We start from the raw sequence: 56626 nt of genomic DNA, 5'->3' as shown, positions 1-56626 counted from the left end.
TTCAACCTGGGACGCCACGGTATCCGCAACATCTGCATCGGAAAGCGCGGCTACCAGTTGAACGCCAAGCCCGACCCCGACCAGCCACTGCCGCCGGGCAAGAGTTGGGTCACGTACAAGTGGCCATGCCAGCTCGTGCTGAAGTCCGGCCACCATGTCAGCCTCAGCGACCCGGCCACGCTGAGAGCAGTGTTGGCCACCACCGCGCGCAAGCGGCCCGCCGGGGTCTACGACGGTGTACGCACCACCCTCTACGAGGGCACCATCACCTTCGCGCAACTCCACAAGGTGAACCCGGGCATGCGCATCGGCTTCCGCAGCAAGCCCACCGGCACATACGCCTCCTGGAAGGTGTCCTGGCGGTTGTGGATCGGCCAGGACCAGCTCGTCCGCAGGGCATGGAGCGCGTGGCGCGAACCGAACGACACCCCCGACAAGTCCGCCAGCGAGAAGCCGTACTACGCCTTCGAGGAGGATCTTCAGTTGTCGGACTGGGGAATGAAGGCGGACATCCAGCCCCCGCCCGCAGATAAGACGGTCTCGTCGGAGGAGTTGGACGACTGACCCGAACGCCCGCCACTTGGTCGCTTCCGCGTAACGCGCGTACCTCGGCCGCCTGCTTACCCGTCTGCCGTCGACCCGCGCGAAGGGGAGCGGGCCGGGGTCGATGACAGGCGGGATGACCGGCTTCCGCCTCAGCCGCCTACGGCTCCGCTCTCAGCCCAGTGATCAGGCGGCAGCCGGAGTGCCCACCTGAGGCTTCTCGTCGCCCATCGGTCGCCTGGCCCCCTCCGGCCCGGCCGCACGCCCTCGCCGCGACGAGGCCAGCCCTCATCTCTCCCGGCTCCTGTAGGTGGCCCGCAGGTCGATCAGCTTCTCCCTGGCCACCTCATCCAAGGCTCGGCGCTGATCCGGGTCCTCCTCCCAGGTGGCCTCCGCGCACAAGACCCTGGCCGCCTCGTGCGGCTCGGCGTCGCGCACGACGTACCAGACGGTGTCGTCACAGCCGCGCCTGTCGTGATCGCGGCGCAGGACCGTGACGATGCCGGAGACGAGGATCTGCCTGGTCCACGGGTTCCTGGCCAGAATCCGCCGATCCACTGTCAGCCCGTCGTCCATGAGCTCGCCACCGAGCATGTCGTCCTCCCACCGCCACACGCGGCGGCTGACACCCGCTGGTACATACAGGGCACCACGACCTTCGACGGGCACGGAGAACGTCCGCGTGCCGGCCCGGCACAGCTCCTTGGCGATGCGGTCGCCGTCGGCGTACTCGCGCAGCCGTTCCTCGCCCAAGTTCTGCCCGGACAACGAGCCCCGCCGCGTCTGCTCGGCGGAGTAGCGGTCGATCAGCGGATCCTTGAACCGCCCCGCACGCGCCCGCGGCGGGGTGCAGGAGGCCGGGGTGAGGTCCACGCCGTCCTCGATGTCGATCCCGGCCTCGCGCAGCAACTCGTGAGCGGTGGCGCCCCTGCCCTGGGCCTTGTGCAGCCTACGAAGCCAGCCGTCGAAGGTGTCCAGGTCCGGGTCCGCGCGCAGCGACGCCCAGTCCGTCACCGCCGAGACCGGCACCGGCACCTCCCGCCGCGCCGGAGGCTGCACGAACTGTTCGGGCTCCAGGTCGATCGAGTAGTACAGAACCCCCCGCGCAATGTAGGAGAACGGCGCCGCGTGCGTGATCGGGTCGAAGACATCCCGGATCGGCCAGAACCTCAGCAGCCATGTCTCCTCGCACTCACCTGTTGCATGCCCGTCGCCTGGCTCGGGTTCACGCAGGTACATGTCCACGCCGTACTCGAAACGCGGCGGGCCGATCAGGAAGTCATGCCCTCTGCCGTCCATCATTGTGACGATCGCGACCACACCGCTCTCCGCGACGAACGTGGTCGAACTGACCGGCGTCCAGGAGCCGTCCGCAGGTTCCGGCTCGGCGTCCCAGGATTCCAGCCGCACCCCCGCGACGAAGTGGTAGGTCTCGTCGGTGGGGGAGCCCCACTCCGGCAGGTCGGTGCCGTCCAGCCCGAACGCGTTGTACTGGACGTAGATCTCGTCGTCGAGCCTCCGCAGCAACTGTGCCATGTCAACGCCTTCGCCTTGTTGGTGATCATCTTGGCTTGGCGGAGTATGGCCCACCGCACTGACAATCCAAGCTGCGCCGCACATATTGATCTTGAACGCTTCAAGACCCAGCGGCTCCGAAGGCACCGCAGGACGGCTCGGGAACGTCAGCACATATTCAGCACGCGCAGTCGTAGAACGCCGTAGCCGCCCGGCCGCCACCGGACGCAAAGCGAGAGGCCCGTCACCGCGTTTCCGCTGGTGACGGGCCTCTTCTAGCTGGTGTGGCAGGTGCAAGGTTCGAACTTGCGTAGGCTGAGCCGACGGTTTTACAGACCGCTCCCTTTGGCCACTCGGGCAACCTGCCGTGTCTTCCGCTCTCGCGGCGACAGACAGAAGGATAGCGGACTTCTGCGGTGTACGTGACACCGGTTTGTCCCGCGCCGGATCCCACGCAGCTGCTCCCCCGAAACGCCCACCCGCCCAAGCCTCCGCATGTCCGGACAGGGGTGCGGCAATCAAGGGCCGCCGCCCCAGAGATTCTCGGCAACCGCCTATCGGGGTCGCGGTCGGCGGGCGCGGGCCCGTACAGAAGGCCGCTGAGGGAGCATCGGCCCGCTGCCAACTTGGCGGTGGTGGGCGAGCCCCAGGAGGCGGAGCCTGCAAGGCGGGCCGATGCTGGCTAGGCTCATCGGCTGAGTCCGCGTTCGCGGGGTGCGATGCGGACACCGACGAACGCTTACGCAGCTGAGAGGATGTGCGCTTTGGCCGATTCGTCTTTCGACATCGTCAGCAAGATCGACCGCCAGGAGGTCGATAACGCTCTCAACCAGACGGTCAAGGAGATCGGGCACCGTTTCGACTTCAAGGGCACCGGGGCGGCCATCAGCTGGTCCGGGCAGGAGAACATCGAGATCAAGGCCAACAGCGAGGAGCGTGCGAACGCCGCGCTCGATGTGTTCAAGGAGAAGGTGGTCAAGCGCGGCCTCTCCCTGAAGATTCTCGACGCCGGTGAGCCGAAGCTGTCCGGTAAGGAATACCGCATGCTGGTCAGCCTCAAGGAGGGCATCGACCAGGAGAACGCCAAGAAGATCTCCAAGCTCATCCGCGACGAGGGCCCCAAGGGCATCAAGGCGCAGATTCAGGGCGAGGAGCTTCGGGTCAGCTCCAAGAAGAAGGATGACCTGCAGGATGTCATCTCACTCCTTAAGGGCAAAGATCTGGACATCGCCCTGCAGTTCGTGAACTACAGGTAATGGAGCGGCGCGCGAGACCGTGACCTGCGCGGTCATCGCGCTCCGACCTTGGTGCACACCACCTGGTACGACAGCCGCCATGTGGATGTGCCGCTCCGCCGTCGCCCGCCTGGACGCCGCCGCCCCGCCCGCTGCCTTGAGGGTGGGCCCACCGGTCGAGACCGGTCAGGATGAGAAGAAGGGCACCGCCACGGCGGGCGTCAGAGCCAGCACCTGGGCTGCGCCGGCGACGTCGACAACACCGCATCCGCGCCGGTACAGGGCACACCCTGATCGCCTCCAAACAGCCGAGTAGATCAGCGACGCGATCATCACAGGACCGCCCCTTTACCTCGCTTCCGCCGGCGAGGGCGAACTGAGATGAATCGCCTGGTCAACCCCACCGTCGCCGGCACACTGGTCAATCTGGCGTCGCCGCCACCAGGCTCGTACGCGATGGTTCCATCGCCGCGCCCGACTGACCGCCGAATACACGGAGTTTTAACTAACGAATGGCGACTGCGGTACCGAGCGGTATAGCGCGGGTATGTTCGCGCGCCGTATTCCCCATGATTGTTTGCGTTCCGCATCACGGACCCGTGACCCTTGTGAATCATCTCCCTCAACAAGGAGCACCCCGTGAGAACGACGGCGATCATCTCTGGTGCGCTGGTGGCGGCCACGACAGCGTTAACCCTGATCAGCACACCTGCGGCGGCGGCAGCGGATGCCAACCTGAACGTGGCTCTCTCGCTCACCAAGAACACCGCGAGCAGCCAGACCTACTGGGCCAATATGCGTCGCAACAAGAACGAGCCCTATGTCAAGAGGTGGAGCTTCAATTGGAACACCGACGGCTGCTCGGTGCCTGGGAAGATCGGTAACTCAGATTACTGGAAGGGAGTCTTCAAGACGCCCTGCGCTCGCCACGACTTCGGCTACCGCAATGTCAAGCGACTCGCGAGCTCCAGCAAGTGGAAGAACACCTACAAGAAGGCCGTCGATGACGCGTTCCTCTTCGATATGGGCAACGTGTGCGTGAAATTCTCCAAGACGAAGAAGGCCTCGTGCCGAGTTGCGGCGGCAGCGTTCTACGCGGCGGTCAGGACTCGCGCGAGCTAGGACCGATCGCGGCCCCGGGTGCCGGGAGAACCCGCCTATCTCTCAAGGCCCGGTTCAGGCGGGCGTTGCGCCCGCCGGTAGAGGACGGCCATCACGGGCGAAGCATGGCACGCGCAGTCTTCGGCATACCGCCGCGTCCAAGAACAGTGATCACGATCTATGAGAGGGACACCATGAAGTTTCTGCGTAACGTGGCTGTCGTCGCCGCCATGGGCCTGGCCACATCGATCACGCCGACGCCCGCCATGGCGTCCGCTGACCAGTACCTCATCGCACGCTGCACGGACGGCAACCACGGCATCGAGATCAGGGCCCGCTATCTGACGACCGGGACAAGGCACGTGTTCAACCAGCTGTCCTGGCGGATCGCCGGCAATGTCGGCAGCAACAACGACGTCCGCTTCTATTTCATGCAGGACGCTCAGCCGGACTTCGTGTTCAAAGCCTTCGGCTACAAGGGCGGCAAGACGGGCTCGCGGAAGATCTCGGTGACCAGGCCGAAGGCGCACAAGGTGTTCGTGAGGTTCCGCGTCCGATTCGACACGAGCGCCTCCTCCGATCCGAAGTGCACGTACCAGACCCGCGGCATCTGATCCCGAAAGTGTGACCGGCCCGGCATCAAATCAGGCTCCCGTGCCACCGCCACGCTAGACGTCTCCCTTGGCAGGGCGCGAGTTGAGGTACGCAGGCGGACATACCGATCACGATCGCCACCATGGGGTCAGGTCGAGTACGGGCCCAGGCAGGCTGTCGGAGGGGATCCGTAAGCTTGTCGATCGTGACGATGATCCCCCTGCGCCGCTTCACGGCGCGTGCTCTGCCCGTCGACGATGAGGGCCGCGTCCTCCTGCTCCACGGTTTCGATCCGGTACGCCCCAGCGAGCCGTTCTGGTTCACCATCGGCGGCGCTCTGGAGGGCGAGGAGACGCTTCAGGAGGCCGCCGCGCGCGAGCTGTTCGAAGAGGTGGGGATTCGGGCGACGGCGGAGGAGTTCACGGGACCGTACGGGACGAGCACGATCGAGTTCAGTTTCGCGCAGTACGCCATCACGCAGGATCAGGCGTACTTCGCGGTTCAGGTGGGCCAGGTGGACGTCTCGTTCGAGCACATGGAGCAGATCGAGAAGGAGACCACGCTCGGATATCGGTGGTGGAGCGCCGAGGAGATCGAGGCCACCGAGGAGATCATCTTTCCGGAGGACCTGGCGGCGATCCTCCGGAAGATCACGACGGGCGAAGCACTCGGGTAGCGCCGGTGATGAGGGCGGTGGCCAGGATCCAGCCTGAGATGATCAGTCCGTACGCGAGCCCCTGCGTCCAGCCCGCCGGGTCGAACAGGTCCCGTTGCCCGAAGGTCGACCACGGGAGCAGCAGGTCGAAGCTGTAGGCGAACGAGTCGAAGACGGGGCTCTCGTCGGGTTTCAGCGGCCGGGGCGGGTTCAGGCCGAAGGACACCGTGCCGATCAGGAGCAGCGCCGCGAACCAGACCGCCGCCAGCCAAGGGCGATAGCCGTACCCCACGGTGAACTCCAGCAGGCGGCCCCAAAGCCGGCCGCCGACCCCTTCGGTGTGGCGCCTGCCACGAAGTTTGGCGAGCTGTGTCCGGCGTGCCAGCGCGTCGTTGCCGTCGCGGCGGTACCAAGCGGCCAGTTGCTCGTAGGGCTGCGGCCTGAAGCCCTCCGGGTCCCGGCCGACCCATTCGATCCTGCGGGAGACTCCGCTGCCACGCAGGCGTTCGTACGTCAGGCCGTTCAGGCGGAGTTTGTCCGGCCAGGTGGCGGGGTTGTCCTCCAGGGTGTTCACAGTGGAGTGCGCGAGCGTCACCACGCCGTCGATCGGCTCGGCCGGCTTGAGGTAGAACTCGCGGACCTCCATGTGACTGGCATGCAGCGCGTACGGCGTGTCGGGGCTGCGGATGACACCCCGGATCGCGAGCAGGCCGTTGATACGCGACCCGCGCAGCCGTACGCACCCTTCGGCCAGGAAGTCGCCGGTGCAGCGCATCGCGTCCTCGACGACCATGCCGTCGGCGATGAGCGCCTGTTTGCCGGGATTGCGGAGCTTGGCATCCTCCAACGAGAACCCGCCGTTGAGGCGAGCACCATACATTCGCACGCCGCCGGTGAAGTCGCCATTGCGCATGTACATGCCGGAGTCGACCACCATGGCGTCGGCGTAGAACGCGTGGTCGTCGTCCTCGCCAGCGATGATCTTGGTGCCGCCGAGCCACAGGCCGCTCTCGAACTGGGCGCGTGGCACCCGCACCGCTCCTGTGATGTACGAGCCCGACAGACTGAGATGACCCGCCACCCGCATGCCGCCACCGGTCAACCCGGGTAGGCGGCAGTCGGTCAGCCGCAGGGTCCGGGCGGTGGTGCCGGTGAGCCGGATGGGCTCGTCCAGGTGGCAGCCGCTGAGCGCGAGCTCGTGCTCGACGGTGCCGCCGAGAATTTGGAGCGGCCCAGTGATCCTGGCGCCGGTGAGCCGTACGGCCGGAGCCGAGCCGGCGACGGCGTCACGGGCGCCGAGTAACAGTGAGGTGATCAACTGGGCTTGGACGGTGCGCTCGGGGCCCCAGGTGTGCCCGTCCGATGGGGCGTTGCTGCCTGCGGGACCGGTCTTATCCGGGGTGAAAGGGGCCAACTCCACCGTCTGGCCTGTGGGGAAGGCATCCCACACCTTCCGCTCGGCCGGGCTCAGTCGCGGAGATTTTCCCATTCTCTGATTGTTTCGCATAAGTTCAGCGCCGGTAGCCGGCCATGCGCTCCAGCCTGGCCACGCGCTCGGCGGTGGGCGGGTGCGTGGAGAACAGGCGGCCGAGTCCGGCACCGCTGAACGGGTTCGCGATCATCAGGTGGGAGGCCGAGGCCAGGCGGCTGTTCTCGGGAAGCGGCAGCCTGCGGGCACCCATCTCGATCTTGCGCAGGGCCGAGGCGAGCGCGAGCGGGTCACCCGTCAGCCGGGCCCCGGACTCGTCAGCCTGGAACTCCCGGCTGCGCGAGACGGCCATCTGGATCATGCCGGCGGCGACCGGGCCGAGCAGCATCATGAGGACCGCTCCGACGAATCCGGGGCCTTCGTCGTCGTCGGACCCGCCGAAGAAGACCGCGACGTAGCTCACCCAGGTGATCATCGTGGCCAGCGCACCGGCGACGGACGAGATCAGGATGTCGCGGTTGTACACATGGGACAGCTCGTGCCCGATCACGCCCCGCAGCTCGGACTCGTCGAGCAGCTGCGTCAGGCCGTAGGTGACGCAGACGGCGGCCTTGCGCGGGCTGCGGCCGGTGGCGAAGGCGTTCGGTTGCACGGTGGGCGAGATGTAGAGCCGTGGCATCGGCTGCCGGGCCTCGGTGGAGAGCTCGCGGACGATCCGGTAGAGGGTGGGCTGCTCCACCTCGCTGACCTGCCTCGCACGCATGGCCGACAGCGCGATCCGGTCGGAGAAGAAGTAGGCGACGCCGTTGGTCACCAGGGCGAGCACGAACGCGATCTGCATGCCCATGCCGCCGCCCAGCCACGCCCCGGCCGCGATGATCAGCGCAGACAGGCTCCCGAGCAGGACCGCAGTACGCAGGCCGTTGTGGTGCAAGATTCCTCCCCTCATGGTCCGGCTTCACCTGGTACAACGACGATGCCCTGCTCCAACGTTCCCGGGAGTGCTCACCCGAAGGCTGAGCGCGATCGAACTCGCTGACCACATCTGCCCCGGTGGTATCTCAGCGGGTGCGACGGCACCCGGCCCTCACCTCAGTACGGGGGTGGATATGTCAGTACGTAGCGGATAAGAACGTCATGTCGAGCACCGGTTGTGGCGCGACCGAGAACAGGACCGCTACCGCCACCGCGACGCCGATGGCCACCCAGACCGCGGGGAACGGACGTCGCGCGGGCGGAGCCGCTGCCCGCTCGGGGGTGAAGAGCCGGGCCGTCCAGACGACGTAGTAGTAGAGCCCGATCACGGTGTTGACCGCCATGACCACCGCCAGCCATCCGGCGCCGCCATCGACGATCTCCCGGAAGACCACGATCTTGGCGAACAACCCGGCCAGCCCCGGCGGGAGCCCGGCCAGGCAGATCAGGCAGAACGCCAGCGCCAGCGCGGCCGCCGGACTCCGGGACACCAGCCCCCGGTAGTCGTCCAGCTCGTTGCGCGGCACGGTCCGGGATACGAGCATGACCACGGCGAAGGCGCCCAGGTTCATGGCGGCGTAGATCACCAGATAGGCCACGGAGGCGCCGACCGCCGTGTTCGCGGAGCTCCCGCCGGGCCGGAACGCCACCGCGAGCGGGGCGAGGATGTAGCCCGACTGGGCGACGGACGACCACGCGAGCAGGCGGACGGCGGATCGCTGGCGCATCGCCAGCAGGTTGCCCGCCGTCATGGTGAGGGCCGAGATGATCGCGATGATCGGGATCCAGGTGGCCGACTGGCCGGGCAGCGCGAGGACCAGGACAAGGATCAGGCCCGCGAACCCGGCCGCCTTGGAGATCACCGAAAGCAGGGCGGCGACCGGGATGGGGGCGCCCTGATAGACGTCCGCCGCCCAGGAGTGGAAGGGAACGGCCGCGATCTTGAAGGCGAACCCCGCCACGAGGAGCACGATCCCGACCGTGACCAGGCCGGGCAGGCCGTGACCGGCTTCGAGGATGGACGAGGACCCCTCCGCCCACCCCGGCGCCGGAAGCTCCCCGCTGAAGACGGCCGCCAGCCGTGGCAGGAAGACCGTCCCGGCGACGCCGTACAGCAGCGACACCCCGAAGAGCATGACGGCGGTCGACACGACCGACACCAGGAACAGCTTGACCGCGGCCTCCGAGGAGCGGCCGTCGTAGCGTTTCAGGGCGGTGAGCGCGAAGACCGGCAGGGAGACGAGCTCGAGCGCCACCACCAGCATGATCAGGTCTCGCGAGGCGGGCAGCGTCACGGCGCCGGTCAGCATGCAGAGCAGGAGGAAGTGCCACTCCCCGACCGGGATGTCGCCCTCCGCCAGCTCGGTCATCGACATCAGCACCACGACGACGGCCGCCACCAGCACCAGCCCGGCGAAGACCAGCGTGAGCCGGTCGACCACGAACGAGCACGACTCGCCGGGCGGGCCGTCGCCGGCCAGGTGGCCGGGAACGCAGAAGGTGGACAGCGTCCCGGAGCCGGCCAGGGCGGCCTGCGCCACGACGAACCCCAGCGCGACCAGCACGCCCCCGAGCGTCACGAATCCCAGTGCGGACTTGACCCCGCGCCGGGCCGGCAGGAAGGCGTCGAGCACGAGGACGAGTCCCGCGACCAGGGCGAGGGTCAAGGGGGCCGCGATCGCGAAGTAGTCGATCTGCTGGATCATGACAGTGCTCCCAGCAGAGTCTGCACGGCCGGCGTGGTGAGCGAGAGCAGGAGTTTGGGCCAGAGCCCGAAGAGCAGGATCAGCACGATCAACGGCACCCAGGCGACCAGTTCGTACCGCTGAATGTCGAGCGCCTCCGGACGGGCCGTCCCCATGGGGTCGACCGGCCGCTCATCGGGCGTCTCCCAGGCGGCGAGGTCGGCCGGTGGGCGTACGATCGCGTCCGCGCGCTCACCGGGCGCTGCGGCGGCGGCAGCGCCATTGCCCGGTCCCGCCGCGACACGATGATCGTCCGGGCCGGTGGTGGCGGGGACGGGCAGCGGGACGGACGGCACACCGTGGGTGACTCGGGAGAGCATGACCAGGAAGTACGCCGCTGTCAGGACCGCGCCGAGACCGCCGATGACCATGAAGGTGCGGAACAGGGCGCTGGGCAGCACCTCGGCCGGTTGGAAGGCGCCGAGCAACGCCAGCATCTCCCCCCAGAACCCGGCCAGCCCCGGCAGGCCGAGCGAGGCGATCGAGGCGAACGTCAGGACCGCGCCGAGGTGGGGAAGCCTGGCCAGCATGCCGCCGCCGAGCGACGGGATGTCGGCGGTGTGATGGCGGTCCTTGATCGCGCCGGCGAGGAAGAACAGCAGGCCGGTGATCAGGCCGTGGGCGACGTTGGCGAACAGGGCGCCGTTGATGCCGACCGTCGTCAGCGTGGCGAAGCCCAGCAGTACGAAGCCCATGTGGCCGACGGATGAGTACGCGATCATCCGTTTGAGGTCGCGCTGCGCCAGACAGGCCAGCGAGCCGTAGATGATGCCGACCACGGCGAAGGCGCCCAGCCACGGCGCCACCACCGCGGCACCCTCCGGCAGGATCGGGATCGCGATCCTGGCGAAGCCGTACGTGCCCATCTTCAGCAGCACACCGGCCAGCAGGACAGAGCCGACCGTGGGGGCCTGCGTGTGGGCGTCCGGCAGCCAGGTGTGCAGCGGCCACATGGGGGTCTTGACCGCCAGCCCGAGCCCCACCGCCACGAACGCGAGCACCTGCACCCCCCTCGACATGCCGGCACCGTGTGCCTGGCCGAGGGCGACGATGTCGAGGGTGCCGGTCTGCGCCCAGATGAGCAGCAGGCCGAGCAGCATCACCACCGAGCCGAGCAGCGTGTAGAGGATGAACTTGACCGCCGCGCCCCTGCGCCCCTCACCGCCCCAGATGGCGATCAGGAAGTACATGGGCACGAGCACGATCTCGAAGAACACGAAGAACAGCAGCAGGTCGAGCGCGAGGAACGTGCCGATCATGCCCACTTCGAGCACCAGCAGCGTGAACACCAGCGCCCTCGGCCTGGCCCCGCCCGGTCTGGGGTGCAGCAGCTGGCCGGGGCGCCGGGCGTCGCCCCAGCTCAGATAGGCGAAACAGAGGAACGTCAGCAGCGCCGTCAACGCGACCAGCGGCAGCGAGATCCCGTCGACGCCGAGGTGGAAGCGCAGGTCAAGGCCGGGAACCCAGGGCAGGTCGACGGTGGACTGAGGCCGCCCTGCCTGGCCGTAGTCGAACGTGGCCACCAGCGCCACGGCCAACGCCAGCGTCACGCCGGAGACGGCCATCCCGTAAGCCGGCAGGACCGGACGCAGGATCGACGGCGCCACCAGGAGCAGGAAGGCCCCCAGCAACGGCACGGCGAGGAGCGCGACGGGAAGCCAGCTCATCATGTGAACATCACCGCCCCCACCGCGATCAGAAGGACTCCGGCCAGCAGGCCGCTCACATAGAGCTGTACGTTGCCGTTCTGCGCGAATCGCAGCAGCCCGGACAGCCCGCGTGCCGAACGGCCGGAGCCGCGCACCGCGCCGTCCACCACCGTGTCGTCCGTCCGAACGACGAGCCCGGCCAGCGCCACGGCCGGGCGGACGATGACGGCGGCGTACAGGTTGTCGACGTAGAACGCCTGCTCACACGGCGCCCGCAGCGGGCCGAGCAGCCGGGCCGGATCAACCGTGGGGTCGCCGCGCCACGAGGCGTACACCACGGCCGCGCCGAGCAGCGCGAGGGCGACGCTGACGGCCGCCACCGGCACGTCGAGGTGCAGGCCCCCGGCGAAGCCGAGCAGCAGGGCCGGGACGGCGAGGAGGGTGACCGGCACCAGCATCGTGGACGGCGCCTCGCGGATGTCGACGACGTGGGCCGTGCCGGGCTCGGGCTCGGGGAGCGCGACGGCCCGCGTCCGGCCGAAGAAGGTGCGCAGCCAGGCCCTTGCGGCGTACGCGCCGGTGACGGCCACCGTCGCGAGCGCGCAACCGTACAGGAGCAGGGCGGCGGCGTCCGTGAGGCCGCCGGCGAGCGCGCCCTCCATGGCCACCAGCACGGCGTCCTTGCTGAAGAAGCCGCTGAACGGGGGCAGGCCCATGAGGGCGGCGAAGCCGACCGTCGTCGCCGCGAACGTGACCGGCAACTCCCTGCGCAGCCCGCCCATCTGGCTCATCAGGTTGGAGCCGACGTGGTGGATCACGACGCCCGCGCACAGGAACAGCAGCGCCTTGAACGCGCCGTGGGTGATCAGGTGGAAGATCGCCGCGGTGTCGGACCCGGCGGCGAGACCTCCGGCCATGTAGGCGAGCTGGCTGACCGTTGAGTAGGCCAGCACGCGTTTCAGGTCGTCCTGCGCCAGCGCGGCCAGCGCGGCGCCGAGCATGCCGAGCGCGGCCAGGACCGCGAGCACGTCTAGCGTCGGCCGGGCCGCCGCGAAGGCGGGGAAGAGCCGGGCCACGAGGAAGATGCCCGCGGCGACCATGGTCGCGGCGTGGATGAGCGCGCTGATCGGCGTCGGGCCCGCCATCGCGTCGGGGAGCCAAGTGTGCAGCGGCACCTGCGCGCTCTTGCCCGCGACCCCGGCGAGCAGGAGCATCGTGGCGGCGACCAGCGTGCCGGAGGACATCTCAGGCACCTTCGCCAGCACGTCAGCGATGCGGAAGCTGCCCGCGGCGCCTCCCAGCACGAAGATGCCGAACAGAAAGCCGACGTCGCCCAGCCGGGTCACCAGGAACGCCTTGACCGCGGCGCGCGAATTGCCGCGATCCTCCCACCAGTGGCCGATGAGGAGGTAGGAGCACAGGCCCATGACCTCCCAGCCCACGTAGAGGACGAGGAGGTCGCCCGCGTAGACCACGAGGAGCATGGCGCTGGTGAACAGGCTGATGAAGGCGCTGTAGGAGGGGTAGCGGGCGTCGTCTTTCAGGTAGCCGATCGAATAGACCTGCACAGCCAGGGCCACGAGCGTCACCAGCACTCCGAGCAGGCCGGAGAGGTCGTCGGCCTGGAGCGTGAGCGAGATCGGGACGCCGCCGGTGTCGATCGCGCCGTAGGTGTCGCCCACAGGGGCCGAACGGGGGCCGCCGTCGAGGAAGGCGAATCCTTGGCCCCAGGCCAGCCAGAGGGCCAGCCCCGCCGCGGCGGCTGTCGGCACGACCGCGATCCAGGCGGCCCTGCGGTTGGCCGCGTCGGGCGCGTTGGCCGAGGTGGTGGCCGGTCCGTTGCGCTGAGGGGCGTCCGCCTCACGGGCGCGCCTCCGTGGCCGGCGTGACAGCAGGAGGCCGGCGAAGGCCGCCAGGAAGGGCAGGAGTACGGCCAGCAACGGGAAGGTCGTCACGGCTTGCCCCCTCGCTCGGCCGGGCGACCGTCTGCGTGGTCACGCTCTTCCGGCGGGTCGTCGGTCTCGGGCTGCGGGGGCGCCTGGGTCGGCTCCATGGAAGAGGTGTCCGTGGGCTCCGTCAGGTCGCGCAGGTAGTCGATGTCGACCGTCCTGCGGTTGCGGTAGAGGGCCAGCACGATGGCCAGGCCGACGCCTACCTCGGCCGCCGCGATGACGATGACGAACAGGGTCAGCACCTGGCCGCTGTGCAGGCGGTCGCCGAGCCATACGTCGAACGTGACCAGGTTGAGGTTGACGGCATTGAGCATCAGCTCGACCGACATCAGCACAAGAATCGTGTTGCGCCTGGCGAGCACGCCGTAGACGCCGATGGAGAACAGGAGCGCGGAAACGACCGCCGGGTAGACGATGTGCACTACTGGCTCCCGGTCTGATCGGGTGGCGAGCCTCCGCCGGGTGTGTCCGTACGAGGCGGACCGCTGGGCTCATCAGTCGCTGCGCGGGGAGAACCACCGCGCGGATCCGTACCGTTTGCGCCGGTTATGTCGGTGCGGGAGAGCACGATGGCGCCGATCAGGGCGGCCAGCAGGAGCACCGAGAGCGCCTCGAACGGCAGCACCCAGGTGCTGAAGATGCTGCCCCCGAGCACCCCCGCTCCGCCCTGGCCGGGCGTCAGGGGTGTGTAGGCCATGCGGAAGCCGTCGATCACCACCGTGACCAGGATGGCCGCCGTCGCCAACGCCACCACGGCCGCGGCCGTCCGGTTGCCGCTGTCGAGGTCGGTGGAGCGGCCGATGGGCGCGCGGGTGAGCATGATGCCGAACAGCAGCAGGACGATCACGGCGCCCACATAGATGAGGACCTGCACCCATGCCACGAACTCGGCTGTCAGGACCAGGTAGCAGCCGGCCAGCGCGCCGAAGGTGACGACGAGCCAGAGGGCGGCGTGGACCAGTTGCCGGGTCGTGACGACGAGCAGCGCGGATCCGACTGCCACCGCTCCCAGGAGCAGGAAGACGATCTCTTGCCCGGTGGGTGACAGATAGGAGGGCACCGCTTCGGTCACGACTCCTCCTTTGGCTCCCTTGGCTGATCAGGGCCGAGCCGCCCGGGCGGGCGAATGGATCGAGGATCGGCCATCCTCCGCCTTGGCGGTCTCGCGCCAGAAGTCTGCCCCTCCGGCCCAGGCTCTGCTCGCGGTTCCTCCGCGCCTGTGGACAACTCTTCTCCGGACGGCGCGCCTGTGGATGACGCCGCGTCGCCGGGGCGGGGCATGGGTGGCTCATCCGCCTTGGGGTCGGGCTCCGCCGTTGCGGGTCGAGGGGGCGTACTTGTGTCAGAGGGAGTCACTTCACCGGGTGGGGGCGCCTGCTCTGGTCTGACGGATGCGGCGTCCGTATCCGTGGTGGGCGCTTCGCTGGGCGCGGCATTCGTACCAGGGGCGGCTGCTTTGCCCGGTGCGCGCGGAGTGCGGGCGGAGGGCGCGTCGGTGGCGCGGGCGGGGCGCCGGGGGGCGGCAGACAGCTCCTTGGGCGGCTCGGCGCCGGCGTCGTGGAGCTGAGGCGGTGGGACTGTTTCGACCCAGGTGCCCAGCTTGTCCTTCTCGTGGAGAAGGTTGCGGATGTCGCCTTCGGCGTACTCGAACTCGGGTGACCAGAACAGGGCGTCGAACGGGCACACCTCAATGCAGATCCCGCAATACATGCACAAGGCGAAGTCGATGGCGAACCGGTCGAGGACGTTGCGCTGGCGTGGTCGGCCGCCTTCAGGCGCTGGGAGGGTCTCCTTGTGCGAGTCGATGTAGATGCACCAGTCGGGGCACTCTCGGGCACAGAGCATGCAAGAGGTGCAGTTCTCCTCGACCAGGGCGATCACCCCGCGACTGCGCGGCGGGAGAGCGGGTTTCACCTCGGGATACTGCTGGGTGTCGGATTTGCGCAGCATGTGGCGAAGAGTGATGCTAAGCCCCTTCGCGAGCCCTACGCCGGGTATCCGTCCCATACTTCAACATCATGGCGCACTTGAGCGCGCAGGTGAATGAGCTAGCGCGTTGTCCCCAGGTTTTCCACAGTCATCCACAGGTTGGCGGGAAGTTATCCACAAGAACGGGCGACGCCCGATATGCGCAAGTACGGAGCGATAGTCTCTCGCCATGTCGTATCGCCAGCCGAGCCGTCCCAGTGGCGGGGCATGGGCCGCTTCGATCGTGTGGGCGGCCCTTTCCCTCGTCTCGTGCGGCTTGGCGACCCCGTTCACGATCGGGTTCGCGGCGTTCTGGCTGAGGAGCGGGTGGCAGGTGCTCGCCGCGTGCGCCTATGCCTTCTCCACGGGCGCCTTCGTGATCGTGATCATGGCGTACGACGACGTGGAGGACATTCCCGAGCCCTTCAGCACGCTTGTCTCTCTCATGTTCGTGGTCGCATGGATCGGCGGCGTGATCCACTCGGGCATCCTCGTGCCCGCGATGGCCAAAGCGCGTTCCGGCGCCCTCACCGTTCCTCCTCCGCCCCCTCCGCCCAGCGTGCATCACCGGACCACCGCCCCTTCCTTCCGCCATCGGGCGGACGAGCCCGAATGGATCGGGCACTATCGGGTGCTCCAACCGCTGGGACGCGGTGGCCAAGGAGCGGTCTATCTCGCCATGGCGCCCAACGGGGTGCGGGTGGCCGTGAAGGTGCTGCATGACCTGGTCGATGAGATCGCGCGGGATCGGTTCGCCAGAGAGGTCGACACGGCGCGGCGGGTGGCGACGTTTTCCACAGCCCGCGTGCTCGATGTGAGCATCACGGGACAGTTCGCATACATCGTCAGTGAATACGTGGAAGGTCCCTCGCTTGAACAACTGGTGCGCCGTCACGGGCCGCGGGACGAGGACAGCCTGACGCGGCTGGCGTTGTCCACAGCCGGGGCGCTGGCAGCCATCCACAAGGCGGGGATCGTGCACCGCGACTTCAAGCCGAGCAACGTGCTCATCGGCCACGACGGGCCGAGGGTCATCGACTTCGGCATCGCTCGGGCGCTCGATCAGGTGACGGTGACGGCGGGCAAGATGGTCGGCACGCCTCCTTACATGTCTCCCGAACAGTTGTCCGGGGAGCAGGTCGGGCCCCCGTCCGACGTGTTCAGCTGGGCCGTGACCATGATGTTCGCCGCCACGGGACGTCCCGTGTTCGGAGAGGACACCATGCCTGCGATCTTCAACCGGGTGCTCACCTTTCATCCGGATTTATCGCCACTGCCCCAGCACCTTCGCGGGGTCGTGGGTGCCTGCCTGTCCAAACAAGCCGAGAACCGGCCTTCCGCCTCCGATGTGATGCTGGCCATCGTCCATTAGCGCGCTCTCCCATCAGCGATACGTTCCATCAGCGCAGCGCCCCATCGCTCCCCGGCGCAACGTCCCATCGCACAATGTCTTCTCAGCGCAGCCTCCCATCGGCGCGACGCCGGCTTGTGGCGTGGACGATGGCCGATGGATACGGCTTTACGACGGCTCCTTCTGGACCTTCTCGACATCCATCCACGAGACCTCCCCTGAAGATCTCTCACGTGCGAAAACGGGGCTAGCCGTCGACGATCACACCTCCGATCGCAGTGCGGCCGGCCGGGGTGGCGACGAGCTCGACCGTGATGGTGTCGCGCCAGTGCGCTCCGAGGACGTCGGCGACGGCGTCCGTGACGGTTCGCACGAGGTTGGCAATGAGCTCGCCGCTGTCGGGACGGGTGAACGCCGCCTCGCGGATGCCGAACGTGATCGTGGGTGGGGCTTCGTCGACCGGTTTGCCTCGTGCGCCCCAGCGTCCGGTGGGTACGCCGTCGAGGTGGATGACCGCGACGTCGCGGGCCCACTCGCCGTACACCTCGACCACCGCGTCGGTCAGCGCGCTGATGAGGGCCGATTCGTTGCCCTGGAGCTGCGGCTCCAGAACTCGGACCGTCAGATGTGGCATGGTGGACCTCCTTGTTTGTTGTCAAATTAGCTTTACTGTCAAAGGTAATTTGCGAGGTGCCGGTGGTCAACAACGCGGACGGTTTGAGCACCGATATGGCGGTTCGAGCCATGCTGCTGCTGATGCCCAGGATCGTCGGGCGAGCCAAGCGGTTGCCCGTCCCGGAGGCGCTGCGGACGCTCGATCTCGCACCCCGCCACCTGTCACTGCTGGCCTACCTGCAGTACGACGGTTCTCTCACGGTGAGCCAGTTGGCGGAGCGGCTGGAGATCGCTCCGACGACCGTCAGCCTCATGGTGGGTGACCTGTCTCGCCGCGGCGTCCTGACGCGTGAGGAGGACGATGCCGATCGACGACGGCGGGTCGTCGCGATCGCACCGCAGTACGTCGAGCCGATCGGCGAGTGGCTGGCGGGCAGCGCGCTGGCGTGGAACGAGGTCCTGGGCGACCTCACGCCGGCGGAACGCGCCACGATCGTACGGACGATGCGCGCCTACGAGGCCGCCTTGGGCAAGCGGATGCACGGCTGAGCCGAAGAACTCACATATGTGCGGAATAGAAGCGGGCGCGGCGTTACGGTTCTACGGCTCGCGCGGCCCTGCGGCTCGCGCGGCCCTGCGGCTCGCGCGGCGTAACGGCGCTGCACCGTAGCCGGCGCGGCGTGACGGTCGGCGGGGCGCTGCGGTCGGCGCGGCGCTGCGGTCGGCCCGGCGTTATCGGCGGTCGGCGGCGTGCAGGTCCGCCTTGGCGGTGAGCAGCGTCATTGAGGCCAGCGCTAGCGCAGCGGGTCTTTGGGTGACCGTGACCCTGGTCAGGGGCGGTACAGCGGGTCTCCTGGCGACCGTGATCCTCGTCAGGGGCGGTACACGTACGGGATTGTCGTGGTCAGTGGGTGGAAGCCGAGGCGCTGCAGGATGGGGCGGCTGTCGTCGGAGGCGTCCACCTGGAGGTAGCGGTAGCCGCGCTCGGCCGCGATGCGGGTGCGGTAGGCGACCAGGGCCCGGTAGATGCCCTTGCCGCGCCAGGCCGGTACGGTGCCGCCGCTCCAGAGGCTGGCGAACTCGGTGCCCGCGTGGAGTTCCATCCGGGCGGCGCTGACCGGGAGGTCGCCGGCCATGGCGAGGACGGCGACGAGCCTGCCGGCGGCGAGCCGGGTGAGCATGCTCGCTCGCAGAGCGCTGAAGTCGGTGCCGAACGCCTGGTCGTGGACGTCCCTCATGAGGTCCACGTCCGCAGGGGTGGACACCGGGCGCAGGTGAACGGGTTCGGGGAAGTCGACGCCGGTCGGCAGGTCGGCCACCTGGGCGACCATGAGCGTCTCCGCCGGCTCGGGCACGAAACCGGCCGCCGCCAGCCGGTCGGCGAGGTCGGCCGGCCGGTCGTGAGCGTACAGCTTCCATTCGAACTCGCGGCCGAGATCAGTGAAGTAGCGCACCTGCGCGGCGATCGCCGCGTCCGCCGTGGCGTCGTCGAGGCCGGACCAGACGATGCCGGACCAGCCGCCGCCAACCCCGCCGCCGCCAACCCCGCCATCACCGGTCCCGCCGTCACCAGTCCCGCCGTCGCCAACCCCGCCGTCACCAGTCCCGTCGCCAACCCCGCCGTCGCCAACCCCGCCGTCGCCGGCCGCAGCGAGGTGCCGCACCACCCCGGCCACCCGCTCGACCCGGTCGCCGGCGCCGTCAGGCCGGACCTCCCGCCGAAGCTGACGGTCGAACGTCTCCAGCACCGCTTCACGATTCACCCGCCCACCTCAACACCACGGTGGCAGGCCGCGCAACACATTAGAGCCTGACGAGCATCTTGCCGATGTTGCCACCCCGCATCATCCGCAGGAAGGCGTCCGGCGCCTGCTCCAGCCCCTCCACCACGGTCGACTCCGTACGGAGCGAGCCGTCGGCCAGCCAGCCCGCCGCCTTCCCTACCCACTCCGGGAACAGGTGGAAGTAGGAGTTGATCAGCATGCCGCGCATCGTCGCGTCCTTGTACGCGAGCTGGAACAGGTTGTGCGGGCCCGGGACGGGCTCGGTGGCGTTGACCGCGCTGATCGCCCCCACCAGCGCGATCCGGCCGCCGGCGCGCAGCGCGCCGAGGGCGGCCACGAGGTGGTCGCCGCCCACGCTGTCCAGGTACACGTCCACGCCGTCCGGCGCCGCCTCGGCGAGCTGCCCCGCCACCGAACCGGCCCGATAGTCGATCGCGGCGTCATAGCCGAACGCGGACACCAGTTTGCCCGCCTTCTCCGGCCCGCCCGCCGAGCCGATCACGCGGGCGGCGCCCAGCTTGCGGGCGAGCTGGCCGGCGACGCTCCCGACCGCGCCCGCCGCGGCCGACACGAACACCACGTCCCCATCCCGCACGGGAGCGACCTCGGTGAGTGCGGCGTAGGCGGTCAAGCCGGTCGTGCCCAGCGCGCCGAGGTACGCCTGCGCCGGGGCGAGCGCGGTGTCGGCGATCGTCGCCGAGGCGGCGTCCACGATCGCGTACTCACGCCAGCCGAGGAAGTGCACGACCGTCGCGCCCACGGGGACGGAGTCGGCACGGGAGGCCACGACCTCGCCGACCGCCGAGCCTTCCAGGGGAGCGCCGAGCTGGAACGGGGGGATGTACGACTCGGCGTCGTTCATCCGGCCGCGCATGTACGGGTCCACCGACATCCAGGTGTTGCGCACCAGGATCTGGCCGTCGGCCAGGTCGGGGAGCACGGTGCGGGCCAGGGTGAAATCGGCCGGGGCGGGCTCGCCCGAGGGTCGGGCGGCCAGGTGGATCTCCCGGCTGGTGAGCTGCTCAGCAAGCATGATCATTCTCCAAGGTCAGCGATTACGGCGGACGAACCGGTCGCCCTGGCTCCACTGTGCGAGACGCCGCGCACGACCTACTGGGGGTTCGCTGAGGGCGGGTGCCCGGGTAGTGCCGCAGGATCGCGGGGGACTACCTTGACCTGGTGGAATTCGGAGTGCTGGGCCCGCTGGCGGTGTGGACGGCCGACGGACGGCCCGTGCGCGTGCCGGAGGTGAAGGTTCGCGCGCTCCTCGCCGACCTGCTGATCCACGAAGGACGTCCGGTGCCGCCGGACCGGCTGGCCGACGACCTCTGGGGCGAGCGCCTGCCGGGCAACCCCGGCAACACGCTGCAGACGAAGGTGTCTCAGCTCCGGCGCGCTCTGGAGCGGGCGGAGCCCGGAGGGCGCGAGCTCGTCGCCTACCAGCCGGCCGGCTACACGCTGGCGGCCGGCTCGGTGGACGCGCTGCGCTTCGCCGAGCTGCTGACCCGGGCCAGGGCGACGGGCGAGGCTCGGGCCAGGGCGGACCTGCTGGCGGACGCGCTGGCGCTGTGGCGGGGGCCCGCGTACGCCGACTTCCGGGATGAGGAGTTCGCCCGGATCGCGGCCGTACGGCTGGACGAGCAGCGGCTGACGGCGCTGGAGGAGCAGGCGGAGGCGCGGCTGGAGCTGGGCGAGCACAGCCTGCTCGCCGACGAGCTGGCCGGGCTGGTGAGGGAGCATCCGCTGCGCGAGCGGCTGCGGGCCGCGCACCTGCGCGCCCTGTATCGGGCGGGCCGCCAGAGCGAGGCTCTGGAGGGGTACGCCGAGCTACGGCGGCTGCTGGCCGAGGAACTGGGGTTGGATCCCGGCACCGAGCTGTCGGCGTTGCACCAGGCGATCCTGACGCACGATCCCGCGCTGGCCTCCGTCCCCCCGCCCGAGACCTCGGCAGCACGTCCCCGGACGAACCTGCCCGTCCCGCTGACGGACCTGGTGGGCCGGGAGGAGGCGGTGCGGCACGTCCACGACCTGCTCGGCGCCGAACGGCTGGTCACCCTCGTGGGCCCCGGCGGGGTCGGCAAGACCCGGCTGGCGATCGCGGTCGCGGCGCAGCCGCTCGGTGCGGCCGCCGACGGGGTGTGGCTGGTCGAGCTGGCCGGGGGCGGCGGCGGGCTGACCACGGTGGCCGAGGTGGTGGCGGCCGAGCTGGGCCTGCGCGACGAGGAGGCTCCTGCCCAGGGGGTCCGTGTCCAGGAGACAGGAGGCCAGGGGTCTCGGGGGGATGAGCTGGTGAGCCGGCTCGCCGGGGCGTTGCGGGGGCAGCGGGTGCTGCTGGTGCTGGACAACTGTGAGCACCTGGTGGAGCCCGTGGCCGAGCTGGTGGCAGTGCTGTTGCGCGGGGCGCCGGGGCTGCGGGTGCTGGCCACCAGCCGGGAGGCGCTGGCGGTGCCCGGTGAGGTGGTGCAGGCGGTCACGCCGCTCGACCTGCCTCCTGACGGGGCGGACCTGGCGCGGCTGCGGGAGTCGGCGGCGGTGCGGTTGTTCGTGGCGCGGGCGGCCGCGGCGGCGCCGGGGTTCGAGCTGGAGGCGGGGAACGCCGCGTCGGTGGCGGCGATCTGCCGGCGGCTGGACGGCCTGCCGCTGGCGTTGGAGCTGGCCGCGACCCGGGTGCGGGCGCTGGGCGTACAGGTGCTGGCCGAGCGGCTGGACGACCGGTTCCGGCTGCTGTCGGCCACGGGGCGCGGGTTGCCGGCGCGGCAGCGGACGCTGCGGGCGATGATCGACTGGAGCTGGGAGCAGCTCGACGAGCCTCAACGGCGCACTCTGTGCCAGCTGGCCGTGCACCCCGGCGGGTGCCTGCTGGAGGCGGCGGAGGCGGTGTCCACACCGGATGTCGCTGATGTGGTGGCGCAGCTCGTGGACAGATCGATGGTGGTGGCTGAGCGGCAGGCGTCCGGGGAGACGCGGTATCGGCTGCTGGAGTCCGTCGCCGCCTACTGCCTGGAGCGGCTCGACGCCGACGATCCGGCCTGGGCGCGGCGGGACGCGTACTACGTGGAGCTGGCCGAGCGGGCCGCGCCTCAGCTGTACGGGCACGGGCAGCGCCGGTGGCTCCAGCGGCTGGACGACGAGATGCCGAACCTGCGCGCGGTGCTCGAAGCGCCGAACCTGCGGCTGGTCAACGCACTGACCTGGTACTGGTACGTACGCGGCAGGCACAGAGAGGCGCTTCGCTGGCTCGGCAGGGCACTGGCCGGTACGGAAACGGCGAAGGAGACGGCTGAGGGGGCGGCGGGGCGGGCCAGGGCGGCGGCGTGGGAGGCGGGGTTCGGCCTGCTGATCGGCGAGGGTGCCGACCCGCTGGCGCGTAGCCGTACCGCGCTGAAGGGGTTGGGGTCCGCTGACCCGAGGGCGCGGCCGTTCCTCGCGCTCGCTCACCTGAACTTCGGGAACGTCGCCACCGCGGTGGAGATCATCGACCAGGCGCTGGCGGACTTCCGGGCGGACGGCGACCGGTGGGGGGAGGCGGCGGCGCTGGCCGCGCGGGCCAAGCAGGCCGTCTTCCAGGGGGACTTCGAGCTGCTCCGGCGGGCCGGGACGGCGGCGCGAGAGCTCTTCGAGGAGCTGGGCGACCGCTGGGGGCAGCTTCAGGTGTCGGACATGCTGGGCTATCTGGCGGAGATCGCCGGGGACTACGACACGGCCGGTCGCCTGCACCGGGAGGGGTTGCGCATCGCGGAGGACCTCCGGCTGTGGACCGACGTGTCCTACCGGCTGTCCAGTCTGGGGCGGGTCGCGCTGCTGACCGGGGATCTCGTCCGGGCCAGGGAGTTCCATGAGCGGGGGATGCGGCTGGCGGTGGAGCAGTCGAACCGGTTCACCGAGGAGTTCGCCCGGGTGGGGCTGGGGCTGGTCGCGAGGCGGGCGGGCGATCTCGATGCCGCGTGGGCGTACTTCAGCGAGTCGCTGGCGTGGAACCGCAGGCTGAAGGCCGACTACGGGCTGCCGTTCTACGGCGCTGCGCTGCTGCTGGCAGAGCTCGGCTTCGTCGCCGAGCAGCGGGGTGACGCCGGGGCGGCGCGGGCTCTGCATCAGGAAGGACTGGCCGTGGCCCGCGAAATAGGGGACCCGAGGGCCGTGGCGCTGGCACTGGAAGGGCTGGCGGGGGTGGCGGCGCTGGAGGGCGCGCACGAGGAGGCGGCGCGGCTGCTCGGCGAGGCGGGCGCGCTCCGGGAGTCGGTGGGCGCGCCGCTGCCGCCGGCTGAGCGCGGCGACGTGGACCGCATCACCGCCCGAAGGCCGGTATGCCGGCTCGGGCTGGACGGGCTTTGACCGACAGGGCGCTGCTGTGGCTCCGGTGGCGGCGTCATCGTGCTCGCCGCCTGGGCCTGGAGTGTGGGGCGCGCGATCCGTCGCGGATGGGCGTAAGCCTGAGCCGGTCGCTTGACGCTTCCTTGACGGTCGGCCGCGTCCCGTCCGGATGCTGCCGGGTATGCGTCAGATATTCGGAACCGCGCTACGGGACCACGGTGATCGATGTCCACACTGACACCCCGGAACCCGCGTGAGCTGTGGTCGGCGTTCAGGAACTCGCCGTTCCTGCCGGCGACCGTGCTGGTGTTCATCCTCGCCGCCGGGGCGGGGACGTTCGCGGGCTCCTACACCTACGCGATGGCGAACCCGACGCCGCATCAGATCCCCTTGGCGGTCGTGGGCACCGAGGGGCCGGTGAAGCGGGCGGCGTTCGTGTCGGGCATGGAAGGCGCGCTGAAGACGGCGCTTGAGCTGCGGAACTTCCCCACCTACGAGGCGGCGGTCGAAGCGGTCGAGGAGCAGCAGGTGTTCGGCGTCATCCAGGTGGAGCGGCATCGGGCGCGGCTGAACGTGTCCGGCGCGGCGGGCGCCTCGGTGGCCGAGCTGCTCTCGGAGGCCGGGCCGAAGGTGGGGGCGCGCATCGGGGTGCCGGTGACCGTGCGGGATCTCAAGCCGCTGCAGCACGGCGATCCGCGCGGGCTGGCGCTGTTCTACATCTCGCTCGCGGCGGTGATCATCGGCTTTCTCGGCGCGGCCCAGCTCAGCGTGCACGCCGCAGAGCTACGCCCCTGGCAGCGGATCGGCTTCACCGTCGCCTACTCGCTGCTGGGCGGGTTCGCCATCGCGGCGGTGGTCGACTGGCTGCTCGGCGCGCTGGATCTGCCGTTCGTGGAGTCATGGCTGATCCTGGTGTTGACCATGTTCACGTCAGGGATGGTCTTCACCATGTTCAACACCCTCATCGGGCGTTGGGCGCTGGTGCCGACGTGGGGGGTGATGGTGCTGATCGGCAACCCGTCGTCCGGCGGGGCGGTGTCGTGGCCGCTGCTGCCCTCGCCGTTCGGGGCGATCGGGCGATGGCTGCCGCCGGGCGCGTCGGTCAACGCCCAGCACACGGCCGTCTACTTCGGCGGCCATCAGCATCCGCTGCCGTTCCTGGTGCTGGCGGCGTGGGCGGTGGTGTCCTGCGTGGTGTTCCTGACCTGGCCCAACCTGGTCACGGGGACGCGTGCCGGCACGCCCTGACCAGATCGAGGTACTCCTCCCGGCTGATCCGGTGCACGGCCAGCTTGAGCCCGTTGCGCTCGGCGAAGCGGTGCAGGTCGTCCGGCGACCACGGGCCGGGGATGTGGTGCAGCGGCTCGTTCGCGCCGTTCATCACGAACAGGCCGGCCAGGTCCTCGTACTGGTAGAGGAGCAGACCGGCCGCCTGGATGTCGGCCAGGCGCTCCATGCCCTGGTCGATGCGCAGCCCGCCGGCCGAGGTGATCGACAGGTTCGGGCCGCCGGGCGGTCCGGCGATCGCGCCCTTACGGGCCCTGAACCTGCGCAGGCGGGCCTGGAGCGGGCGGATGGCAAGCAGCAGCGGGCTGAAGGCGACCACCAGCCACTTGACCTCGACGACGTCGATCAGCAGCCTGCCGGCCAGCGCCAGCCCTCGCCAGGCGGCCCACGCCCCCACCGAGATGAGGTACGCCATCAGCGCCAGCCCGGCCAGCCCGACGCCGTAGATCAGCGGCGTGCGCCAGCGGGACGCTCGCGGCGGGGTGAGGCCGTGCAGGCGGCGCCAGCCGGGCGCGCGGCCGGCGAGCAGTGCGGGGGCTTGCGGATCGCCTCTGCCGTCCGCGACCGGGATCCCCGCCTGCTCGGCGAAGTCGTGCAGCTCCTGGGAATCCCAGTCGCCGGGCAGGTCGAGCATGACCAGGCCGTCGGCGTCGAGCACGGCCAGGCCGGTCACCGGCGCACCGCCCGAGTCGTAGGCGTAGTGGTAGAGGGAGGCGGGCGTCACCCGCACCGACTCACTAATGGCGGTGGCGGTCAGCGCCTGGCCGTCCCACGACAGGACAGTGCTCGGGCACGGGCCGCCCTCGACGGCGCCTCCGTGCGGAACCAACTGAATGTCCACATGATCACATCCCCATGGGACCCCCTGTCCCCTATGACGAACGGGGCGGGCGCGAAGTTTCAGGTCAGAACTTTGACGACGCCGGTGAGCGCGAGCTGGACGAGGGCCAGCGGCACCAGGCCGGCCCAGGCGAGCTTCTGGAGCTGGTCCTCGCGCAGGCGCGGATAGCTGACCCGCAGCCAGATGACCACGAAGGCCAGCAGGAACACCTTGACCAGCGTCCACAGCCAGCCGGGCAGCAGCGGCCCGTGCCAGCCGCCGAGGAACAGCACGGTGGTCAGGAAGGACAGGACGACGATCCCGGCGTACTCGGCGAGCATGAACAGGGCGAACCGCATGCCGGTGTACTCGGTCATCGGGCCCATGATGATCTCGGACTCGGCGATCGGCATGTCGAAGGGCGGCCGGCGCAGCTCCGCCAGCCCGGCCATGAAGAAGACCACGCCGCCGATCGCCTGCCAGGGCAGCCACCACCACTGCCACGCCTCGACGATGCCGGGCAGCGACAGCGTGCCGGCGGCCATCGCGACCGAGGAGGCCGCCAGCACCAGCGGCAGCTCGTACGACACGAGCTGGGCGGCGGCCCGCATGCCGCCGAGGACGGAGTACTTGTTGGCCGACGCCCACCCGGCCATGATCGCGCCGAGCACGCCGATGCCCATCACGGCGAGCACGAAGAACAGGCCGAGCTCCAGGTCGACGCCGACGAAACCGTCGTCGACGGGCAGCGCGATCAGCACGACCAGGTAGGGCACGAGCGCCACGCCGGGGGCGAGCATGAAGATGCGCCGGTCGGCGGCGGCCGGGATGATGTCCTCCTTCTGCATGAACTTCACCCCGTCGGCGATGAGCTGGGCCCACCCGTGGAAGCCGCCGGCGTACATCGGCCCGAGGCGCGACTGCATGTGCGCCATGACCTTGTGCTCGGTCTGCCCGACGATCAGCGGCAGCACCAGGAAGATGACCAGGATGACGGCGAACCGCAGCACCACGTCAAGCACCACGTCAAGCATCAGGCGCTCCCCAGTCCGCCGGCACGCCGGGCGGCGACGTCTTGCGGCGGCTCGGCGCCCCGTGACCGGACTCGCCGGGCTCCTTGGCGCCGGGCCACGGCTTGGCCACGCGGGCGGCCAGGATGAAGTCCTTGCGCAGCGGATGCCCCTCGAACCCGTCGGGCAGCAGCAACGGCACCAGGTTGGGGTGGCCCTCGAAGATCACCCCGAACATCTCGTACGTCTCCCGCTCGTGCCAGTTGGCCCCCCGGTAGACGTCCACGGCGGAGGGCAGGCGCGGGTCGTCATGCGGCACCCGGGTGCGCAGCAGCAGGCGCTCGCGGGTCTCGGGGTTGTAGACGTGGGCCACGACGGTGAAGGTGTCCGGGGGCTCGTCCACGCCGGTCAGCCAGTCGAAGAAGGTGTGGCCCAGCTCGTCGCGGGCGATGGTGAGCAGCTCGATCCAGTCGGCGGGGGCGACGTCCACGACGGTGTCGCCGAAGGTGTCGGTGACCTCGGCCCGCTCCCCCAGCCGGTCGAAGCCGGTCACACGCCCTCCCCGTAACGGTCGCCGAGCTTCTCGGCGGCGATCTTCTCCTGCAGCTTCATGATCCCGTAGAGCAGGCCCTCGGGCCTGGGCGGGCAGCCGGGCACGTAGATGTCGACGGGGACGATCTGGTCGACGCCGTTGGTCACGCAGTAGGAGTCCCAGTAGGGGCCGCCGGAGTTGGAGCAGGCGCCGAAGGAGATGACGTACTTGGGGTCGGGCATCTGCTCGTAGAGCCGTTTGACGGCGGGGGCCATCTTGTCGGTGACCGTGCCGGAGACGATCATCAAGTCGGCCTGGCGGGGGCCGTTGGCGAACGGGATCACACCGAAGCGGATGAAGTCGTGCCTGCTCATCGAGGTCGCGATGAACTCGATCGCGCAGCAGGCGAGGCCGAAGTTGAACACCCACAGGGAGTATCGCCGCCCCCAGTTGAGGACGAACCGCATCGGCTTGGGCGCCAGCCGGGAGAGCGGCCCCACGGTGGGCATCGGAAGATCCGTCGCTGCCATATAGCCATTCTTACGCGGATGTCCGGCGAGGGCTACGTCCAGCTCAGCACGCGCTTGCGCCAGGCGTACAGGATGCCGAGGGCGATGAAGCCGAGGAAGACGAACATCTCCACCAGCGTCGTCACTCCGTAGCCGGGCGCGTCGAAGACGGTGGCCCACGGGAAGAGGAAGACCGCGTCGACGGCGAAGATGACGTAAAGGTAGGTGAAGACGTAGTAGCGGACCTGCGACTGGGCCCAGCCGTCGCCCACCGGGTCGACGCCGCACTCGTAGGTGGTCAGCTTCTCGGCGGTGGGCCGGTCCGGTCTGAGCAGCCGGTTGGCCGTCATGGCCCCGGCCACGATGGCGACGCCGATTGCGAGCAGCGCCGCGACCAGCAGATAGGACCCGTAGTAGCCGTCCATGCAACGCATGGTAACTCGCTCAAGCCTAACGCCCTATACCCCCAAATCAAGGCAAACCGCCCCATACGCCACATATGGTGACATCTATGCCTAAACTCCGAATCTTCGGAGGACTCGTGCTGCTGGCCTGCTCCTCGACGGGATGCGGGCTCGCGGCCGCCTCCCCGGAGCACGACAACCTGGTCCCCGCCGACCCGACGAGGATCGAGTTCGTCGACCCCGCCACCGTCGCCGGGCTGTCCCCCATGGCGCTCACCGACGGCGAGTCGGCGGGCGGGCACGTGTACATCGGCTACCCGGAGCTGCCCGACGCCCCCCGCCTCAACGACAAGCTGCGCGAACAGGCCCGGCGGCAGCTCGCCGACTTCCGCGAGTCGTCCAGGAACATGGACGGCGCGGAGCTGAACGTGGAGTGGCAGCTCACCGCCGTGGGCGACGTGCTCGGCGTACGGCTGCGCACCGGCGAGTTCCGGGGCGCCGACTGGGGCAACAGCAACCGGACCTTCTGGTACGACCGGCTCAGCGGCCGGGCCACCGACTCTGTCGGGCTGCTGTCCGGCCGGAGCGCCCTGCAGGAGGTCGCCCGCCTGGTCAGGCAGGCGCTCAGGGCACGCGGGCCGGAGATCGACAGGGAGCAGGTCAAACCGGACCCGTACCGGTTCGACTCGATGGCCTTCAACGGCTCGGGCGACCTGGTGGTGGAGTTCGACGACTGCCAGCTCGGGCCGTGCTCGCTCGGGCGACTGGCCGTGGCCGTGCCGGCGGACCAGGTCGAGCCGCTGCTGTCGGAGACGGGACGGCGCGCGCAGCAGTCCGTCCGCATGGCCGCGCAGCGGGTCTCGGTCAAACGGCCGCCGACCGTGCCGCAGCCCGTCCCCGCGGCCGCCAGCACCGGCGCGGGCACCGTGAACTGCGGGAAGACCAAGTGCGTCGCGCTGACCTTCGACGACGGCCCGGGGCCGTACACCGCCGAACTGCTCGACACGCTGCGCCGGTACGGCGCGCGGGCGACGTTCTTCCCGGTGGGCAGCAGCGCCGCTGCCCGGCCCGAGCTGCTGCGGCGGATGAGCGCGGAGGGCCACCTGGTCGGCAACCACGGCTGGGCGCACCGCGACCTGTCCACGCTGCCGTCCAGCAAGATCGCCGACTCGCTGGGCAGCACCGAAGGCGTGGTGGCCGCCGCGATCGGCCAGACGCCCACACTCGTCCGCCCGCCGTACGGAGCGGTCAGCCTGGATGTGCGGAACGTCGCCCGCGAGCTGGGGGTGTGCCTGGTGGGCTGGGACGTCGACACCCAGGACCAGCGCGACCCCCGGGCCCGCTCGATCGCCGACCGGGCGGTGGAGCAGGCGCATCCGGGGGCGATCGTGCTCATGCACGACGTGAACCGCGCGACCGTTGACGCGATTCCGGACATGCTCGAAAGGCTGCGCGGGAAGGGTTACACGTTCGTCACCGTTCCGGAGTTGTACGGCACGAACATGCGGGCCGGACGGCTCTACACGTCAGGGAACAAACCCGTACGCAAGGAGCCCCTGACGTAGGTCATGTGACAGGGGGACGTATAGTTGGCGCTCGTGACCCGAACCGTCCTCTTCGCACGCCTGCATGTGGACCTCTGCAGACTGGCGTCAGGGCTGTGTCGTCGTTCTCCCACTTCACCCTGACTTTCCCGCCGCGTTTACCCGCTTTGACCAGCTTGCAAACGCGTGACCTTTCGAGGATCTAGCATGGAAACAGAGAACGCGCCAGAAGCACCGCGCCCCGGCGCGTCGAGGAGGACCGAGGCGTGACCAAGCAGGTTCAGCAACTCGATCGCGTGATCATCCGATTCGCCGGGGATTCCGGCGACGGCATGCAGCTCACTGGCGACCGGTTCACGGCCGGCACCGCCGAGTTCGGCAACGACCTGTCGACGCTGCCCAACTTCCCCGCCGAGATCCGCGCTCCCGCAGGGACCCTGCCGGGCGTGTCGAGCTTCCAGCTCCACTTCGCCGACCACGACATCCTCACGCCCGGCGACGCGCCCAACGTGCTCGTGGCCATGAACCCGGCGGCGCTCAAGGCCAACATCGGCGACCTGCCGCGCGGCGCCGATATCATCGCCAACACCGACGAGTTCACCAAGCGCAACCTGCAGAAGGTCGGCTACACCGCCAACCCGCTGGAGGACGGCTCGCTGGCCGAGTGGCGGCTGCACGCGGTGCCGCTGACCTCGCTGACGGTCAAGGCGCTCGAAGGCTTCGACCTGTCCAAGAAGGACGCCGAGCGCTCCAAGAACATGTTCTCCCTCGGCCTGCTCTCGTGGCTCTACCACCGGCCGACCGAGCACACGATCAAGTTCCTCGAGCAGAAGTTCGCCAAGAAGCCCGAGATCGCCAAGGCCAACATCGCGGCCTTCCAGGCCGGCTGGAACTTCGGCGAGACCACCGAGTCCTTCTCTGTCTCCTACGAGGTCAAGCCCGCCAAGCTCGCCCCTGGCGTCTATCGCAACATCTCCGGCAACCAGGCGCTGGCCTACGGTCTGATCGCCGCCTCCGTGCAGTCCAAGCTGCCGCTGTTCCTGGGCTCCTACCCGATCACCCCGGCCAGCGACATCCTGCACGAGCTGTCCCGGCACAAGGAGTTCGGCATCCGCACCTTCCAGGCGGAGGACGAGATCGCGGGTGTCGGGGCGGCGCTCGGCGCGGCGTTCGGCGGGGCGCTCGGCGTCACCACCACCTCGGGCCCCGGCGTCGCGCTGAAGGCCGAGACCGTCGGCCTGGCCGTCACCACCGAGCTGCCGCTGATCATCGTGGACGTGCAGCGTGCCGGGCCCAGCACCGGCATGCCGACCAAGACCGAGCAGACCGACCTGCTGATGGCCCTGTACGGCCGCAACGGCGAGTCGCCGGTGCCGGTCGTGGCGCCGATGTCGCCGAGCGACTGTTTCGACGCGGCCATCGAGGCGGCCAGGATCGCGGTGAAGTACCGCACCCCGGTCATGCTGCTGTCGGACGGTTACCTGGCCAACGGCTCGGAGCCGTGGCGCCTGCCCGAGGTCGCCGACCTGCCGGACATCTCGCAGGAGTTCACCACGGCGCCGAACGGCGACGACGGCGAGTTCCTGCCGTTCAAGCGGGACCCCGAGACCCTCGCCCGCCCCTGGGCCATCCCCGGCACCGCCGGCCTCGAACACCGCATCGGCGGCATCGAGAAGGCCGACGGCACCGGCAACATCTCCTACGACCCGGACAACCACGACCTGATGGTCCGCTCGCGCGCGGCCAAGATCGCCGGCATCGACGTGCCCGACCTGGAGGTCGACGACCTCGACGACGACACGAAGGTGCTCGTCCTCGGCTGGGGCTCGACGTACGGCCCGATCGCCGCCGCCGTGCGGCGGATCAGGAAGGACGGCGGCAGGGTCGCCCAGGCACACCTGCGCCACCTCAACCCGCTGCCCGCCAACACCGGCGAAGTGCTCAAGCGCTACGACAAGGTGCTGCTGCCCGAGATCAACCTCGGCCAGCTCTCCATGCTGCTGCGCGCCCGCTTCCTCGTCGACATCATCAGCTACAACCGCGTGCGCGGGCTCCCGTTCAAGGCCGAGGAGCTGGCCGGAGTCATTCAGGACGTGATCGACAGTGAGTGAGCACATCAACGGTAAGGGCCTGGCCCTCATCCCCAAGGCGGACGCCAAGCAGACCCTGAAGGACTTCAAGTCCGACCAGGAGGTCCGCTGGTGCCCCGGCTGCGGCGACTACGCGATCCTCGCCGCGGTGCAGAGCTTCCTGCCGGAGCTCGGGCTGCGGCGCGAGAACATCGTGTTCGTCTCCGGCATCGGCTGCTCCTCCCGGTTCCCGTACTACCTCGACACCTACGGCTTCCACTCCATCCACGGCCGCGCGCCGGCCATCGCGACCGGCCTGGCCGCCTCCCGGCCCGACCTGAGCGTGTGGGTGATCACGGGTGACGGCGACGCGCTGTCGATCGGCGGCAACCACCTGATCCACGCGCTGCGCCGCAACGTCAACCTCAACATCCTGCTGTTCAACAACAGGATCTACGGCCTGACCAAGGGCCAGTACTCTCCCACCTCCGAGGTCGGCAAGATCACCAAGTCGACCCCGATGGGCTCGCTGGACAAGCCGTTCAACCCGATCTCGCTGGCTCTGGGCGCCGAGGCGTCGTTCGTCGCCAGGACCATCGACTCCGACCGCAAGCACCTGCAGTCGGTGCTGCGCGAGGCCACCGCCCACCGCGGCACCTCGCTGGTGGAGATCTACCAGAACTGCAACATCTTCAACGACAACGCCTTCGAGCCGATGAAGGACCCGGAGGTCCGCGACGACATCATGCTCCGGCTGGAGCACGGGCAGCCGATCGTGTCGGCGTCCAAGGCGGTCGTCAGGGCCGCCGACGGCGGCATCGAGGTCGTCCCGAGGGCGGAGGTGAGCGAGGACCGCATCCTCGTGCACGACGCTCACCGTCCGGACCCGTCGGTGGCCTTCGCGCTGTCGCGGCTGGACGAGCCGGCCTTCCAGCACGTGCCGATCGGCATCTTCCGCCAGGTGGACCGCCCGGCCTACGACGTGCTGATGGCCGAGCAGCTTGAGGAGGCCGTGGCCCAGCAGGGCCGAGGCGACCTCAGCGACCTGCTCATGGGTGGCGACACCTGGCGCATCGGCTGACGCCTGTCCTGGCGCCTGTGGGCGCCGCCGCCTTGGGGTGACGGCGTCCTCGGGCCGGGCCACTGGCGCGCCGGCCGGTTCTCAGGGGACGATGCCGGGGTGGCGAAGACGTGGCTGTACGTCGTGGCCGCGATCGTCGCCCTGGTGCTGGCCGTGACGATCGCGCAGGCGACCGGCGAGCCCGCGCGCACGGCGCTCCCGGCCCCGGTCCCCGAGCCCGGTCCCACCACCACGGTCCCGCCCGGTTTCCCGGACGCCGGCTCCACGGGCGTGCGCCCCGGCACCCGGCTCACCGTGGTGACCGGCGACCGGACCTTCGCCACGGACGGTGAGATCGTCGAGGGCCAGGACTTCCGCGGCTTCGTCGAGGTGACCGGACGCGGCGTCACCTTCAGGAACTGCTTCTTCCGTGGCGGCGTGGCCGACCGGGTACGCCCGCTGCTCGACACCGAACACGGCCGCGACACGGTGATCGAGGACTCCGAGTTCCGTCCGGCGCACCCGTCGCCGTCCGTCGACGGCATCTGGGCCGCGTCCACGACGATCTACCGCTCGGAGTTCACCGGCACGGTCGACGGCGTCAAGGCCCACACCGGCACGCTGCTGCGCGACTCCTACATCCACGACCTGAGCTGGTTCGCCGCCGACCCCGACCAGGGCGGCGGCCCCACGCACAACGACGGCGTGCAGGCCTTCGCCGACCAGAGCGGCGTGCGGCTGGTGCACAACACCATCGACCTGTCCACCACCGAGGACCCGAACGCGGCCGTCCAGTCGTCGGCGGACGAGTTGCACGTCGAGGACAACTACCTCGACGGCGGCGGCTGCGTCGTCAACATCGACCACACGCCGCTCGGCCGCCCGCTGACCGGCCAGCGCGTCACCGGCAACCGCTTCGGCCGCGCCTCCGCCTACGACTGCCCGATCCTGCTGAGCACCCAGGCCAAACTGGCCGACGACGCGGGCAACGTGTGGCACGACACCGGGGACCCGATCCCAGGCCCCGAACGACACGACTAGCTGGAGGGCAGATGTCCGCCTGGCACGACACGCGGGTGCTGGTCACGGGGGCCACCGGGTTCATCGGCGGCCACCTGGTCGCACGACTGTCCTCGCTCGGCGCGCAGGTGCACGCGGTCAGCCGCCGCCCACCCGCCGCCGGACCCGGCGAAGAGCGGCACGACGAGCAGCGGCCCGGCGGACAGCGGCACGACGTGCAGTGGCACGTGGCCGACCTGAGCGACGCGGCCGCGACCACCGACCTGGTTGCGCGGGTCTCCCCCGAGGTGGTCCTCCACCTGGCCAGTGAGGTCACCGGCGTCCGCGAGCCGGCCACGGTCGCGCCGACGTTCGCGGGCAACCTCACCGCCGCCGTGAACCTGCTGACCGCCGTGACCGGCACGCCGGTGCGCAGCGTGGTGCTCGCCGGGTCGGTCGAGGAGCCGCGTGACGGCCTCGCCCCGAGCTCCCCGTACGCCGCCGCGAAGGCCGCCGCCACCGGCTACGCCCGGATGTTCCACGCGCTGTGGCAGGTCCCCGTGTCGGTGCTGCGGGTGGCGATGGTGTACGGCCCCGGCCAGCCCGACACCACCAAGCTGGTCCCGTACGTGACGTCGTCGCTGCTGCGCGGGCAGGAGCCGGAGCTGACCTCCGGGTCCAGGATGGTGACCTGGGTGTACGTCGAGGACGTGGTGGACGCGTTCGTCCTGGCCGGCGCGGACGGCGCGGCGGCCGGTCAGGTGCTCGACATCGGCACCGCGGAGCCGGTGTCCATCCGCGACACCGTCGAACTCCTCGCCACCCTGGTGAACGACACAGCGGTCGCCCGCACGATGACGGTCGGCCCTGGGGAGGACCCTCGGGGCCGTTCGGTTGACCGCACGGCGGCGAACGGCCCACTGGCCGGCCGCACGGTGCGGCCGAGGTTCGGGGCGGTGGCTGCCCGCCCGCTCGACCGTACACAGCGCTCCGACCCCGGGCCGGCCGAGCGGGTGCTCGGCTGGCGGCCCGCCACGAGCCTGGAGGCCGGACTCCGGCAGACCATCGCCTGGTACGCCGGCCGCCCGTAGAAAACGGACCCCCCGGCGTCGGCGTGGCCTGCTCGTTTTGCGCACCCTTTGCTTATGGCGGCGAAGGAGCGGGTTTGAAACGACGGGAGAGGGTCGGGATCGCGGCCATCCCGGCGAAGAAGAAGCCGAGGCCCACGGAGCCGAGCGCAGCAACGTACAACACGAAACCCGGAACGACGGCCAGCAGCACGAAGAGCATCGCGCCCATGAAGTGGAGCGCGGTGACGGCGATGAGCGGAGGCGCCGACAGCTGATCAGTGATCTTGGGTAACACGATCAGATCGCGGACGAAGAGAAAGCCGAGGGCAAGGGCGATCATCGCCGCACCCAGGCGGAACAGGTCCTCGTCGAGGGTCACCGGCGTGCCGGTGGTCCGGAGAATCGCAGCCGCGCTGAACCGGATCGCGATGTAGAGCGGGACCGTGACGAAGATATTGTCCAGGATCACATGGGCGTAGCCGTACGGAGCCTGGAACCGCACGTGCAGAGCGAGGATCCCGACCGTCGTCCCCAGCAGCACGCCGAAGACCATGCCCATGATGAACACGGCGGCCCACACCTTGGTGTCCACCTTGTCCGCCACGGCCGCGACTGATACCAGGGTGTCCGACGCTCGCTCCAGGACCAGGGCGATCACCAGGAGCATGGCCCAGACGTTGATTTCGAGCAGCTTCTTGCGCAGCTCGACTTCGTCCGGATTGACGCTAGAGACCACGTCCGCTACACCCCCCATCGTCCAGCTATGCCCAGCGGTACCAGCGCCAGCACGTTGATCAGAACCAGCACATGCGACAGGCCACGGCTGGCGGCCAGCGAATCTTTCCAGAGCAGGGCGATGCCCACCGAGAGGGCGGGGAGCATGCCCGGGAACAGCCAGATCGCGGGCAGCCGGCCCAAAAGAACCAGCAGCGCGACAAAGAGCGCGTAGGTCAGACTCGTCGCGAGAGGAATCACGAGCGCCTTGGTCGGACCCAGGATGGCGGCGAAAGAGTCGATCCCGGCGATCCGGTCGCCGCGCCTGTCCCGCACATCCCAGGCCACCTCGATGGTGAAGACGCTGCAGGCGATCAAACCGACCGCGAGCATGGACTCAAGGGTGAGCACACCCGTCGGATGGACCAGCGTGGCGACCGGCCAGACGAGCGATGGGATGACATTCTTCACCCCCGCCACCTGTTTGAGACGCCGGCGAGTGAGAAACGGGGCCGAGTAGAGGACGCCGGAAAGCAGCATCACCGCCAGCAATGCCGTCGCCGCATAACCCTGAAAAGCCATCGAGAGCAGGAGGCTCGTGACCATCGCCGCCACAGCCAACGCGCGAAGAGCGGTCCTGGATCGGTAGGCTTGCGCGTATGCGCCAGGGTCGTTGATCTGGTCTTCGACGAAATCGAAAACCCGGTTGAACTGATAAACGCCGAGACCGGCCATCAAGACCGGCAGCATGGCCGTCCAGGCGACTTCTGCCCCGAACCACGGCGGCATCGCCCACATGACCGCAATCGCGCCGACCCCAAGATAGATGCGATTGTTCACGATGAACTGCACGATCGGCACCCGACCGGGGGCCTCCCGCAGCCGTGCGGCTCCCGAGATGCGCCGACTGGCCAGGTCGTTCGCGGGCGCAATGGGAAGAATCCGTAACGGCACAGCAATGATGCTAGCCAAGACCTTCCGCGCTGGGGAGGTGTCAGCCTCGGCTATTCACCGGTGAGAACGATCTGAAGATCATATGAATGCGCGTGGGTGCACCTGGCTGCGAGGACCTGCTCCTGAATCCGCGGCGTGATTCCAGATAATCAGTTTCTGCCCCAATTCCTCCACGAGGTCAGATTCCGCAGGTGGAGGGGCTGTCTCAGGGCAGGAGAAGGTCGCCACGCGCGCCTTGGCGGAGCCCAGCGTGGACGGCGCACGAATGCCGTCCACCAGCTTGTCCATCCCGCCGGCCAAACGCTCCGGACCCGCCCGTTCGGACCGGGCGGCCGGCAGCGTCGAGAGCTTCCATCCTCCCAGCTCGAAGGGCACTCATCTCATTTCACAGCACTCGCGTCGAAACTCTGGCCGGTGGATTCGGGCTGAGCCCCCGCCGGAGGCGGGTCTTTCCAGCTCTTCGGTCTTTCCGGGCCTATGTCGAGTCCAGCGGGCCGCCAGGCACGCATTGCGGCGACCGACCCGAGGGGGTTCCCCAAAAGCTCTTTGAAAGGCTCTTCTGGCAGGTGTCCAAGAGACCCGACAAGCGCCTGCCCAAGTCACGGCGATCAGACGCTTGTAAGGAGGATATGGACACGGCCTCTCAGCGTCCGTGCGGGAGCGAATTCCGCAGGCGGTTGAGATCTCCTGGCAACGCCATGAATGCATGGTTGACATTCATGACGACATCTGGATCAAGCCCGAACCCCGCAAGGTAGGTGACCATAGCCTCGCACCGACGGTAGAGGGAGAGCGGCGCTACTGGCGGCCGGCCGGGCCGTGGTGGCCTGTAACGGTCCATCTCGGACACCGATATCACTCCTGGCGGCTTTCTGATCAGGGGGCGGGATGCGTGCGGTGACCAACCTGACCGTGCACGGCATCGGTGAGCCGGCCCGCGAGCTCGACCCGGGCGAGGAGGAGACCTGGGTGAGCGTGGCCCAGTTCGAGCGGGTGGTGGACGCGGTGGCCGGGCGGCCGGACGTGCGGATCACCTTCGACGACGGCAACGCCTCCGACGTGGAGATCGCGCTGCCCCGGCTGGTGGAGCGCGGGCTGCGGGCGGAGTTCTTCGTGCTGGCCGGGCTGCTCGGCGAGCCGGGCCGGCTGGACTCCACCGGCGTCCGCGAGCTGCTGCGCGCCGGGATGCGGATCGGCTCGCACGGCTGGGCGCACCGCGACTGGCGCACGCTGGACGCCGGGCAGGCCGCCGAGGAGCTCTCCGCCGCCCACCACCTGCTCGGCCAGCTCACCGGCGAGCCGGTGTCGCGGGTCGCCATCCCGTTCGGCTCCTACGACAGGCGGGTGCTGAGCCGGCTGCGGCGGGCGGGCGTGACCCGCGCCTACACCAGCGACGGCGGCAGAGCCCGGCCGGACGCCTGGCTCCAGCCGCGCACCAGCCTGAAACGCGACCTCGACAGCGGCTGGACCACCCGCATCCTGGCGGGCGGGCCGTCGCTGCCACGCCGGGCCGCCAAGCTGGCCATGCGCCTGTACAAGCGGGTGCGCTGATGCTCCCCAGGATCGCCGTGGTGATCGTCACCTACAACAGCGCGGACGTGCTCGAAGGCTGCCTGGCCTCGCTGGCGGCGGGCGCGGCCGGGGTCGAGCTGACCGACGTGGTGGTGGCCGACAACGCGTCCAAGGACGGCTCCACCGCCATCGCCGACCGGGCCGACCTGCCGGTCAAGGTGGTCCAGCTGGGCAGGAACGCCGGCTACGCGGCGGCGATCAACGCCGGGCTCGCGGCGCTCGACCTCGACGACGTGGCCGCCGTGTACGTGCTCAACCCGGACTGCCGGCTGCGCCCGGGAGCCGTCGCGCCCCTGCTCGCCTGCCTGGACGAGCCCGGCCGGGGAATCGCGGTGCCGCACATGGTCAACCCGGACGGCTCACTGCAGCCGTCGCTGCGCCGGGCGCCGACCGTGGGCCGGGCGGTGGCCGAGGCGGTGCTCGGCGGAGACCGGGCCGGGCGGCTCGGCACGCTGGGCGAGCTGGTGACCGACCCGCGCGCGTACGCCCGGGCCGGGGCGTACGCCTGGGCGACCGGAGCGGCCCTGCTGATCTCGTCGCGGGTCGTACGCGAGGTGGGGGCGTGGGACGAGTCGTTCCTGCTGTACAGCGAGGAGACGGACTTCTGCCTGCGCGCCGCCGACCTCGGCTGGAGCACCTGGTACGAACCCGCGTCGGTGATCGAGCACATCGGCGGCGACTCCGGGGTGAACCCGGTGCTGGCCGCGCTACTGGTCGTCAACAAGGTACGGCTCTACCGGCGGCGGCACGGGCCCGTCGCGGGGGCGGCCTACTACCTGGCCGTGCTCGCGGGCGAGGCGGTCCGGGCGCTGGCCGGCCGGCCCACCTCGCGCGCTTCGGTGACGGCGCTCCTCCGGCCGTCCCGCCGGATGACGGCGCTCCCCCGATGACACCCGGCGCGGTCGGGATGCGGATCGTGTCGTTCGGTGACCTGGGCGGGGCGGAGCTGGACGCCTGGCATGCGCTGCGGGCCGCCAACCCGGCCCTGGACAGCCCGTACTTCCATCCGGGCTTCGCGGCGGCCGTGCACGCCACAGGACACGCCGTACAGGTGGCCGTCGCCGCGAGCACTGCCACGGGCGGCGGCGCGGGAGACGGCGGGCGCGGCGGCGCCGGCGGCACAGGCGGGCGCGGCGGGATCGCCGCGTTGCTGCCGCACCATCGCGAGGGGCGGTTGCTGCGGCCCGTCGGCTGGCCGGCGGCCGACTTCCAGGGGCCCGTGCTCGCGGCGGGCGCCGCCTTCCGGCCGCTCGACCTGCTGCGGGGCGGCGCGACCGGGTACGCGTTCGACCACCTGGTGGACCAGGCACCCGGTTTCGAGCCGTGGGTGATCACCAGCAGGCCGTCGCCGTACCTGGACGTCACCGGTGGCCTGACGGGCTACCTGGGCCGGGCCTCCAAGAGCGGCAAGGACAACATGGGCCAGGCCCGGCGCAGGGCGGCCAAGGCCGAGCGCGAGCACGGCCCCGTCCGCTTCGAGGCGGACTCGGCCGACGGCGAGGCGCTCGCGCGGGTGATCGCGTTGAAGCGGGCGCAGTACGCGGCTACCGGCGCCCGCGACTACTTCGCGGAGCCCGGCCGGGCGCGGCTGCTGGAGAGCCTGCTGCGCACCCGCGACGGGTCGTTCGGCGGGGTGCTGTCGACGCTGCACGCCGGGCCGAGGCTGCTGGCCGCGCATTTCGGGCTGCGCGCGGGCGGGGTGCTGCACTGGTGGTTCCCCGTGTACGACCCGGAGTTCGCCAGGCTGTCCCCCGGGTGGATCCTGCTGCGGGAGCTGGTGGGGGCGGCCCCGGCTCTCGGGATCTCCCGGATCGACCTGGGCAGGGGCGAGGACGAGTACAAGCGGCGGGCCAGGACCGGCCAGACGCAGGTGGGCCAGGGGCTGGTGACGAGGAATCCGGTACGCCGCGCCGCCGCTTCGGCGCTGGTCCACGCGCGAGCGGCCGTACGAGCTGTCCGGACTCGGACACGGCCGTAACGTTCCAATAGATATGCCCGACATATCCCTTGGAGGCGGGGGAAGATCGCTGCCCCACGGTCCACGGCGGAGGGCAGCTATGCGGATCAGCGTCTTCGGGCTCGGCTACGTGGGATGCGTCTCGGCGGCCTGTCTCGCCTCGATGGGGCACGAAGTGGTGGGCGTCGACGTCAACCCGGTCAAGGCAGACATGATCAACGCCGGCCGGGCGCCCATCGTCGAGGAGCGGATCGGCGAGCTGGTCGAGCAGGCGGTGCGCGACGGGAGCCTGCGGGCCACCACGGAGGCGGCCGAGGCGGTCGCCTGGAGCGCGATCTCACTCGTCTGCGTCGGCACGCCGTCGGCCCCGAACGGCAGCCTGTCGACGACCTATCTGGAACGCGTCGCCGAGCAGATCGGCGCGTCCCTGCGTGCCGGGCACGTCGTGGTCTTCCGCAGCACCATGCTCCCCGGCACCTGCGCCGAGCTGCTCGTGCCGATCCTGGAGCGGTCCTCCGGGCTGCGGGCCGGGGTGGACTTCGGGGTGGCGGTGAACCCGGAGTTCCTGCGCGAGGGCAGCAGCGTGCGGGACTTCTTCGCGCCGCCCAAGACGGTGATCGGCCAGTCGGACGAGGCCAGCGGCGACGTGGTGGCCGCGCTCTACGAGGGGCTGCCGGGCGAGGTGTTCAGGGTGCCGATCCCCGTAGCCGAAATGACGAAATATGCGGACAACGCGTTTCATGCGGTGAAGATTGGCTTCGCCAATGAGCTGGGCGCCGTCTGCCAGGCGCTGGGACTCGACTCGCACCGGGTCATGGACGTGTTCCTGGCCGACCGCAAGCTCAACATCAGCCCCGCCTACCTGCGTCCCGGCTTCGCCTTCGGCGGCTCCTGCCTGCCCAAGGACCTGCGCGGGCTGGTGTACGCCGCCCGGATGGCCGACGTGTCCGTCCCGCTGCTCTCGCACGTCCTGCCGGCCAACGAGGCGCACCTGCAGCGCGCCTTCGACCTGGTCACCGCGCCGGGCAGGCGCAAGGTCGGGCTGTTCGGCCTGTCGTTCAAGCCGGGCACCGACGACCTGCGCGAGAGCCCGATGGTGGAGCTCGCCGAACGGCTCCTCGGCAAGGGCTACGACCTGCGCATCTACGACGCCAACGTGTCCCTGTCCCGGCTGATGGGGGCCAACCGCGCTTACATCGCCGAACGGCTGCCCCACCTGGAAGACCTCCTCGGCGACTCCGTCGAGGAGGTGCTCGGCCACGCGGAGGTGTGCGTGGTCGGCTGCACCGACCCAGCCGTACTGGCGGCGCTGGAGGGCCTGAGCGGCCCTGACGGCGTCGGCGGAAAGGTGATCGTCGATCTCGTGCGCATGCCGGGCGCCGCGACGCACCGCGACAGAAGGGACTACGTGGGCATTGGCTGGTAGAGCGCTCATCCTCGTCGAGAACCTCTCCGTCCCGCTCGACCGGCGCGTCTGGCAGGAGAGCACCGCCCTGCGCGAGGCCGGCTGGGAGGTGCACGTCATCTGCCCCCAGGGCGCCAAGCAGGACACCGAGCCGGAGGCGGTGATCGACGGCGTGCACATCCACCGCTACCCGCTGCGCGCCGCCACCGGCGGCCCCGCCGGCTACCTGCGCGAGTACGGCTCGGCGCTGTGGCACACCTTCCGGCTGGCCAGGCGGCTGACGGCCCGGTCCGGCCGGTTCGACGTGGTGCACGGCTGCAACCCGCCCGACCTGTTCTTCCTGCTCGCGCTGGCCATGCGGCGCGGCGGCACCCGGTTCGTCTTCGACCAGCACGACCTGGTGCCCGAGCTCTACCTGTCACGCTTCGACCGGGGCCGTGACCGGCTCTACCGGGCCGTGTGCCGGCTGGAAAGGTGGACGTACCGGGCGGCGCACGTGGTGATCGCCACCAACGAGAGCTACCGGCAGGTCGCGCTGTCGCGCGGCGGCAAGCGTCCCGAGGAGGTCTTCGTGGTCCGCAGCGCCCCGGTGGTGGAACGCTTCCACCAGGTGCCGCCGGAGGAGTCGCTGCGGCGCGGCAAGCCGTACCTGCTGTGCTATCTGGGCGTGATGGGGCCGCAGGACGGCGTCGACTACGCGCTGCGCAGCCTGGCGCGGCTGCGGGACGAGCACGGGCGGGCCGACTGGCACGCGGTGTTCGTCGGCGGCGGCGACACCTTCGACGCGATGGTGGCGCTCTCGCGCGAGCTGGGCCTGGGCGACGACGTCGAGTTCACCGGCAGGATCCCCGACGAGGACCTGATGCGCTACCTGTCGACGGCCGACGTGTGCCTCTCCCCCGATCCGCTGAACCCGCTCAACGACGTCTCCACGATGAACAAGGTCATGGAGTACATGGCGATGGCCAAGCCGATCGTCTCCTTCGAGCTGCGCGAGGCGCGGGTGTCTGCGGGCGAGGCCGCCCTGTACGCGCCGGCCAACGACGAGTCGGAGTTCGCCAAGCTGATCGCCCGGCTGCTGGACGACCCGGCCGAGCGCCTGCGGATGGGCGAGCTGGGCAGGCAGCGGGTGGCCGGGCCGCTGTCCTGGGAGCATTCGAAGGCCGCCCTGCTGCGGGCCTACGACGCGGCCGTGGAATCGCGGTGACGGCTGCCGGTGTCCGTACCCCATCGGGAGCGGTCGCCGCGCAGGCGGGTGAGCACGCGGTCGGCGGCCAGGACGGCCACGTAGCAGGCGGCGTCGAGCGGGCTCACCGTGCGGCGGGCGAGCAGCTCGCGCAGCGCCCCCGCGCGCAGCGTGCGGGCGGGCCTGCCCAGCTCGGCGAGCTGCCGGTTGCCCTGCCGCACCCGGACCCGCCTGGCCAGGTGCGCGCGGACGGTGCGGGCCGGGCGGACCACCGTGCGGGCCTGCGGCACCGCGACCCGCTCTCCCGCAGCGAAGCAGCCGTCCACCCAGCCGTCGTCGGAGATCACGTCCGGCAGCGGGAAGGCCCGCTGGTGCCCCCGCTCGGTGAGCACGTACGCGCCCACGCCCGCCAGGACGCGCGCCGGTGCGATCAGCCGGTCGTGCACCCGGTGCACCCGCCTGACCAGCGGCCCCGTCCCTGTCAGGTCCCATTCGGGCACCGGCGCGCAGGCGAGCACCCCCGGCCGGGCCGCCGCCTCCGCCAGCGCCCGCACCGAGGCGGCGTCCAGCCGCACGTCCGCGTCGAGGTAGACGCGCGGGAAGGCGCGGCAGGCGGCGTCGCCCAGGCGCAGCGCGTTGACCTTGCCGGACCGCGAGGTCTCCAGCACCCGCACCCCCGGCCGGGCCGCGGCGCTCGCGGTGCGGTCGGAGCAGCCGTTGGCGACCACCACGACGTCGAACTCGCCGGGCGACGTCCCGGCCAGCAGCGCGTCCAGGCCGCGCGCGATGACCGCTTCCTCGTTGTGCGCCGGGATGACGACACTGATCCTGGGCTTCATCACACCGCCAGAAGGGACGACTCATGAGAGTGGAGCGAGGGGAGATCGAGGGCGTGCTGCTGTTCGCCCCCACGCCGCACCGCGACCAGCGCGGCCTGTTCACCCGGACGTTCGACGCCACCGTGGCCGCCGGTGCGGGACTGTCGCCGGAGTCGTTCATCCAGGACAGCCAGTCCAGGTCGCGCCGCGGCACCATCCGGGGCCTGCACGGGCGCGGCGGGCGGGGCGAGGCGAAGCTGGTGCGCTGTGCCAGGGGCGCGATCTACGACGTGCTGGTGGACGCCAGGCCGGGCTCTGCGACGTTCGGGAGGCGGATGGCGGTGCGCCTGGACGACGAGGCGTTCGTGACCCTCTACGTGCCTCCTGGGCTGCTGCACGGCTTTCAGGCGCTCACCGAGCCGGCCGACACCTGCTACCGCATCGACCGCGAGCACGACCCCGCCGAGGATCTCGCCGTCCGCTACGACGATCCGGATCTGAAGGTAGCGTGGCCCCTGCCGCCCACCGGGATCAGCGACCGCGACCTGGCGGCGGGCTCGTGGGCCGAGCTCCTGCCTCGGCTCGGTGGCTGAGAGGTGGCGGTGATGCGTCTCGTCGTGACCGTGAGCGCGCTGTTGCTCACGGCCGCCTGCCAGGCGGCCCCCACCCCGCCGACCGACGCCCCGACGCCCCCGCCGAAGATCGTGCGGGCCGACGGCAGCTTCTGCCCCGACCACCCCACACCCGCCTGTACGGGCGCGCCACGCGGGCGGAGACTGACCCCGCTCAAGCTCAACACCGAGGACGTCGCCTACCGGGTCCGAGAGCGCGGCGCCGTGCTCGACGGCGTGCACATCGCCGGCCCCCTGCTCGTCCACGCCGACGACGTCACCATCAGGAACAGCGTGATCGACGGCCACATCACCAACGCCGACGGCGACAAGTCCTTCCGCTTCTCCATCGAGGACAGCACCGTCGGCGCCGCCGGGACCTGCGGCCCGCTGCCCGCGATCGGCCACGACAAGTACACCGCGACCAGGGTGCTGGTCCAGGGCCACAGCGACGGCTTCCGCGTCTCCGGCGACGACGTGCGGATCCGCGACTCCTTCGTCAAGCTCTGCTCCAACCCCGGCGACCACTCCGACGGCATCCAGGCCTACAACGGCGGCACCGGGCTGCTCTTCGAGCACAACACCGTCGACCAGCGCGAGGCCGAGCACATCACCGCGCCGATCTTCCTCGTCGACGAGAAGTCGCGCGACGTCGTCGTCACCGACAACCTGGTCATGGGCGGCACCTTCAGCATCCAGGTGCGCAACGCGGGCGGCAAGCAGGTGGTGCGCGGCAACAAGCTGGTCGACAAGTCGTGGGTCTACGGGCCCGTGGACTCCGAGTGCGGCCGTACCGACTGGGCGGGCAACGAGCTGGTCACCATCGACGCGGACTATCGGGTCACCTCGATCGTCGGCCCGCTGCGCTGCGAGGGCGAGAGCTGATCGGCCTGTACGGCGCGGAGCAGCGCGCCGGCCGCCCCGATCAGCAGGAACGACAGACCGGTCACCGTCGCGAACGACAGCAGGTCGAAGGTGAACGACCCGACCAGCGGCACGAGCAGGCAGGCCGCGAGGGTCAGCCCCAGGTCGCGGGTGCCCGGATCGGCGGTCAGGTGCCTGGCCCTGAGCGCCGCGTAGAAGGCGACCACGAACAGCGCGGCGTAGGCCAGCGTGCCGATCAGCCCGGTCTCCACCATCGACAGGATGTACTGGTTGTCGAAGATCTGGTGCTTGGGCGCGTACCAGGTGCCGAGTCCCCGGCCGAGCCAGAAGTGCCTGCCGATCTCCTGCGCGGCGACGGCGTAGTCGTGGGTCCTGTACTGGATGCTCTCGTCGTTGGACAGGTTCGTGAACAGCCCGGCGATGGTGCCGAGCAGCCCCGGCACGGTCAGCCTGACGAGCACCAGGAACCCGGCGGCCACCAGCAGCGCCTGCATCCGCTGACGGCCGGACCAGCCTGCCAGCAGCACCACGCCGACGGCGAGCAGGCTCAGCATCGCCGACCGCGACACCGAGAACATCAGCCCGAGCCCGATCAGCAGCGTGCACGCCCACCAGCGCAGCGCGGGCTCGCCGCGCAGCCGCGCCTTGGTGGCGTGATGCACGGCCAGCGGGAGCAGCATCGCGCAGGTCACGCCGAACTCGATCGGATGGCCGGTGGTGGCGGCCACCCGGCGCAGGTCGGCCCGTTCCAGCACGAACGAGTCGCCCTCGCTGGTGTAGCGCAGGATCGGCAGTTCCAGGAACCTGGTCAGGTCCACCGAGAACAGGAACTGCAGCGCGCCGATCACCGCCAGGACCGCCCCGCCGACCACCAGCGTCTTGAGCAGGAAGTCCAGCCGCCGGTGCCCACGAGCCCCGTCGCAGACGGTGAGCGCGATGCCCACGGACGCCACCACGAGCACGAAGGCGTGGTCGGTCAGGTTGAGCTCGTCGGAGTCCAGGTAGCCCCAGGTGGCGAAGCCGAAGGTGGCGACCATGGCGGTGAAGTAGGCGAACAGCGCGGTGCGCACCGGGTTGGCGCCCTTGGCGGCGCCCAGGGTGAGGGTGAGCTGCGCGCACAGCCACAGCAGGGCCGCGGCCAGACTCACCACGTTCGCAGGGGTGAGGGAGAGCGGCAGGAGCTTCAGCACCAGCCGAGCGGGCACGACCAGCAACGCCACCGCGAACACCGCCGCCACCGTCGCACCGTCGGCCCGCCCCCCAGCGGGCGACCGGGCGGCCACCGGCTACGCCTCCGCCTTCTCGGCGGCGACGAGCTCCTCGGCCTCCGGCTCGGGTGGCGGGCGGCGGCGGGTCAGGCGGGGTCGTACCGGGTGGGGCAGGCTCTCGGCGGCGAAGGAGGCGCACAGCGCGGCGATGACGCCCAGGCCGAGCGCGGCGGCCGCGGAGCGCAGCTTTCTGCCCTGCTGCGCCACCGGCGTGGTCGGCGGCACGGCCGCACTCATCGTGATGTACGTCTCGCGCGGCGCCTGCACCTGCCGCTGGCGCAGGTCCAGCTCCCGCTCAACCCGCTCCATGACCTTCAGCGTGATGGCCGTGGCCGCCTCCGGGGTGCGGCTCTCCCCCTCGACGAACACCAGCGGGCCGGTCGCCAGCGACTCCAGGTTGTTGGTGCCGTTGGTGACCGCATACTTGGTGTCGCCCTCGGCGGCGCCCATCTCGGCGACCATGTCCGGCGTGCTCATGGCGCTGATCAGCATCGAGGCGGCCACGTCGAGCCCGTGGTCGAAGTTCAGCAGTGGGTTGACCCGGGCGACGGGCTGGTCGGGCTGCGCCGGGACGACGCCGCCGCTGGTGGGCGCGGTCAGCAGGAGGACGGCGGTGGTGGTGTAGGTCGTGGGGATCGTGCTGTAGGCGAGGTACGCGCCGCCGACGGCCAGCACGAAGGCCGGCAACGCGACGTACCACCGCCGGACCAGGACGAGGATCGTCCCCCAGAAATCCACGCGCCCCCCTACGAGTGCCGCCCCTCTACATGTCGCGAGAACCCCCATGGAGCGTTACACAAACGCTGTAACACCATCCCCAATAGCGCGATATGGGGTTATCTAGGGCTGCGTCTGGAGATACATGAGCGAACTGGCCGTGGTCACTCCCACCTACGCGCAGGACGCGGAGCTGTTCGCGCTGCTGCATCGTTCCGTGCTGGAGCACACCTCGCCGGACACCGTCCACCACGTCTTCGTGTCGCCGGCCGACCTGGAGCTGTTCGCCCGCTACCAGGGGCCGCGCTGCCGGGTGTGGGACCGCTCGAAGCTGCTGCCCAGCAGGTACGTCCGCGTGCCGGGCACCGATGTGCACGTCGACTACCGCCGCCCGTGGCCGCCCCTGCGCGGCTGGGTCTTCCAGCAGACCGTCAAGATCGCCGCTGCGGACCTGGTCGACGCCGACACCATGCTCATCGTGGACTCCGACGCGGTGCTGGTACGGCCCACGAGCGCGGCGTCCTTCACCGTGGACGGACGGCTCAGCCTGCACCGGGTGGACGACGGCGTCACCGCTGACATGGGGCGGCACGTCCGGTGGCACCAGGTCGCCCGGGAGCTGCTCGGGCTGCCGCCCGCGCCGCCGCCTCCGCTGCCCGACTACGTGACGGCGCTGACCTTCTGGGACCCCGCGGTCGTGCTGGCCATGCGGCGGCGGATCAGCGAGGTCACCGGGCGCGACTGGATGGACGCCTTCAACGCGCGGCTGCACATCTCGGAGTTCATCCTCTACGGGGTGTTCGTCGACGAGGTGCTGAAGGCGTCGCCGCCGGTCAACACCACGATCTGCCACCTGAGCTACAACCACGAGCCGTGGGACGAGCCGACGGCCGTGGCCTTCGCCGGCCGGCTCCCACGGGACGCGGTCGGCATGATGATCTCGGCCAAGTCGCACACGCCGATGGACGCCAGGCTGGCGGCCATCCGGCGGTGCGCTCAGGTGGTCGAGTCGGGCTGATCGTCGCGCGGCACGACGACCTCGATCGGGCCGGTGTCGTCCACGGCCGCCCGAGCCGACCCGTTCTCACCGTTTGCACCGTTCTCACCGTCCTGCCCGGCCTCCAGCTCGGCCACGGTCAGCGGGAAGACCGGGGGCACCGGGGTTTCCGTCTGCGCCGAAGGGATGCCCGCGGCCTCGGCCGGCGCGGTGTGGGAGGCACGCAGGCGTAGGACGGCGTAGGCGGCGGTCAGCCCGGCGACCACACCGAGCAGGCCGCCCACCACCCCGGCCACCAGCCGGTCCTGGATGAGCGGCTTGGGGATCGAGGCGGGCATCACGTCGAGGACGCCGATGTGCGTGCTGATCGGGGCGTCCAGCGCCACCTGCCGCCTGGCCAGCTCCAGCTTGACGCGCAGCTGCGCCTTCCGCATCGTCTCCCTGACCAGCTGCGGCGAGGTGCTCTCCACCTCGATGTAGACGAACGGCCCGTTGGTGCTGATGCCGAGCAGGTCCGGGTTGGTGCGGCCGTCGTTGATGGTCAGCGCGGTGGGGCCGTCCTCGGTCACCCCGATCTCGGCGGCGACCTCGGGCGTGTTCGTGGCCAGGATGAGGATGCCCGCCGTGGTCCGCAGCGCGTCGTTGAACTGCAGCAGCGGGTTGGTCAGGCCCACCCGCTGCCGGGGCTCGGTCTCCAGCGTCCCGCCGGACGCGGGCACGGTGAGCACCATGGACGCCGTGGACACGTACCGGCTCGGCACCAGGAAGAAGCCGGCCAAGGCGAGCACGATCGCCGCCACCACGACGGGCGGCCCGACGAACTTCTTCCTGGCCAGACCGAGGACGGTCCTCCAGAAGCCCACTATTCTCCGCCCCCGTCAGGTTCTTCCCGGCACGGCGTGGCACCGGTACTGAGTGGTAATCGCACTGATCATCTTTCCTGTTACACCAGGCGGGCCAGGGCCAGGAGCTTGCGGCTCCGGTGCGCCACGGTCCGCCGCTGTCGTCTGGCGTACATCTTCAGGACCGCCGCCCGCGCCCGGCGGCGCTGGTCGTCGGTGAGCTCGGCGTTCCGCACCCAGGTCAGCAGCTCGCGGCACTGCAGGGTGTTGGCCAGACGCGACTGCCAGGACGGCACGCCGAGCCGCCGGGCCACGCCGGAGATGCGCTCCAGCCGCCAGTTGCGGTGCGCGAGCACCTCCGGCACGTGCGCCCACGGCCCGGCGAGCGCGAGCTTGGCCGCGAACACCTCGTCCTCGCGCAGCATGTTGCGCCGGGGGATCCCGGTCGCGGGCCCGCGCCGCAGCAGCCCGTAGAGCGGGTCGATCGTCAGGTGGCTCTCGTTGAGCAGTCTGAGCATCTCGGCGAAGCGGGTCACCGGATCGTCCGAGTCCAGCCCGCTGCCGTCGTAGGCGGCGCTTCTGGCCACCCCGTCGGGCCCGGTGTAGGCGACCCCGGTGGTGACGAGGACGAGCCGCTCGTCCCTGGCGAACTCGGCCATGGCACGGGAGACGCAGGCGGGGTCGAGCCGGTCGTCGTCGCCGATCCAGCGAACGTAGGCGCCGCGCGAGATCTGCGCCGCGTGCCTGAAGTTGCCCAGCAGCCCGATGTTCTCCGGGTGCCGGTGGTAGACGATCCTCGGGTCGCCCGCCGCCAGGTCGCGGCAGAGCTCCTCGGTGCGGTCGGTGGAGGCGTTGTCGGAGATGACCAGCTCCAGGTGGGGGTGGTCCTGGGCCAGGACGGACCGGATCACCCCTTCCAGCCGCTCCGCGCCGTCGCGCACCGGCAGGGCCACCGAGACGAGTTCAGGGTCGGGCATGGGCTCTCCCTTGACGCAGCAGTTGCATGAGGACGGCACGCGGCACGGCGACGAGCGCGAAGACCAGCAGCCCCGCGCCGCCGGCGACGCACAGCCGGACGAACGGCCCGTCGACCAGCGTGGACAGGGCCGCCATGGTCACTCCCGCGACGGCGGCGCCCAGGGCCGGTCTGGCCAGCCCGGCCGCGAACAGCCGGGGTGACACGCCGGCCCGGTGCAGTGCGAGGCTCAGCATCGGCAGCGCCAGCAGCAGCGCGATCACGGCGTGCGCGATGGCCGCCCCCTGGATGCCGCCCTGGCGGGCCCCGATGAGGAGGGCGGGGACCAGCGCGACCGCCCAGCACAGGTTCACCCACATCGTCGCCCTCGTGTGGCCGAGCCCGGCCAGGATGTCGGTGACCAGGATGTTCAGCATCCGCACGGCCATCACCACGGCCAGGAACCGCAGCACCTGGGCCGCCGGCAGCCAGTGCGGCTCGTACAGGAATCCCACCAGCGCGGGCGCGAGCGTGCCCATGAGCACCGCGATCGGCAGCACGATGACGCCCAGCAGCGGGACCGCGCGCCGCACGCCCGACTCGACGGCGGCGGGTCCCTCCTCGGCCAGCCGGGCGAAGCTGGGCAGCGCCACATAGCGGATGGCGGTGCCGACGATGCCGGGCACCCAGCTCGCGATGTTGAAGGCGAGCAGGTAGAGGCCGAGCTGGGCGGGCCCGAGCGCGTCGCCGACGAGCACGATGTCGACGTTGAGCAGCAGCCCCTCGACGCCGAGGCCGACGCAGAGCGGCAGCCCGAAGCGGAGCAGCCGGGCGGCGAGCACCCGGTCGAAGCCGGCCGTGAGCCGCACCTTGGCGAGCGCGACCACCAGCACGCCGGTGAGCGCGGCCCCGCTGAGCTGCCCCCAGGCGAAGCTGTACGCTCCGGCCCCGGTCGCGGCCAGGGTGATGGAGACCGAGGCGTTGGCCACGAAGCCGGCGAGGTTGGCCCAGGCCAGCTTGTCCTGCTCGAACCTGCGCATCAGCGCGGCGCTGCGCACGGCGGTCAGGCCGTAGATCACGTTGGTGGCCATCAGGATGCGGATCACCCAGGTGGCGTCCTCGCTGCCGGCCATGCTCGCGTAGAACGGCGCGATCACCCAGAAGATCGCGTAGAGGGTGACGCTGGACGCGATGGCCACCACCGTGGCCGTCGGGGCCACCTCCTCCAGCTTTCCGCGCCACTGCACGGTCGAGGCGATCACCCCGGCGTCGTTGATGTGGATGACGAACTGGCTCACGGCGAGAGCGATCGCGAAGACGCCGAACTCCTCCGGCACCAGCAGCCTGGCCAGAACCAGGCTCATCGCGAACGAGCCCGCCTTCATCACCAGGTTGCCGACCAGGCTCCAGCGCAGGCCCCGGCCGGCCTTGCGCTGGATCTCGCCGGTCTCGCTCACTCCACCCGCTCCAGCCAGATCTCCCGCCAGAACGGCACGAACTCGCGGGGGCAGTTGGCGTTGTAGACGCCCTCGCAGACCAGGTCGTCGAGGATGATGCAGGGGCTCTTCATGCTGAGCAGCCGGCCGGTCTTCTCATCCAGGCAGCGCTCGACCCGGGCCCGCACCCGGGCCGTCCGGCCGCAGTAGCGGGCCATCTCCTCCTCGAAGCCGAGCCCCCGGTTGAGCAGGTCGTCGTTGAGCGTGTCGAGGATCTCGTCCCTGGACCTGATCCGGACCAGCTCGCCGGGCCGCAGGCCGAGCTCGGCGGTGGGCGTGACGCGCCCGGCCCGGCCTTCGACGAAGCCCCAGCGCAGCCCCTTCCTGAACCACAGCCGGCGCGGCAGGATCTTCTTGCTCAGGCCCTGGAAGCGGTTGAACAGCCCGACCAGGAACGTGCGCGCCACCTGGAGCGCCCCGGCGTTCCCGGTGCGCACGTCGGTGACGTACTGCCGGACGTCGCGGAACGGCAGGCAGGCAGGGGCGGCCCTGAGCAGCTCGGTGGCCTGGCAGGAGTAGGTGTCCGTGCCGCTGCGGGTGTTGACCTGCAGCAGCGGCAGCAGCCTGGGCTCCGGCTCGGAGGCCCGCACGGGGGTGTCCGGCTCCACCCGCTTGAGCCACGCCTCCTTCCAGTACAGCGAGCAGGCGGTCTGGCAGCCGCCGTGCGCGCCGCCGTCGCAGCGTGCCCCGGTCAGGTGGACGGCCCGTTCCATGCGCCGCATGCCGCTGCGGCTGATCGTGTCGCAGAGCTTGTGCGCCACCTTGTGCACGGTCATCCGCTGTCCGCAGAAGCGCAGCATCTCCGGCATGAACGGCAGGCTCTCCAGCTCTCCCCGCTCGTCCAGCGTGGCCAGGATCTCCTCCTCGCCGCGCACCTCGACCAGGTCACCGACCCGCAGGTTCATCCACACTCCCCACCCGCTTGAGCAGCCCCGCGCCCTCCAGCGCGGCGGCCGCCTCGGCCACCGCGCCGAAGGGCAGCCCCGACCGTTCGGCGACGTCGAGCAGGCTGTGATCACCGTCGGACTGGTTCAGCACCCACAACATCGCCAGCTGGGCCTGCTCGGTGTCACTGCGTCCGCCGAGAGAGCCGTACAGGCCACGTCTGCCGAGCTGCGGCTCGCCGTAAGGACTGAGGTTCTGGTAGCGGCCGTCGCGCTCCAGCACGGTCACCGCCTCCCACAGAGCCTCCAGCGTGCCGGCCAGCGCCTGCGGGGTGACGAAGCCCGGGTCGTCGCCGGAGGTGTGATACTCCGGGTAGCCCGCGTACGGGGTCCTGGTCAGGCTGCCCACCGGCAGGTCGAAGCCGGGCGAGCAGAACTGCCGCTCGTCGTAGCCGTACGGCGAGAAGTCCACGATCGTGTGCGGCCGGTCGGCGAGGACGTGCGCCATCACCCGGTCGATGCGCGCGTCGCCGCGCCTGCTGCGCTTGTAGGTGAGGGCGCCCGGGTCCCCGGCGCAGGCGAGCGTGAGCCCGGCCACGATCCGGCCGGTGCGTTCGCGGTTGCGCGCCAGCCAGGTGATGGCCCCGATCGTGCCGGGCGCGAACAGGAACCGGTAGGTCAGGCGTGTTGATTCCCGGCGCGACTCCAGGCGAGCCGCGAGGGCGGTGGCCACGGCGATCCCGGCGAGGTTGTCGTTGGCCAGCGACGGATGGCACACATGACAGGAGATGAGCACCTCCTCGTCGGTCCGCCCGCGCACCACGTGCTCGGCGTACGTCAGGTGCCCGTCGGCGAGCGTGGAGTCGATCACCACCTCGTAGGGGCCCGCGCCGAGCCCGTCGAGCACCTGCCGGCTGAGGCAGAACCCCCAGGTCTCGGCGTAGTAGCTGGTCCGGTAGGGCACCAGATCGGGCTGGTCGGGCAGTGTGTGCAGGTGCGGGCGCAGCTCGTCGAGCGTCATCGTGGCCGACACCGGCACGCTGTAGCCCACGACGTGCAGGTTGGAGCGCCGGAAGTCCACGACCCTGGCCCCCGAGGGGTCCTTGACGTAGGCGTCGCGGATGTTCCACTCCTTCGGCACGGTCCAGTCCAGCACCTGCGTGCCCGTCGGCACCTCGTGGACGTCCAGCGGCAGCCGCTCGCCGACGATCTCCAGCGTGCGCCGCACGCCGTCGCCGGTGATCGAGCGGCACAGCGGGTAGAGCCGCTCCACCAGGGCGTGCATCTCCTCCCCTGTCACGTCCGCAGCTCCGCCGAGACCGTGCCGGCCGCCCGCCGGTCGCCCAGCCACGCCAGCCTGGTGAACCGCCGCTCGAAGTCGCGCGCGCCCAGCCTGTACTCGCGGTAGGCCTCGGCCAGCTCGACGGCCCCCGCCTTCACCGTCCACCGGGCGTGGAAGCCCGGCAGCGCGGCCCTGATGCGGGAGAAGTCCACTTTGTACGAGCGCGGATCCGCCCCGGTCTCACCGGTGATCACCACCTCGGAGCCGGGCACCGCCTCCACGACGTGCGCGGCGATCTCGGCGACCGTCAGGTTGTTCTGCTCCCAGCCGACGTTGAACGCCCTGGCGTGCACGGCCTCGCGCGGCGCGGCCAGCGTGGCGGCGAAGGCGTCGGCGATGTCGACCGCGTGCACCAGCGGCCGCCAGGGCGTGCCGTCCGACAGCACCCGCACCTGGCCGGTCAGGTGGGCGTGGCCGACCAGGTTGTTCAGCACGATGTCGGCCCGCAGCCGCGGCGAGAACCCGAACGCGGTGGCGTTGCGCAGGAACACCGGGGAGAAGTCGTCGTCGGCCAGCTCGGCCACATCGTCCTCCACCCGCACCTTGGACACGGCGTACGGGGTCACCGGCCGTAACGGGGCGTCCTCGCCGAGCAGCTCCTCACCCCCGGAAGCGCCGTACACCGAGCAGGTGGAGGCGTACAGAAACCGGCGCACGCCCGCCTCACGGGCGAGTCGCGCCAGTCTGACCGAGGCGTGGTGGTTGATGTCGTACGTCAGGTCGGGGGCCAGCGCGCCCAGCGGGTCGTTCGACAGCGCGGCCAGATGGACCACCGCGTCGACCCCCTCCAGCATGGACGCCGGCACGTCGCGCAGGTCCACCCGATGCCCCGGCGGGTCGTCCGGCGCCGGCCCGAGCACACAGTCGGCGAACAACCCGCTGTCCAGGCCGATCACCTCATGTCCGGCCCCGGCCAGCACCGGCGCCATCACGGAGCCCAGGTAACCCTGGTGCCCGGTGAGGAGAACGCGCATGTCGATCAGCCTCCAGTCAGATCGATGATGAACTTGCGGGCGTAGAACGCCTCGGCATAGCGCGCCTGGCACTCGATGCCGCGGATCCGGGCGAGCCCGAGGAACGCCTCCCGGTCGAACCAGGGACGCCGTCGCTGCGAGGGGTAGTGCTCCCACAGCAGGGCGACCTTGCGCTCGGCGAAGGCCACGTCGAGCGGCTGGTAGGCGTTGGGGCGGCCGAAGTCGCCGTCCCACTTGGCGATCTCGTAGCCCAGCGTGAGATGGTCGCGGAAGACCGTGGGCACCAGCTCGGCGAGCCCCCGGTGGTCCTGGTGGGCGTCACCGGCGTGCGGTGCCAGGATCAGATCGGGCACACAGCGCAGGCGCAGGTCCTCCACCGCCTGCTTGGCCAGGTCCCAGTGCGCGGGCAGCCGCCCGTCGGGCATCTTGCCCACGGTGACGCGCAGGTCGGCGCCGGGGCAGAAGGCGGCCAGCGCGGCCCGCTCCTCCGCCTCGCGCTCCGACCCCGCGCCCGACAGCACCAGGGCGTCCACCCGGATGCCGGGGTGGGCCGTGCAGAGGGTCAGCAGGGTGCCGCCGGCGCCGATCGCCAGGTCGTCGCAGTGCGCGGCCACGGCGGCGATCCTGCTCAGCCCGCTGGGCAGCAGGTCGATCATCATGCCGCCCGCTCCCACAGCGCCCACGGCCGCTCACCGCGCGCGTAGGCGCGGTCCAGCTCCACCCGCTGGTTGACGGTGTCGGTGGGCCGCCAGTAGCCGCGGTAGGGATAGGCGAGCAGCCGGCCGCGCTTGGCGAGCTCCTTGCAGCCGTCCACGAGCAGGTCGCCGCCTTCGGGGATGTGGTCGAAGATCTCCTGGCGGAGCACGAAGTAGCCGCCGTTCACCCATAACGGCATCTCGGTGACCGCGGTGATCTGCCCGACCAGGCCGCCGTCCGCCACCTCGACGCAGTGGAAGGTGCCGGGCGGCGGGACCACCATCAGGGAGCCGCCCGCGTCCGCCCCGGCCAGCCTGTCGATCATGTCCGGCAGGGGCGCGTCGCTGAGCACGTCGGCGTAGTTGGCCAGGAAGAGCTCGTCGCCGTCGAGGTGGTCGCGCACGCGGCGCAGCCGCTCGCCGATCGACGACTCGATGCCGGTGTGCACGAACGAGATCGTCCAGTCGGAGATGTCGTTGGCCAGCAACTCCACCTGGCCGCCCCGCAGCACGAAGTCGTTGGACGCGGTCTCCTCGTACCTGAGGAAGAAGTCCTTGATCTGGTGCGCCCCGTAGCCGAGGCAGAGCACGAACTCCTTGTGCCCGAAGTGCGCGTAGTAGCGCATGACATGCCAGATCAGCGGCCTCGGGCCGACGAGCTGCATGGGCTTCGGCACGTCTCCGGGAGCGCCGCTGCGCATCCGGGTGCCGTAGCCGCCGCAGAAGAGGACGACCTTCACACGACCTCCAGGTAAGGGATGGGGAAGACCAGCCGGCCGCCCCACTCGTGGACGTAGGAGAGCTGCCCGACCAGCTCGTCCCGCAGGTTCCAGGGCAGGACGAGGACGTAGTCGGGCCGGTCGGCGGCGATCCGCTCCGGCTCCAGGACCGGGATGCGGGCGCCGGGGGTGAATCTGCCGTGCTTGTACGGGTTGCGGTCCACCGTGTACGGGAGCAGGTCGGGCCGGATGCCGCAGTGGTTGAGCAGCGTGTTGCCCTTGCCGGGCGCCCCGTAGCCGACCACCGTGCGGCCTTCCTCGGCCGCCCTGATCAGGAAGCCGAGCAGGTCCCGCCTGACCGTGGCGACCCGGGCCGCGAAGTCGACGTAGCCGGAGATCTCGTGCAGCCCGGCCGCCTTCTCCAGGGCCAGCACGTCGCTCACCCGCTGGGTCGGCGTGCCCGACGGCCTGGCCCACAGCCGGATCGAGCCGCCATGGGTCGGCAGCAGCTCGACGTCCACCAGGGTCAGCCCGCCGGCGGCCAGCGCCCGCTGCGCCGAGGCGACCGTGTAGTACTGGAAGTGCTCGTGGTAGATGGTGTCGTACTGGTTCTGCTCGATCAGCGTGAGCAGGTGCTGCACCTCGATGGTGACCCACCCGTCGTCGGCCACCAGCGCGCGCAGCCCTTCGGTGAAGCCGGCCACGTCCGGGATGTGCGCGTAGACGTTGTTGGCCACCACGTGGTCCGCCCTGCCGTGCTCCGCCGCCACCGCACGGGCCGTCTCCGGGGTGAGGAAGGCCGTCAGCGTGGGCACCCCGCTCCGCCTGGCCGCCTCGCCCACGTTCACCGACGGCTCGATCCCCAGGCACCGCACGCCCCGCTCGACGACGTGACGCAGCAGGTAGCCG

The 56626-nt window shown here is 70.4% G+C and carries 54 protein-coding genes and 1 tRNA gene (2 of these 55 only partly in view); 23 read left to right on the top strand and 32 right to left on the bottom strand.

Features of this window, described 5'->3' with window-relative positions:
* Nucleotides 1–564, top strand: the 3' portion of a protein-coding gene (locus tag ACTMTF_RS27390) for a hypothetical protein (RefSeq protein ID WP_441113236.1). Its footprint begins 309 nt before the window's first position; 564 of the gene's 873 nt are visible here — the last part of the coding sequence; its start codon lies beyond the left edge, outside the window; it ends in the stop codon at nt 562–564.
* A 267-nt stretch (nt 565–831) separates the two neighbouring features.
* On the opposite strand, the gene ACTMTF_RS27385 is transcribed toward ACTMTF_RS27390, so the two are convergent.
* Nucleotides 832–2079: a hypothetical protein gene (locus ACTMTF_RS27385; protein ID WP_441113235.1), complete on the bottom strand. Its 1248-nt coding sequence runs from the start codon at nt 2077–2079 to the stop codon at nt 832–834.
* A 264-nt stretch (nt 2080–2343) separates the two neighbouring features.
* A tRNA-Tyr gene (locus ACTMTF_RS27380) sits at nt 2344–2425 on the bottom strand.
* Nucleotides 2426–2813: 388 nt separating this feature from the next.
* Here ACTMTF_RS27380 and ACTMTF_RS27375 point away from each other — a divergent pair.
* From ACTMTF_RS27375 to ACTMTF_RS27360, 4 genes are all read left to right on the top strand, one after another.
* A complete protein-coding gene (locus tag ACTMTF_RS27375) occupies nt 2814–3314 on the top strand; it encodes a YajQ family cyclic di-GMP-binding protein (protein WP_397011553.1) in 501 nt (166 codons plus the stop codon).
* A gap of 618 nt (nt 3315–3932) precedes the next feature.
* Nucleotides 3933–4415, top strand: a complete 483-nt coding sequence (locus ACTMTF_RS27370; protein WP_441113234.1) for a phospholipase A2 — start codon at nt 3933–3935, stop codon at nt 4413–4415.
* 173 nt (nt 4416–4588) lie between these two features.
* Nucleotides 4589–5008, top strand: coding sequence for a hypothetical protein (locus ACTMTF_RS27365; protein WP_441113233.1), 420 nt, complete (start codon nt 4589–4591; stop codon nt 5006–5008).
* A gap of 191 nt (nt 5009–5199) precedes the next feature.
* On the top strand, nt 5200–5664 hold the full coding sequence (locus ACTMTF_RS27360) for an NUDIX hydrolase (RefSeq protein WP_441113247.1): 465 nt from the start codon (nt 5200–5202) through the stop codon (nt 5662–5664).
* Here ACTMTF_RS27360 and ACTMTF_RS27355 read toward each other — a convergent pair.
* The 8 genes from ACTMTF_RS27355 to ACTMTF_RS27320 all read right to left on the bottom strand — a co-directional run bounded on the left by ACTMTF_RS27355 (nt 5639) and on the right by ACTMTF_RS27320 (nt 15238).
* Entirely contained in the window at nt 5639–7132 is a 1494-nt protein-coding gene (locus ACTMTF_RS27355) for a hypothetical protein (RefSeq protein WP_441113232.1), read from the bottom strand. The two genes, ACTMTF_RS27360 and ACTMTF_RS27355, sit on opposite strands and share 26 nt — an antisense overlap.
* 22 nt (nt 7133–7154) lie before the next feature.
* Nucleotides 7155–8006 carry a zinc metalloprotease HtpX gene (htpX, locus tag ACTMTF_RS27350; RefSeq protein WP_397006784.1) on the bottom strand — a complete coding sequence of 284 codons (852 nt, stop codon included), beginning with the start codon at nt 8004–8006 and terminating at the stop codon, nt 7155–7157.
* 178 nt (nt 8007–8184) lie between these two features.
* Nucleotides 8185–9753 carry an NADH-quinone oxidoreductase subunit N gene (locus tag ACTMTF_RS27345; RefSeq protein ID WP_441113231.1) on the bottom strand — a complete coding sequence of 523 codons (1569 nt, stop codon included), beginning with the start codon at nt 9751–9753 and terminating at the stop codon, nt 8185–8187.
* On the bottom strand, nt 9750–11459 hold the full coding sequence (locus ACTMTF_RS27340) for a complex I subunit 4 family protein (protein ID WP_441113246.1): 1710 nt from the start codon (nt 11457–11459) through the stop codon (nt 9750–9752). The genes ACTMTF_RS27345 and ACTMTF_RS27340 overlap by 4 nt, the downstream gene beginning before the upstream one ends.
* Nucleotides 11459–13396: an NADH-quinone oxidoreductase subunit 5 family protein gene (locus ACTMTF_RS27335; protein ID WP_441113230.1), complete on the bottom strand. Its 1938-nt coding sequence runs from the start codon at nt 13394–13396 to the stop codon at nt 11459–11461. The genes ACTMTF_RS27340 and ACTMTF_RS27335 overlap by 1 nt, the downstream gene beginning before the upstream one ends.
* Nucleotides 13393–13815, bottom strand: a complete 423-nt coding sequence (gene nuoK, locus ACTMTF_RS27330) for an NADH-quinone oxidoreductase subunit NuoK (RefSeq protein ID WP_441113229.1) — start codon at nt 13813–13815, stop codon at nt 13393–13395. The genes ACTMTF_RS27335 and nuoK overlap by 4 nt, the downstream gene beginning before the upstream one ends.
* Entirely contained in the window at nt 13815–14465 is a 651-nt protein-coding gene (locus ACTMTF_RS27325) for an NADH-quinone oxidoreductase subunit J family protein (protein ID WP_441113228.1), read from the bottom strand. The genes nuoK and ACTMTF_RS27325 overlap by 1 nt, the downstream gene beginning before the upstream one ends.
* Nucleotides 14462–15238 carry a 4Fe-4S binding protein gene (locus ACTMTF_RS27320; RefSeq protein ID WP_441113245.1) on the bottom strand — a complete coding sequence of 259 codons (777 nt, stop codon included), beginning with the start codon at nt 15236–15238 and terminating at the stop codon, nt 14462–14464. Before ACTMTF_RS27320 ends, ACTMTF_RS27325 begins: the two co-directional genes overlap by 4 nt.
* Before the next feature lie 313 nt (nt 15239–15551).
* Between ACTMTF_RS27320 and ACTMTF_RS27315 the strand changes: the two genes are divergently transcribed.
* Nucleotides 15552–16733 (top strand): serine/threonine-protein kinase, encoded by a 1182-nt coding sequence (locus ACTMTF_RS27315; protein WP_441113227.1) that lies wholly within the window; start codon nt 15552–15554, stop codon nt 16731–16733.
* Between the two features lie 226 nt (nt 16734–16959).
* On the opposite strand, the gene ACTMTF_RS27310 is transcribed toward ACTMTF_RS27315, so the two are convergent.
* Nucleotides 16960–17346 (bottom strand): tautomerase family protein, encoded by a 387-nt coding sequence (locus tag ACTMTF_RS27310; RefSeq protein WP_441113226.1) that lies wholly within the window; start codon nt 17344–17346, stop codon nt 16960–16962.
* Nucleotides 17347–17468: 122 nt separating this feature from the next.
* Between ACTMTF_RS27310 and ACTMTF_RS27305 the strand changes: the two genes are divergently transcribed.
* Nucleotides 17469–17876 (top strand): MarR family winged helix-turn-helix transcriptional regulator, encoded by a 408-nt coding sequence (locus ACTMTF_RS27305; protein WP_441113225.1) that lies wholly within the window; start codon nt 17469–17471, stop codon nt 17874–17876.
* A 323-nt stretch (nt 17877–18199) separates the two neighbouring features.
* On the opposite strand, the gene ACTMTF_RS27300 is transcribed toward ACTMTF_RS27305, so the two are convergent.
* Both ACTMTF_RS27300 and ACTMTF_RS27295 read right to left on the bottom strand, forming a co-directional pair.
* Nucleotides 18200–19090: a GNAT family N-acetyltransferase gene (locus ACTMTF_RS27300; protein ID WP_441113224.1), complete on the bottom strand. Its 891-nt coding sequence runs from the start codon at nt 19088–19090 to the stop codon at nt 18200–18202.
* A 40-nt stretch (nt 19091–19130) separates the two neighbouring features.
* Nucleotides 19131–20144: an NADP-dependent oxidoreductase gene (locus ACTMTF_RS27295; protein ID WP_441113223.1), complete on the bottom strand. Its 1014-nt coding sequence runs from the start codon at nt 20142–20144 to the stop codon at nt 19131–19133.
* 146 nt (nt 20145–20290) lie between these two features.
* Between ACTMTF_RS27295 and ACTMTF_RS27290 the strand changes: the two genes are divergently transcribed.
* On the top strand, nt 20291–23443 hold the full coding sequence (locus tag ACTMTF_RS27290) for a BTAD domain-containing putative transcriptional regulator (protein ID WP_441113222.1): 3153 nt from the start codon (nt 20291–20293) through the stop codon (nt 23441–23443).
* A gap of 204 nt (nt 23444–23647) precedes the next feature.
* Nucleotides 23648–24670 (top strand): ABC transporter permease, encoded by a 1023-nt coding sequence (locus ACTMTF_RS27285; protein WP_441113221.1) that lies wholly within the window; start codon nt 23648–23650, stop codon nt 24668–24670.
* Here the strand turns inward: ACTMTF_RS27285 and ACTMTF_RS27280 are convergent.
* The 5 genes from ACTMTF_RS27280 to ACTMTF_RS27260 are packed head-to-tail and all read right to left on the bottom strand — an operon-like array spanning nt 24642 to nt 28005.
* Entirely contained in the window at nt 24642–25550 is a 909-nt protein-coding gene (locus ACTMTF_RS27280) for a hypothetical protein (RefSeq protein ID WP_441113220.1), read from the bottom strand. The two genes, ACTMTF_RS27285 and ACTMTF_RS27280, sit on opposite strands and share 29 nt — an antisense overlap.
* 59 nt (nt 25551–25609) lie before the next feature.
* Nucleotides 25610–26563: an NADH-quinone oxidoreductase subunit NuoH gene (gene nuoH / locus ACTMTF_RS27275; protein ID WP_441113219.1), complete on the bottom strand. Its 954-nt coding sequence runs from the start codon at nt 26561–26563 to the stop codon at nt 25610–25612.
* Nucleotides 26556–27092 (bottom strand): NADH-quinone oxidoreductase subunit C, encoded by a 537-nt coding sequence (locus ACTMTF_RS27270; protein ID WP_397005496.1) that lies wholly within the window; start codon nt 27090–27092, stop codon nt 26556–26558. Before ACTMTF_RS27270 ends, nuoH begins: the two co-directional genes overlap by 8 nt.
* Nucleotides 27089–27601 carry an NADH-quinone oxidoreductase subunit B gene (locus ACTMTF_RS27265; RefSeq protein WP_441113218.1) on the bottom strand — a complete coding sequence of 171 codons (513 nt, stop codon included), beginning with the start codon at nt 27599–27601 and terminating at the stop codon, nt 27089–27091. Before ACTMTF_RS27265 ends, ACTMTF_RS27270 begins: the two co-directional genes overlap by 4 nt.
* Before the next feature lie 32 nt (nt 27602–27633).
* Complete coding sequence (locus ACTMTF_RS27260; protein WP_441113217.1) at nt 27634–28005, bottom strand: NADH-quinone oxidoreductase subunit A; 372 nt, start codon at nt 28003–28005, stop codon at nt 27634–27636.
* Nucleotides 28006–28091: 86 nt separating this feature from the next.
* Between ACTMTF_RS27260 and ACTMTF_RS27255 the strand changes: the two genes are divergently transcribed.
* From ACTMTF_RS27255 to ACTMTF_RS27230, 6 genes are all read left to right on the top strand, one after another.
* Complete coding sequence (locus tag ACTMTF_RS27255; protein ID WP_441113216.1) at nt 28092–29549, top strand: polysaccharide deacetylase family protein; 1458 nt, start codon at nt 28092–28094, stop codon at nt 29547–29549.
* Between the two features lie 33 nt (nt 29550–29582).
* Nucleotides 29583–29672: a putative leader peptide gene (locus ACTMTF_RS27250; RefSeq protein WP_311132193.1), complete on the top strand. Its 90-nt coding sequence runs from the start codon at nt 29583–29585 to the stop codon at nt 29670–29672.
* Nucleotides 29673–29794: 122 nt separating this feature from the next.
* Nucleotides 29795–31639, top strand: a complete 1845-nt coding sequence (locus ACTMTF_RS27245; protein ID WP_441113215.1) for a 2-oxoacid:acceptor oxidoreductase subunit alpha — start codon at nt 29795–29797, stop codon at nt 31637–31639.
* Nucleotides 31632–32678, top strand: coding sequence for a 2-oxoacid:ferredoxin oxidoreductase subunit beta (locus ACTMTF_RS27240; RefSeq protein WP_441113214.1), 1047 nt, complete (start codon nt 31632–31634; stop codon nt 32676–32678). The genes ACTMTF_RS27245 and ACTMTF_RS27240 overlap by 8 nt, the downstream gene beginning before the upstream one ends.
* 99 nt (nt 32679–32777) lie before the next feature.
* Nucleotides 32778–33698 carry a hypothetical protein gene (locus tag ACTMTF_RS27235; protein ID WP_441113213.1) on the top strand — a complete coding sequence of 307 codons (921 nt, stop codon included), beginning with the start codon at nt 32778–32780 and terminating at the stop codon, nt 33696–33698.
* Between the two features lie 11 nt (nt 33699–33709).
* Complete coding sequence (locus ACTMTF_RS27230) at nt 33710–34747, top strand: NAD-dependent epimerase/dehydratase family protein (RefSeq protein ID WP_441113212.1); 1038 nt, start codon at nt 33710–33712, stop codon at nt 34745–34747.
* A gap of 52 nt (nt 34748–34799) precedes the next feature.
* Here the strand turns inward: ACTMTF_RS27230 and ACTMTF_RS27225 are convergent, their stop codons facing one another.
* Entirely contained in the window at nt 34800–35462 is a 663-nt protein-coding gene (locus ACTMTF_RS27225) for a hypothetical protein (protein WP_397005510.1), read from the bottom strand.
* Between the two features lie 5 nt (nt 35463–35467).
* On the bottom strand, nt 35468–36292 hold the full coding sequence (locus tag ACTMTF_RS27220) for a UbiA family prenyltransferase (protein WP_441113211.1): 825 nt from the start codon (nt 36290–36292) through the stop codon (nt 35468–35470).
* A 990-nt stretch (nt 36293–37282) separates the two neighbouring features.
* On the opposite strand from ACTMTF_RS27220, the gene ACTMTF_RS27215 reads away from it, so the two are divergent.
* The 5 genes from ACTMTF_RS27215 to ACTMTF_RS27195 all read left to right on the top strand — a co-directional run bounded on the left by ACTMTF_RS27215 (nt 37283) and on the right by ACTMTF_RS27195 (nt 42535).
* A complete protein-coding gene (locus ACTMTF_RS27215) occupies nt 37283–37945 on the top strand; it encodes a polysaccharide deacetylase family protein (protein WP_441113210.1) in 663 nt (220 codons plus the stop codon).
* A complete protein-coding gene (locus ACTMTF_RS27210) occupies nt 37945–38856 on the top strand; it encodes a glycosyltransferase family 2 protein (protein ID WP_441113209.1) in 912 nt (303 codons plus the stop codon). Before ACTMTF_RS27215 ends, ACTMTF_RS27210 begins: the two co-directional genes overlap by 1 nt.
* Nucleotides 38853–39944 carry a GNAT family N-acetyltransferase gene (locus ACTMTF_RS27205; RefSeq protein WP_441113208.1) on the top strand — a complete coding sequence of 364 codons (1092 nt, stop codon included), beginning with the start codon at nt 38853–38855 and terminating at the stop codon, nt 39942–39944. Before ACTMTF_RS27210 ends, ACTMTF_RS27205 begins: the two co-directional genes overlap by 4 nt.
* Nucleotides 39945–40023: 79 nt before the next feature.
* Nucleotides 40024–41349, top strand: a complete 1326-nt coding sequence (locus ACTMTF_RS27200; RefSeq protein ID WP_441113207.1) for a nucleotide sugar dehydrogenase — start codon at nt 40024–40026, stop codon at nt 41347–41349.
* The gene (locus ACTMTF_RS27195; protein ID WP_441113206.1) at nt 41339–42535 is read left to right on the top strand and encodes a glycosyltransferase family 4 protein; all 1197 of its coding nucleotides are present in this window, start codon (nt 41339–41341) and stop codon (nt 42533–42535) included. The genes ACTMTF_RS27200 and ACTMTF_RS27195 overlap by 11 nt, the downstream gene beginning before the upstream one ends.
* Here the strand turns inward: ACTMTF_RS27195 and ACTMTF_RS27190 are convergent.
* Nucleotides 42508–43353 carry a glycosyltransferase gene (locus ACTMTF_RS27190; protein WP_441113205.1) on the bottom strand — a complete coding sequence of 282 codons (846 nt, stop codon included), beginning with the start codon at nt 43351–43353 and terminating at the stop codon, nt 42508–42510. The two genes, ACTMTF_RS27195 and ACTMTF_RS27190, sit on opposite strands and share 28 nt — an antisense overlap.
* Nucleotides 43354–43376: 23 nt before the next feature.
* Here ACTMTF_RS27190 and ACTMTF_RS27185 point away from each other — a divergent pair, with 23 nt between their 5' ends.
* Both ACTMTF_RS27185 and ACTMTF_RS27180 read left to right on the top strand, forming a co-directional pair.
* Complete coding sequence (locus tag ACTMTF_RS27185; protein WP_441113204.1) at nt 43377–43925, top strand: dTDP-4-dehydrorhamnose 3,5-epimerase family protein; 549 nt, start codon at nt 43377–43379, stop codon at nt 43923–43925.
* 12 nt (nt 43926–43937) lie between these two features.
* A complete protein-coding gene (locus ACTMTF_RS27180; RefSeq protein ID WP_441113203.1) occupies nt 43938–44828 on the top strand; it encodes a hypothetical protein in 891 nt (296 codons plus the stop codon).
* Here the strand turns inward: ACTMTF_RS27180 and ACTMTF_RS27175 are convergent.
* Together ACTMTF_RS27175 and ACTMTF_RS27170 are read right to left on the bottom strand one after the other, a co-directional pair.
* The gene (locus tag ACTMTF_RS27175) at nt 44777–46111 is read right to left on the bottom strand and encodes an O-antigen ligase family protein (protein WP_441113202.1); all 1335 of its coding nucleotides are present in this window, start codon (nt 46109–46111) and stop codon (nt 44777–44779) included. The two genes, ACTMTF_RS27180 and ACTMTF_RS27175, sit on opposite strands and share 52 nt — an antisense overlap.
* A 3-nt stretch (nt 46112–46114) precedes the next feature.
* Nucleotides 46115–46834 carry a hypothetical protein gene (locus ACTMTF_RS27170; RefSeq protein WP_441113201.1) on the bottom strand — a complete coding sequence of 240 codons (720 nt, stop codon included), beginning with the start codon at nt 46832–46834 and terminating at the stop codon, nt 46115–46117.
* Between the two features lie 124 nt (nt 46835–46958).
* Here ACTMTF_RS27170 and ACTMTF_RS27165 point away from each other — a divergent pair, with 124 nt between their 5' ends.
* Complete coding sequence (locus ACTMTF_RS27165) at nt 46959–47831, top strand: DUF6492 family protein (RefSeq protein WP_441113200.1); 873 nt, start codon at nt 46959–46961, stop codon at nt 47829–47831.
* Here ACTMTF_RS27165 and ACTMTF_RS27160 read toward each other — a convergent pair.
* The 9 genes from ACTMTF_RS27160 to ACTMTF_RS27120 form a co-directional block, all read right to left on the bottom strand.
* Nucleotides 47810–48673, bottom strand: coding sequence for a hypothetical protein (locus ACTMTF_RS27160; RefSeq protein WP_441113199.1), 864 nt, complete (start codon nt 48671–48673; stop codon nt 47810–47812). The two genes, ACTMTF_RS27165 and ACTMTF_RS27160, sit on opposite strands and share 22 nt — an antisense overlap.
* A gap of 80 nt (nt 48674–48753) precedes the next feature.
* Nucleotides 48754–49629: a glycosyltransferase family 2 protein gene (locus ACTMTF_RS27155; protein ID WP_441113198.1), complete on the bottom strand. Its 876-nt coding sequence runs from the start codon at nt 49627–49629 to the stop codon at nt 48754–48756.
* The gene (locus tag ACTMTF_RS27150; RefSeq protein ID WP_441113197.1) at nt 49616–51064 is read right to left on the bottom strand and encodes an oligosaccharide flippase family protein; all 1449 of its coding nucleotides are present in this window, start codon (nt 51062–51064) and stop codon (nt 49616–49618) included. Before ACTMTF_RS27150 ends, ACTMTF_RS27155 begins: the two co-directional genes overlap by 14 nt.
* Complete coding sequence (locus tag ACTMTF_RS27145; protein ID WP_441113196.1) at nt 51061–52008, bottom strand: hypothetical protein; 948 nt, start codon at nt 52006–52008, stop codon at nt 51061–51063. Before ACTMTF_RS27145 ends, ACTMTF_RS27150 begins: the two co-directional genes overlap by 4 nt.
* Nucleotides 51989–53287 (bottom strand): DUF4910 domain-containing protein, encoded by a 1299-nt coding sequence (locus ACTMTF_RS27140; protein ID WP_441113195.1) that lies wholly within the window; start codon nt 53285–53287, stop codon nt 51989–51991. Before ACTMTF_RS27140 ends, ACTMTF_RS27145 begins: the two co-directional genes overlap by 20 nt.
* Nucleotides 53284–54303, bottom strand: coding sequence for an NAD-dependent epimerase/dehydratase family protein (locus tag ACTMTF_RS27135; RefSeq protein ID WP_441113194.1), 1020 nt, complete (start codon nt 54301–54303; stop codon nt 53284–53286). The genes ACTMTF_RS27140 and ACTMTF_RS27135 overlap by 4 nt, the downstream gene beginning before the upstream one ends.
* Before the next feature lie 5 nt (nt 54304–54308).
* On the bottom strand, nt 54309–54962 hold the full coding sequence (locus tag ACTMTF_RS27130; protein WP_441113193.1) for a PIG-L deacetylase family protein: 654 nt from the start codon (nt 54960–54962) through the stop codon (nt 54309–54311).
* Entirely contained in the window at nt 54959–55738 is a 780-nt protein-coding gene (locus tag ACTMTF_RS27125) for a glucose-1-phosphate cytidylyltransferase (RefSeq protein WP_441113192.1), read from the bottom strand. The genes ACTMTF_RS27130 and ACTMTF_RS27125 overlap by 4 nt, the downstream gene beginning before the upstream one ends.
* Nucleotides 55735–56626 carry the 3' portion of a methyltransferase domain-containing protein gene (locus ACTMTF_RS27120; RefSeq protein ID WP_441113191.1) on the bottom strand. Its footprint extends 311 nt past the window's final position, so 892 of the gene's 1203 nt are visible here — the last part of the coding sequence; its start codon lies off the right edge, out of view; the stop codon is at nt 55735–55737. Before ACTMTF_RS27120 ends, ACTMTF_RS27125 begins: the two co-directional genes overlap by 4 nt.

This window comes from Nonomuraea sp. ZG12 (assembly GCF_052068115.1).
Taxonomy (GTDB): domain Bacteria; phylum Actinomycetota; class Actinomycetes; order Streptosporangiales; family Streptosporangiaceae; genus Nonomuraea.
The sequence above is the reverse complement of the archived record's forward strand: the minus strand, read 5'-3'. Positions and strand labels throughout refer to the sequence as shown.

Coding starts and splice junctions, on each gene's coding strand:
- ACTMTF_RS27375 (WP_397011553.1), top strand. CDS start 2,814: ATGTGCGCTTTGGCCGATTCGTCTTTCGACATCGTCAGCAAGATCGAC.
- ACTMTF_RS27165 (WP_441113200.1), top strand. CDS start 46,959: ATGAGCGAACTGGCCGTGGTCACTCCCACCTACGCGCAGGACGCGGAG.
- ACTMTF_RS27180 (WP_441113203.1), top strand. CDS start 43,938: ATGCGTCTCGTCGTGACCGTGAGCGCGCTGTTGCTCACGGCCGCCTGC.
- ACTMTF_RS27315 (WP_441113227.1), top strand. CDS start 15,552: ATGTCGTATCGCCAGCCGAGCCGTCCCAGTGGCGGGGCATGGGCCGCT.
- ACTMTF_RS27365 (WP_441113233.1), top strand. CDS start 4,589: ATGAAGTTTCTGCGTAACGTGGCTGTCGTCGCCGCCATGGGCCTGGCC.
- ACTMTF_RS27340 (WP_441113246.1), bottom strand. CDS start 11,459: ATGAGCTGGCTTCCCGTCGCGCTCCTCGCCGTGCCGTTGCTGGGGGCC.
- ACTMTF_RS27260 (WP_441113217.1), bottom strand. CDS start 28,005: ATGGACGGCTACTACGGGTCCTATCTGCTGGTCGCGGCGCTGCTCGCA.
- ACTMTF_RS27385 (WP_441113235.1), bottom strand. CDS start 2,079: ATGGCACAGTTGCTGCGGAGGCTCGACGACGAGATCTACGTCCAGTAC.
- ACTMTF_RS27205 (WP_441113208.1), top strand. CDS start 38,853: ATGACACCCGGCGCGGTCGGGATGCGGATCGTGTCGTTCGGTGACCTG.
- ACTMTF_RS27355 (WP_441113232.1), bottom strand. CDS start 7,132: ATGGGAAAATCTCCGCGACTGAGCCCGGCCGAGCGGAAGGTGTGGGAT.
- ACTMTF_RS27185 (WP_441113204.1), top strand. CDS start 43,377: ATGAGAGTGGAGCGAGGGGAGATCGAGGGCGTGCTGCTGTTCGCCCCC.
- ACTMTF_RS27190 (WP_441113205.1), bottom strand. CDS start 43,353: ATGAAGCCCAGGATCAGTGTCGTCATCCCGGCGCACAACGAGGAAGCG.
- ACTMTF_RS27155 (WP_441113198.1), bottom strand. CDS start 49,629: ATGCCCGACCCTGAACTCGTCTCGGTGGCCCTGCCGGTGCGCGACGGC.
- ACTMTF_RS27135 (WP_441113194.1), bottom strand. CDS start 54,303: ATGCGCGTTCTCCTCACCGGGCACCAGGGTTACCTGGGCTCCGTGATG.
- ACTMTF_RS27255 (WP_441113216.1), top strand. CDS start 28,092: ATGCCTAAACTCCGAATCTTCGGAGGACTCGTGCTGCTGGCCTGCTCC.
- ACTMTF_RS27200 (WP_441113207.1), top strand. CDS start 40,024: ATGCGGATCAGCGTCTTCGGGCTCGGCTACGTGGGATGCGTCTCGGCG.
- ACTMTF_RS27130 (WP_441113193.1), bottom strand. CDS start 54,962: ATGATGATCGACCTGCTGCCCAGCGGGCTGAGCAGGATCGCCGCCGTG.
- ACTMTF_RS27230 (WP_441113212.1), top strand. CDS start 33,710: ATGTCCGCCTGGCACGACACGCGGGTGCTGGTCACGGGGGCCACCGGG.
- nuoH (WP_441113219.1), bottom strand. CDS start 26,563: ATGCTTGACGTGGTGCTTGACGTGGTGCTGCGGTTCGCCGTCATCCTG.
- ACTMTF_RS27295 (WP_441113223.1), bottom strand. CDS start 20,144: ATGCTTGCTGAGCAGCTCACCAGCCGGGAGATCCACCTGGCCGCCCGA.
- ACTMTF_RS27210 (WP_441113209.1), top strand. CDS start 37,945: ATGCTCCCCAGGATCGCCGTGGTGATCGTCACCTACAACAGCGCGGAC.
- ACTMTF_RS27360 (WP_441113247.1), top strand. CDS start 5,200: ATGATCCCCCTGCGCCGCTTCACGGCGCGTGCTCTGCCCGTCGACGAT.
- ACTMTF_RS27285 (WP_441113221.1), top strand. CDS start 23,648: ATGTCCACACTGACACCCCGGAACCCGCGTGAGCTGTGGTCGGCGTTC.
- ACTMTF_RS27310 (WP_441113226.1), bottom strand. CDS start 17,346: ATGCCACATCTGACGGTCCGAGTTCTGGAGCCGCAGCTCCAGGGCAAC.
- ACTMTF_RS27345 (WP_441113231.1), bottom strand. CDS start 9,753: ATGATCCAGCAGATCGACTACTTCGCGATCGCGGCCCCCTTGACCCTC.
- ACTMTF_RS27145 (WP_441113196.1), bottom strand. CDS start 52,008: ATGAACCTGCGGGTCGGTGACCTGGTCGAGGTGCGCGGCGAGGAGGAG.
- ACTMTF_RS27265 (WP_441113218.1), bottom strand. CDS start 27,601: ATGGCAGCGACGGATCTTCCGATGCCCACCGTGGGGCCGCTCTCCCGG.
- ACTMTF_RS27305 (WP_441113225.1), top strand. CDS start 17,469: ATGCCCAGGATCGTCGGGCGAGCCAAGCGGTTGCCCGTCCCGGAGGCG.
- ACTMTF_RS27320 (WP_441113245.1), bottom strand. CDS start 15,238: ATGCTCTGTGCCCGAGAGTGCCCCGACTGGTGCATCTACATCGACTCG.
- ACTMTF_RS27215 (WP_441113210.1), top strand. CDS start 37,283: ATGCGTGCGGTGACCAACCTGACCGTGCACGGCATCGGTGAGCCGGCC.